Origin of the sequence: Microlunatus endophyticus, from assembly GCF_014646195.1 — a bacterium.
Lineage (GTDB): Bacteria > Actinomycetota > Actinomycetes > Propionibacteriales > Propionibacteriaceae > Microlunatus > Microlunatus endophyticus.
This window is the reverse complement of sequence record NZ_BMMZ01000002.1, coordinates 1-57671: the sequence shown is the minus strand read 5'-3', so window position 1 is coordinate 57671 and position 57671 is coordinate 1. Positions and strand designations below refer to the sequence as shown.

Genomic DNA, 57671 nt, shown 5'->3' with positions numbered 1-57671 from the left:
GAGGACGAGCACTGCGACCAGCCAGATGTTCACGGTGAGACCTGCCGATCAGCCACCCGCTCGTCCAGTCCGGGCCACCCGCTGACGAGTTGATCAAGGACGAGAGTCCCGTCGTCCGGCCTGATCCCGATCACCACTGACCCGGGGGTGGACGAGACCGCCAGCGCGGCACCCTGTCGCCAGGTGATCGCTTCCGGTCCGCTGCCGGACGGCACAGTCAGCTGATGGGTCCGCGCGGATGCGCCCGGCTCCCGGAGGCCGCCGGCGAGCCAGCCGACCAGCCGGGCCAGGTCCGCGGCGGCGGCGACCGGCACCAGTGCCGCCCAACGCACCCACCTGGCCCACATCTGCCGCGACAGCCCGGGCTGGCCGCCCATCGCCCGGCGGGCTGTCCGGGCGAGCACGGCAGACACCAGCGACGCCAGCACTCCGGTGACCAGTTCGGGACCGCTCGCCGAGGCCAGCGTTGCTGTCCAGACCACGAACCCGGCAAGCCACCAGGCTGCGATCTCGATGCCTGCGCGCACACCGCTCCTTCCGTCGGGCCTGTTGCGGTGGTACCCGGGGCGACGAGCGGGGAATCGCGCCGGCCGGGGCAGCCTGAGACCGGCGATTAGCCATCTTCCGGTCCGGGTAGCGGGCCCGCAACCACGGTCGACCGATCGCAGGTCCAAACATCCCGAGGACACCTGATGGCTGACACAGTTGCCGATTACCTGCTCCAACGCCTGCGTGACTGGGAGATCGACCAGGTCTTCGGTTATCCCGGTGACGGCATCAACGGCCTGGTCGCCGCCTTCGGCAAGGCGGACAACTCGCCACGCTTCGTCCAAGCCCGCCATGAGGAGATGGCCGCCTTCGAGGCCGTCGGCTACGCCAAATTCAGCGGCCGGGTTGCCGTCTGCATGGCCACCTCCGGCCCGGGTGCCATCCACCTGCTCAACGGCCTCTACGACGCCAAGCTCGACCACACCCCGGTCGTGGCGATCGTCGGCCAGGCGGCCCGCAGTTCGATGGGCAGCAGCTACCAGCAGGAAGTCGACCTGCATGCCCTCTTCAAGGACGTTGCCAGCGAGTATCTGGTCGACGTCACCGTGTCCGAGCAACTGCCCAACGCTCTCGACCGCGCGATCCGGACCGCCGAGGCGACCCGCTCGCCCACGGCGCTGATCATCCCCAATGATCTTCAGGAAGAGCCGTACAGCGCACCCGGTCACGCGTTCAAAGAGGTGCCGTCCAGCCCGCCCGGCACGTCCTGGGGCCGGGTCGTGCCCCGGGACGAGGACCTGCGCGCCGCAGCCGAGGTGATCAACGCCGGATCGAAGGTGGCCATCCTGGTCGGTCAGGGTGCTCGCGCCGCCGCTCGCCAGGTGGTCGATCTCGCCGAGGCGACCGGGGCCGGCGTTGCGAAGGCGCTGCTGGGCAAAGACGTCCTGCCCGACGACCTGCCGTTCGTCACCGGCTCGATCGGCCTGCTCGGCACCCGCCCGAGCTATGAGCTGATGCGGGACTGCGACACCCTGATCATGATCGGTTCGAACTTCCCGTACAGCCAGTTCCTGCCCGAGCCCGGCCAGGCCCGCGGCGTCCAGATCGACATCGACGGCCGCTTCATCGGGATGCGCTACCCGACCGAGGTGAATCTGGTCGGCGACAGCCTGAGCACGCTGGAGGCGCTGCTGCCGCTGATCAATCGCGCGGAGGACCGGTCCTGGCGGACGAAGGTCGAGAAGAACGTCACGGACTGGTGGGAGACCGTCCACAACGAAGCGCTGACCGAGGCCGATCCGATCAACCCGATGCGGATCGTCTCGGAGCTGTCCGAACGGATCCCCGACAACGCGATCGTGACGGCCGACTCGGGCTCCTCCACCAACTGGTACGCCCGCAATCTCAAGATCCGCGGCGAGATCCGTTCGTCGCTGTCCGGCACGCTCGCGACGATGGGCCCCGGAGTCCCGTACGCGATCGGCGCCAAATTCGCCCATCCGGACCGGCCGGTGATCGCCCTGGTCGGTGACGGAGCGATGCAGATGAACGGCCTCGCCGAGTTGATCACCCTGGCGAAGTACCACGAGCTGTGGAGCGATCCGCGCTGTGTGGTCTGCGTCTTCCACAACAACGACCTCAATCAGGTGACCTGGGAGTTGCGGGCTATGGGCGGGCAGCCGAAATTCGAGGAATCGCAGGTGCTGCCGGACGTCGACTACGCCGGATTCGCCAGATCCCTCGGCCTGACTGCGATCTCCGTCGACGACCCCGAGCAGCTCGGGGCGGCCTGGGACACCGCACTGAAGTCCGACCGGCCGGCCGTGCTCGATGTCCGGTGCGATCCGGAGGTGCCGCCGATCCCGCCGCACGCGACCTTCGACCAGATGAAGGCGACGGCGGCGTCCCTGCTCAAGGGCGACCCGGACGCCCTGCACGTGATGTTGCAGGGCACCAAGACCAAGCTCCAGGAGTTCGTCCCGGGGAAGCGTGCCAAATGAGCCCCGTGGCGCCGACGGTCCGCTCGACGCGGGCCGCGGCGTACCGGGTCCCGACTGCGGGTCCGGAGGCAGACGGGACGCTCGCCTGGGATTCGACGACCATCGTCGTCGTGCGGCTCGAGGCCGGTGACGTCCACGGCCTGGGCTGGACCTATGCCGACGCGGCCTGCGTCCCGTTGATCAACGACCTGCTCGCTCCGGTGATCAAGGACCTGCCGGTCTCGGCGGTCCCGCGGGCGTGGCAGGCGATGCAGCAGCGGATCCGCAATCTCGGCCGGCCCGGTCTGGTCTCATGCGCCCTGTCCGCGGTCGACGTCGCCCTGTGGGACGCCGCATCCCGGTGGCTGGAGATCCCGGTGGCCGATCTGCTCGGCCGCTGCCGGGACCAGGTCGATGTGTACGGCAGCGGCGGATTCACCAGCTACGACGATGATCAACTCGTCGAACAGGTGCACAACTGGACCGACGGCCAGCAGCTCGGCCGGATCAAGATCAAGATCGGCGAGTCCTGGGGAAGCCGGCAGACCGAGGACGTGCGGCGGGTTTCCCTCGTCCGCAACGCGGTCGGCGGACGCGTCGAACTCTTCGTCGACGCGAACGGCGGCTACGCCGTCGGCCAGGCCCGGCGGATGGCGGACGCGCTGGCCGACCTTGGCGTGACCTGGTTCGAGGAGCCGGTCTCCAGTGATGATCTTGCCGGACTGGCGACCGTCCGGTCGTCGACGATGGTCGACATCGCAGCCGGCGAATACGGCTACGACCTGGCCTACTTCGCCCGGATGGCACCCGTCGTCGACTGTCTGCAGATCGACGTCACCCGGTGCGGCGGCTACACGGAGTGGCTGCGGGCTGCCGCCGTGGCGGCCGCTGGTGGCCTCGAGGTCTCGGCCCACTGTGCGCCGAATCTGTCCGCGCACGCCGGCGCGGCGATACCGAACTTCCGGCACATCGAATGGTTCGTCGATCACGACCGGATCGAATCCGAACTCTTCGACGGTTGCCTCGACCCGCACGGCGGCTCGGTGACCGTGCCGTCCACGGGGGCCGGTCACGGCCTGACCTTCCGCGCCGAGGCCGCCGAGCCGTACACGATCTGAACCCGGTCCGTGATCAGTCAGCCTGTGATGACGAGGAGCAACGATGGCCACTGTTGAGCTGCCAGCGCCCGTCCGGCGTACCGATCGGCCGGAGCCGATCGACGTCGGGTCCATGATCACCGCACTGCGGGACCGGGTGGACGGCGAGATCCGCTTCGATCCCGGCAGCCGCGCCACCTATGCCACCGATGCGTCGAACTTCCGGCAGCTGCCGATCGGCGTCGTCGTGCCGCGTACGCCCGAGGCCGCGGTAGCGGCTGTCGCGGTGGCGCGGGAGTTCGGGGCGCCGGTGCTGTCCCGCGGAGGCGGCACCAGCCTCGCCGGACAATGCACCAACACTGCAGTGGTCATCGACTGGTCGAAGTACTGCAACCGGATCGAGTCGGTTGATCAAGAGGCCCGCACCTGCCTGGTGCAGCCCGGGATCGTCCTCGACGAGCTCAACCGGCAGCTGGCCGATACCGGTCTGCGGTTCGGTCCGGAGCCCGCGACCCATCCGAACTGCACCATCGGCGGGATGATCGGCAACAACTCCTGCGGAGCCACCGCCCAGCGCACCGGCAAGGTGGTCGACAACATCAAACGGCTGGAGGTGCTGACCTACGACGGCAGCCGGTTCTGGTGCGGTGAGACCAGCGACGAGGAGTACGCCGAGATCGAACGCCGCGGCGACACCCGGGCGATGATCTACCGGCAACTCCGCCGGCTGCGCGACGAGTACGCCGACGAGATCCGGGAGCGCTATCCCGACATTCCGCGGCGGGTCTCTGGCTACAACCTCGACTCCCTGCTGCCCGAACACGATTTCGATGTCGCCCGACTGCTGGTCGGCAGCGAATCGACCCTGGTGACCGTGTTGCGCGCCGAGCTGGAACTCGTACCGGTGCAGTCCGAGCGCAGCCTGATCGTGCTCGGCTATCCCGATATCTACCGGGCTGCCGACGCCGTCCCGGCGATCCTGCCCCACGAGCCGGTCGCGCTGGAGGGCGTCGACCACAAGCTGATCACCGACCAACAACTGAAGGGGCTGAATCCGCAGGCGATCAAGGAACTGCCCGAGGGTACCGCCTTCCTGATGGTGCAGTTCGGCGGAGACAGCACCGAGGAGGTCGACCGCCAGGGCAAGCAGCTGCTCGAGGCGCTGCACGAGACCGAGCACGAGCCGGATGTCGCCTTCTACGACGACCCGGACCGGGAGGCCGAGCTGTGGGCCGTCCGGGAGTCCGGTCTGGGCGCAACCGCCCACGTCCCGCACCGGCCCGACACCTTCGAGGGCTGGGAGGACTCGGCCGTCGCACCGGACCGGCTCGGTGACTATCTGCGCGGTTTGAACCGGCTCTACCAGGAATTCGGCTACGCCAGCGAGACCGGTCCGAGCCTGTACGGGCACTTCGGCCAGGGTTGCGTCCACACCAGGATCGGTTTCGATCTCTACACCGCCGACGGCGTGGCGACCTACCGGCGGTTCATGGAACGCGCCGCCGATCTGGTGGTCGGCTTCGGCGGCTCGTTGTCCGGCGAGCACGGCGACGGGCAGAGTCGCGGCGAGTTGCTGGGGCGGATGTTCGGCGACCGCCTGGTCGATGCCTTCGGACGGCTGAAGGCGATCTTCGACCCACTGGACCGGATGAACCCCGGCAAGATCACGGCCCCGTACCGGCTGGACGAGAATCTGAGGCTGGGCGCCGACTGGGCACCGTGGGACCCGCAGGATCTCTACTTCAAGTATCCGCACGACGGCGGCTCCTTCGCCGAGGCCGCCAATCGTTGCGTTGGGGTCGGGAAATGCCGCCAGCACGGCAATTCCGGCGGCCAGGTGATGTGTCCCTCCTATCAGGTCACCGGAGAGGAGGAGCATTCGACCCGAGGGCGGGCGCGGCTGCTCTTCGAGATGGTCAACGGTCACGGCGACAGCCCGGTGGACAACGGCTGGCGGTCCGACGAGGTGCACGACGCACTCGATCTCTGCCTTGCCTGCAAGGGATGCAAGACCGACTGCCCGGCCAATGTCGATATGGCCAGCTACAAGGTCGAATTCATGGCCCACTACTACCGCGGCCGACCGTGGAAGCGGCCGAGGTCCGACTTCGCGATCGGCTGGATGCCGGCCATCGGACAACTGGTGAGTCGGTTCAAGATCGCTCCGCTGGTCAACCGGCTCAGCCACACCCCCGGTCTGCACCGGTTGGCTATCCGGTTGGGCGGATTGGCCGACCGGGAGATCCCGATCTTCGCCGAACAGACGCTGCAGCAATGGGTCGCCGGTCGCACACCGGGCGGCGACGGCCATCGGGGCACAGTCCTGCTGTGGCCGGACACCTTCACCAACAACTTCCATCCCGAGGTCGGGAAGGCCGCGGTGCGGCTGCTGGAGGACGCCGGCTGGCGGGTCACGATGCCCGAGCAGCCTGTCTGCTGCGGACTGACCTGGATCTCCACCGGCCAGCTCGGCGTCGCCCGCCGAGTGCTGTCCAGGACCGTACGCCAATTGGCGCCACACGTGCGCGCCGGCGGGCTGGTGCTCGGACTGGAGCCGAGCTGTACGGCGGTGTTCCGGTCCGATGCCCCGGAGTTGTTCCCGACCGACCGGGACGTTCGCAGACTCCGCGACCAGACGGTCACCCTGGCCGAACTGCTCACCGAGCACTCCCCCGGCTATCAGCCGCCGCAGGTCGACGGCAAGGCCATCGCCCAGGTCCACTGCCACCAGCACGCGGTGATGGGCTGGGATGCCGATCAGAAGCTGCTGCAGGCTGCCGGCGTGGACGCCGAGCAACTCGAGTCCGGCTGTTGTGGACTGGCCGGCAACTTCGGCTTCGAACGCGGTCACGAAGCGGTCAGCGAGGGCGCGGCCGAACGGGTCCTGCTGCCGCGGATCCGGGAGGCGGACACGATGACCGCCGTGCTGGCCGACGGCTTCAGCTGCCGCACGCAGATCAGCGAACTGGCCGGCAACGGCCGTACCGGGATCCATCTTGCGCAGTTGCTCGCCGACCGACTGATCGAGGAGTAGACCGCGGATGGAGCCGTGGGCACCGGATGGATCCGCTCCCGGTCGGTTAACCTTGCCGTCGTGGTCGGACCCAACATCATCGTGATCATGACCGACGACCAGGGTTACGCCGACCTGTCGTGCGCGGGAAGCAGTGATCTTGCGACCCCGCACCTGGACGAGGTCGCTGCAACCGGTGTGCGGTTCACCAACTTCTACGCGGGATCCGCGGTCTGCTCACCGTCCCGCGCCTCGTTGCTGACCGGCCGGTATCCCGGCAACGCGGGCGTGCGCAGCATCCTTGCCGGTCACCGTACGGCCACCGGGCTGTCGCCGACGGTACCGACCATCGCCGGCCTCTTGAAGCCGGCGGGCTATCGGACCTCGATGACGGGCAAGTGGCATCTCGGCGTTTCCGAGGACTGCAGACCGGACCGGCACGGCTTCGACGACTGGTACGGCTTCCTCGCCGGCTGCGTCGACTATTACTCCCACATCTTCTACTGGGGCATGGCCGATGGTCGGACCGATCCGGTCCACGACCTCTGGGACAACGGCGAGGAGACGTACGACAACGGCCGCTACCTGACCGAGATGATCACCCGGCGGGCTGTCTCACAGATCCGCTCGGCGGCGCGGTCGGACCGGCCATTCTTCAGCTACGTCGCCTACAACGCACCGCACTATCCGATGCACGCACCCCGGGCCTACCTCGACCGGTTCCCCCACCTGCCCGACGAACGGCGGGTGATGGCCGCGATGATCGCCGCGGTCGACGACGGCGTCGGGGCGATCCTCCGCGAACTCGACCGACACGGTCTGCGGGACGACACCATGATCGTCTTCTGCTCCGACAACGGCCCGTCGCGTGAGACCCGCAACTGGCTGGACGGCACCAGCATCCCATATCGCGGCGGCACCACCGGACCGCTCAAGGGCCACAAGTACAGCCTGTATGAGGGCGGGATCAGAGTGCCCGGCATCATCTCCTGGCCGGCCCGCATCCCCGCCGGCCAGGTCGTCGACCTGCCCTGCTCGGCCGTCGACGTGCTGCCGACGATCCTCGCCGCGGCGCGGCTCGACGCCGCCGGCTTGGAGCTCGACGGCACCTCGCTGCTCGACGTGCTGTCAGGTGCAGCGATGGCCCCGGCGCCGGCGGACAGACAGCTCTTCTGGGAGCTCGGTGACCAGACGGCCGTGCGCGAAGGTCGCTGGAAACTCGTACTCAACGGTCAACTCGTCGAAGGAGAAACCGACCCCGAGTCGGTCTTCCTTGCCGATCTTGAACAGGATGTCGCCGAACAGCACAATCTGGCGGGCGCCGAGCCGGGGGTTACCGCACGTCTGACCGCGGCGGCGACCGACTGGCGTGCCGGGATCGAGCAGCGGTGGACCGACGAGTGGCTGCCGCTGCAGACCGGAACGGCAGCCCTGGCCTGATCGCCGAGTGGTTCAGCCCTTCAGCCCGCTGCCGGCCACGCCCTCGACGATCTGTCGCTGGAAGATCAAGAACAAGATCACCAATGGCAGCGCACCGAGGATCGAGGACGCCTGGATGTCGCTCAATCTCTGGCCGTACGAACCCTGCACGGTCGCCAGACCGACCGGAATGGTCATCAGCTTCGGGTTGGACAGCACGAAGAGCGGAAGGATCAGGTTGTTCCAGGTGCCGACGAAGGTGATGATCGCCATCGCCGCCACCACCGGCCGGGACAACGGCAGGATGATCGAGCGGAAGGTCCGCCAATAGCCCGCGCCGTCGATCCGGGCGGATTCCTCGAAGTCGTGCGGGATTCCGTCGAAGAACTGCTTGAAGACGAACACCGCGACGACCGCAGGGATCTGCGGCAGGATGACGGCCCAGTAGGTGTTCAACAGGTGAATCACGTTGAGGAACTGGAAGACCGGGACGATCAGGACCTGCGGCGGGACAAGGATGCCGCCGATCAGCAACAGGAAGACCAGACGCCGACCCCGGAATCGGAGCCGGGAGAGCGCGTAACCGGCCATCGCACCGAAGGTCACCGCGAAGACAACGGTCAGGATCGACGTGACGAAGCTGGACAGGTACCAGTGCCACAGATCACCGCCGGACAGCAGCGTCGTGTAGGACCCGAAGGTCAGGTGCCAATCACGCAGAATGGGTCCGGCCCCGATCGCCGAGGTGCTGTTGGACGTCAGCGAGGTCTTGATCGCCCACAGGCTCGGGATCAACCAGAGCACCGCGAAGACGATCAACACCACCCACGAGACGATGTTGAAGGTCCGGCCCGATCCCTTGCCGCTGTTGTCCACGACCCGCGCGGCGGGCGCCGCGATGGAGACCCCGTTGCGCGACCTACGGGCGCGACCCGAGGTCGAGGCGGTAGCCGGTGAGGCTGTCGTGCTCTCGGTCATCTCAGGCCTCCCTTCGGTTCTGGATCGACTCGACGATCTGCCGGGCCAGCGTGATGATCAGGATGACGATGAACAACAACACCGACGCGGCGGATGCGGCACCGATCCGGTTGTCGGTGAACGCGGTGTTGGTGACAAGGCCGAGCAACACCTGGGTGGACACGCCGGGACCACCGGAGGTCATCAGATACACCTGGTCGAAGATCTTCATGCTGGCAACGATCTGCAGCAGCAGGACCAAGGTCGTCGTCCTGCTCAGCAAGGGGATGGTGATCGACCGGATCTGTTGCCACGGTGTGGCACCGTCGACTGCGGCCGCCTCGTACAGCTCACGCGGGATGTCCTGCAAACCCGCCAGATACAAGACGAAGTTGAAGCCGATCGTCCACCAGACCGTCGTGATCGCGATACCGATCATCGCCAGGTTCGGCGTCCCGAGCACCGGCAGTGGGGCCGGATCGCCAAGCAGCGACTGGAATTCGTTCCACAGCCCGGTCGACGGGGTGAAGATGAAGGTCCAGATCAGGGCGATGGCCGCCGAGGGCAGGATGAACGGCACGAAGAAGGCCAGCCGGAAGAACCACTGGGCATGCTGCACCCTGTTGGCCAGCAACGCGAAGACGAACGACAAGATCACCAGCGGCGGCGTGGTGTAGATGGTGAATTGGATGGTGTGCCACAACGCGCCCCAGAAATCCGGCTTGGTGAGCATCTCGTGGTAGTTGGCCAAGCCGGCGAAGCTGCCCAGACCGCTGCGCACCATCGAGGTGTTGAAGAAGCTGGTGATCAGCATGTAGATCACCGGCCAGATCAGGAACAGGATGTAGAAGACCGCGAAGGGCGCGAGGAAGAGCCAACCGGCACGGGTCATCCCGTGGGTACGCGGCCCGCCGACCTCGTCGTCGAAGCGGGACGGGCGGGCGACGGTCGCCGTCGTCTGGAGCTCAGCGGTGGTCATAGCGGACTCTCCGTCCTGGCGTAGATCTCCAGCTGCGACCGGATACTGTCCAATGCCGCCTGCGGCGTGGCCAGGCCCTGCTGGACGAGGCCGATCTGGGCCCCGGTGATGTTCTCGAAGTTGGACCCGGAGCCGGAGTACCAGGCGGGCGGGTCGTAGACCGCGAACTCAGCTGCCTTCGCGTAGTTCGCCTGGGGTAGCAGCTTCTGATAGGCCTCGCTGTTCTTGATCGGCAGGTAGGCCGGGATGTGACCGCCCATGGCCCAGGTCATGCTCTGGGTGAGCAGGAACTTGATGAAGCCCATCGCACGCTTCAACTGGTCCTCGGTGCGGTCCATCCGGGGCAGCACGAAGGTGTGCGAGTCGGCCTGGGCAGCCGGCTTGTCGAAGATCGTCGGGACCGGCGCCATGCCGAACTTCAGCCCCTTGACCGCCTGCGCGGTGGTGATCTCCCACTCGCCTTCGAGATAGAAGCCGGCCTTGCCGGTGAACATCAGCGTCTGGGCTCCGGCATAGTCGGTGTTGGCCGGCATCAACCCCGACTTGGTCAACTGCTGGATGTAGGCGAGGGTGTCCAGGGTCAGCTCACGGTTGTAGGTGAGCTTGCGGCCGCCGTCGCCCAGGAACGGGGTGTTGCCGTTGCGCTGGCTGTAGAGGGTGGTGAACCAGCGCCAGCTGGTCGCGGTGTCCCCGACCGTCGAAACCGATGCACCGTAGGCCTTCGTGACGTCCTTGGCCGCCTTGAGCGCGGCCTCCCAGCCGGCCTTTCCCTCGATCGGCTTGAGATTGCCGTCGCCGTCCAGGAGGCCGGCCTTCTGACAGACGTCGACGTTGTAGTAGAGCACGAACGGATGCGTGTCGAGCGGGATGGCGTACGACTTCCCGTTCAGCTTCTGCGCTTCCCAGGGGGTCTGGTTGAAGTCGCTCGGGCTCAGTCCGACCATGCTGAGCATGTCGTCGGTGAACTCGGTCAACAGGTTGGCTGTGGCCAGATTCTGCATCCGGGTGAGGTGCGAGATCGCCACATCCGGAGGCGCACCGCCGACGGTCGCCAGCGTCAGCTTGGTGTAGTACGGATTGCCCCAGGCGAAGGTCGCAGCCTGTAGTGGCGAGGCTCCCGGCGATCTGGTGTAGGCATCCTGCATCGCGACCATCCGGACACCGTCGCCTCCGCCGAACAGATTCCAGTACATCACGGTGCCGGGAGCGAGTTGGGTGCCAGCGATCCCGGCCGACAACGCGCTGCCACAGGCCGACAATCCACCCGCCAGGCCGGCACCTGCCGCGACTCCGAGACCGCCGCGGATGAGTCCTCGCCGGGACAGTCGTGCCCCGGCTGCGTACGAGCCGCTGTCGCGGTCACGAAATGCCATCTGCGTGCCCCTTTGACGCTAGCTGGCGCCCCGCCGGAGCGTGATCAACCCCACGGCCACCGCACGGAGCCTGACGAAAGTGACTGTAACCACGTCCCGTCAGAGTTTCAACGTTGTAAGCCGGATCGTGACCGGAACCCAAGCCTGTCCCGAGACTCAGCCGAGAGCGAGGATCCCGATCGCAGCCAGGCTGATCAGCCAGCTCAGGAAACTCCCCAGCAGGAAGTACTCGGTGACCTCGTCGATACCGACGCCCGTCACCGAGCCGTTTTTCCTGCGAGCGTTCAATTCCGGAAACCTGATCAAGCCCTTGGCTGCGATCACCAGGCCGGCCGCGGTGACATACCCACTGAATCCGAGTCCGAAGATGAAGATTCGCTCCAGCGGTCCGAGCAGCCGGCCGCCCCGTAGCTGATCGGACGCCTGCGGCTCCCCCACCGGCTTGATCGTCCCGGTGGCCGCGAGCACCAGCCGGACGATCTCGTTGCCGGTACTGAGCTGCACCAAGAACAAGCCGAGCACCAACAGGAATCGGTCAACCCCCAGCCCCGCCAGCCCGTGCCAGCCAGTCGCCCGCAACCAATCGGCAAGTACGCCTCCGGCCGGCCCTGCGATCGGGCTGAGGATGATCAATATCCCGACACCGCCCAGCAACACGATCAACGGAACCGACTGCTGCAGCACTCCAAGCCGTGCGCGCCCGGTCAGCACCACCCAACCGAGGGTGATCATGCCGGCTGCCACCAGCAGACAGATCTCACCGATCGAACCCATCCCGCCCAGCAGCCCGAAGCCGATGACCACGACCGGGCCGGCGACCAGCGGAGCCCACAACGGTTGCTTGTGCCCACGGGCCAGGTCGGAAACCCCGATCGCGATCAGCAGGACGCCGACGATGCTCATCGGACCTCCCGCAACATCGCGCTGGCCGCGACGATCACATCCAGACCGTCCCGCTGCGTCCGCTGCGAGACCGCCGAGGTGGAGATCTTCTCCGCTCGGCCGATCTCGGTCTTGCTCCGTCCCGCCACCAGTCCTCCCAGGATGCGCATCGATCGGGTATCCAGAGATCCCATCAGATGGTCCCGACACAACAGGGCGGCCTCCACCGCCGCCTCGGTCGGGCCGGATCCGTCGGGCGCCGACCGATAGCAGAATCGCGCATATCGGGTGCCCGGATGCTGTGCCCGGGCCTCGACCGTGTCGATCGCCGCCCGGGCCTGCCACCAGGCCGGGCCGTCCTGGGTCCGGCGTTGCGCGTCGAGCACCTCGACCCGTCCCCACCCGACCCCGAATCGGATGTCGGCCTCGGGCGCCAGCAGGATCCGCAGCAGGAAACCGGCGTGCAGCGCCTCCCCGACGGTGGCGTAGCTGCACTGCACCTCGTCCCCCGCCTGGATGACCGGGGGGTCGAGGCTGGGCAGCTGCTGCTGAACCGCAGCCAGGGCTCGCGACAACCGGGTGTGCAGCGCCTGCCGATCGGCAGCGTCACGGGACCCGACGAGATCGCCGATCAGCGCGGCACGGAACACTGGTGCTGAAGCAGTTTCCTTCACCCTGCCATTGTGAAGCTATCTGCTTCATCTGCGCAAGATGAAGACGATCGCTTCCAGCTCCCCGCTGTCCGTCCTCGGCGCCGTACCTCCCCGGCTCCCCAGCACGACAAACTCCCGACAACTCGAGTTCCGAGCGTCAAATCGCCCGAAACCGGCCGCAAACACAGGTTGTCACGACTTACGGGTGGCGCGAGGGGACGGGCTGGCGCGAGGGGACGGGCTGGTGCGGAGGGCGGGCTTTGGAGCTGGGCCGGGCCCGGCAGCCTCACCGCCGCGAACGGGCGACGACCGTGTCGATGCCCGCCTGCCGCAGCTCACGCACCAGGCCGGTCGGCGTACCCGCATCGACGATCACATGATCGAATTCGGTCAGCCGGGCGCAGGCGTGCAGCGCACGGCCGGAGAATTTGGTGTGATCGACCAGCAGGATCCGTACGGCCGCAGCCTCCATCATCGCCCGCTTGGTCTCCACGGTCTCCGATGCCTGGAAGTAGATGGTCCCATCGACCACCGCTGCCGCCGACATCAGCACCAGATCGCTGCGCAGCCGCGCGATCGCGGCATTGGTCATGGCGCCCATGAACGACGCGCACCAGTTGTAGTACTGCCCGCCGAGCCCGATCAACGACAAGCCGTCGGTCCGGCTGACCTCCTCGATCGCGATCAAGGAATTGGTGATCACCGTCAACGGGCTCAGGTCGGCCAGCATCGAGATGATCTGGTGCACTGTGGTCGAGTCGTCCAACAGCACCGACTGGCCAGTGTTCACATACCGGGTCGCGGTCGCCGCCAGCGCCCGTTTGACCTCCAGCCGCTGGGTCTGCCGGTAGATCACACTGGACTCCACCAGCGTCGAGGCCTGAGCCGTTGCAGTACCGCGGGACTTGCGCAGCAGCCCTCGATCTTGCAACTCGTCAAGATCACGATGAGCGGTCATCACGCTGATCCCGAACTGGGCGGCCAGTTCCTCGATCCGGATCGAGCCGTGCTCCATCACCGCCTGCGCGATGGCGTTCTGCCGCTGGGTCCGCTTGCCTTGCCGGGATGCCGAATCGTCGGTGATCATGTCCGATCGCCTGGTCAGTCCGCGAGCGCCGAGGCTTCGTCGACCATGGTCGCCATCGCCGCCGGATCATGGGCGAACCGTCCCAGGAACAGCCCGTCGACGGCTTCCCTGCCCAACTGGGTCAGCAGCCCGGGACCAGCGCTGCCGCCGTATATCACCCGGACCGTCGACAGCCGATGATCACCGACCAGACCTGCGCGGATCCCGGCACAGACGGTCCGTACGTGATCAACGCCGGCCGGCCGGTCGGCGCCGATCGCCCAGACCGGCTCGTACGCGATGATCAACTCCGGCGCCCATTCGACCTGATCCAGCGCGGTCCGGACCTGATCGACGCAGAATTCGATCGCGGCCCCGGCACCGATCCGTTCGGTCTCCCCGACGCACAGGATCGGAACCAGCCCGTTGCGGACGGCTGCGGCGAATTTCGCGGCGACGATCGCATCGTCCTCGCCGAACAGCCGGCGGCGCTCGGCGTGTCCGACCTCGACGTACCGGCAGCCCAACGCGGCAAGATCAGCACCGCTGACCTCGCCGGTGAACGCACCCTGGTCGGCCCAGCCGAGATCCTGCGCACCATGGGCAACCGCGGTGTCCCGGGCCAACGCCGCAACCGCCTCGATCGAGACAAAGGTCGGCAGCACGGCGAGCTCCACCCGACCCGCGGCGACCGCCGGTGCCCGGTCGGCGATCGTCATCACCTGCCGCACCCAACCCAGGGTTGTGGCGTGGTCGAGATACATCTTCAGGCTCACGCCGAGGAATACCGCTGCCATCGGTCGGCTGATCGATCGGAAACGCAGTCCGGCTCAGCAGGCCGAGACCGTGGCCTGGTCGGCTGTGGCGTCGGTCCGGTTCTCGTAGTCGGTGAGCACCGCGACCTTCTCGGCCGAGGCACTCGACTCGTCGAAGTGCAACGTCAGCCATTCCTTGATCAACTTGCGAGCCAGTTCGAGTCCGATCACCCGTTGTCCGAAGCACAACACCTGGGCGTTGTTGGACAGCACCGATCGCTCGACCGAGAACGGATCGTGCGCGGTCACCGCCCGGATCCCCGGCACCTTGTTCGCCGAGATCGCGACGCCGAGACCGGTCCCGCAGACCAGGAGCGCCCGGTCGGCCTCGCCGCGGGCCACCATCTCCGCGGCCCCGATCGCGACCGTCGGATACGGCGTGTGCCCGTCGGCATCGACACCGGCGTCGACGACCGACTCCACCAGATCGGAATTCTCCAGGTCCTTCTTCAGGACCTCCTTGTAGTCGAAGCCGGCATCATCACTGCCGACCACGATCCGCCACTTCTTGTCAGCCATGATCATTCCTTCCTAAGGTTTCAACCCATTCGTTTCAGCGTTCCCGGGAGGCGAGCTTCTCGCCGACCGCGGTGACGATCAGAGCGAACGAGATCGCGCCCGGGTCCGGGGTGCCGAGGCTCTTCTCCGCGTGCGGCCGGGCCCGGCCGAGCTTCGGCAGCAGGTCCTTCGTGGCCTCGGCCGCCTCGGTCGAGGCAGCGGCAGCGGCCTGCCAGCCGGCGGCCAGCGACTCGCCGCTGTCCACCTGCTCGCCCAGCGTCTCCACGAACGGATGCAGCGCGTCCACCATCGTCTTGTCCCCCGGGTGCGCGCCGCCGATCCTCGTGACCGCTTCGGCGCCCTGCCGGACTCCGGCCACCGCCGAATCGGGGGTCGCGGCAGCGTCGTCCCCGAGCGCCCGGCCGATACCGTCCAGCAGCGCACCCCAGATCACCCCGGAGGTGCCGCCGGCCTGCGCACCCCAGGCGGCGCCTGCCTCGACCAGCAAGGTCTGGGCGCCCGGTCCGCGCTCAAGCAGCTGCTGTGCGGTCTCGGCCGCGGCCCGCGCCCCGCGCTCCATACCGATGCCGTGGTCGCCGTCGCCGGCGATGGCGTCGAGCCTGCCCAGCTCGTCCTGATGCTCGCGAATGGTGGCGTGCACGGTCTGCAGCAGCTCGGCCGCGAACTCGGCGGCCCGCCGGGACTCCTCGCTGGCCTCGCCGACCTCGATCGCCTCGGCCTCGTCGACATCCTCCAGGACCTCGACGTCGCCGTCCTGACCCGCCTGCGATCCGACGCTGCCCTTGCGATAACCGGAGGTGTAGGCCGGTCGGTTCCAGTAGTCCAGGATCTCGTCGTCCACCCAGACCAGCGACAGCGAGACGCCGGCCATCTCGAAGCTGGTGACCAGTTCCCCGACCTCGATCCCGGCGATCTCCACGCCGTCCCGCTCGGCCAGCGGACCGATGTCGTTGAAGAGGATGAACAGCTCCTCGTTCTTGACCGACCCGAGGCCGTTGACAAAGACCAGCGCCCGGCTGCCGGCGCCCTCCGGCTTCTCGGCGTACACGGCCTTCCACAACATCTCGGCCAGCTCCGCCGACGTCAGCCGGTCGGTCTCGTCGATGCCCGGCTCGCCGTGGATCCCGACGCCAACGCCCATCCGGCCGGCGGGAACGGTGAAGAGCGGCTCGTCGGCGCCCGGGAGCGTACAACCGGAGAAGGCGACGCCGAGGGTGCGGCAGTTGTCGTTGACCCGCTTGGCCAACGCGACCACCTCGTCCAGCGAGCGGCCGTCCTCGGCGGCGGCGGAGGCGACCTTGTAGACCGCGAGCGCGGCCGCGATCCCGCGCCGCTTCTCGGCCTCGTCGGGCTTGGCCGATGAGATGTCGTCGGTGGCGAAGAAGGTCTCCGCGGCGAAGCCCTCGGCCTTCAGCCGATCCCTTGCCTGGTTGAAGTTCAACACATCACCGGCGTAGTTGCCACAGGTCAGCAGCACGCCGCCGCCGTTCTCGACGGCCTTGGCGACGTTGTAGACCTGCTGACCCGACGGCGACGCGAAGACATTGCCGACGGCGGCACCCGAGGCCAGTCCCGGCCCGACCAGCCCGGCGAAGGCCGGGTAGTGACCGGAGCCGCCACCGATGACGACCGCCACCCGGCCCTGCGGCGTCGCGGTCCGTCGGGCCACACCGCCCGGTACGGCGCGGACCAGATCGGCATGAGCGGCGACGAATCCGGCGGTCGCTTCTTCGCTGAACCGCGCGGGGTCGTTACTGATGTAGGACATCGGTGTCGTTTTCCTATCTCGGACGTGCCTGACTCGGACGTGCCCATCTCGTACGTGTGTTCCCCGAACTAACCGGCTGCACTAACCGGCTGCACCGGGATTGCCGGCCAACGGCCCCAGCATAGACCCCGACTTAACACGGCAGCTGTTGGATCTCACACGGTTCATGTGGCGTCTCGGCGCGGCCGGTCGCGCCGCCGGGCCCCGCGCGAGACCCGGTCCCGACCCCAGGCCCGGCGGCGGTAGCGTACGCACACTGAGCTAGCGAGCGGAGGGCCCGGATGGCGGATCGTGACCACATCGCCGACCTCGACGCGGTCGGGCAGCGGGCCGGCTACCAGGCCGGCGAGCTGTCCCCGGTCGAGGTGGCCGAAGCGGCACTGGCCCGTGTCGCTGCAGGCGAGCCGACGCTGCACGCGCTGCAGATCATCTACGCCGACCAGGCATTGGCCGCAGCCCAGGCCAGCGAGAAGCGCTGGGCCGACGGTGCACCACTGGGACCGCTGGACGGTGTCACGGTGACGATCAAGGAAAACGTGGATGTCGCGGGCGAACCGACCCGCTGGGGCACCGCCGCCAGTCCCCCGGTCCCTGCGATCCGTACCGCACCGATCGCCGAGCGTCTGTACGCCGCCGGTGCGATCGTCCTCGGCAAGACCACGATGCCGGACTGGGGCATGCTGTCCTCGGGCGTCTCCTCGCTGCATGAGACGACCCGCAACCCGTGGAATCCCGCCTGGAACCCGGGCGGCTCCAGCTCGGGTGCCGGCGCTGCGACGGCCGCCGGCTATGCCCCACTCAACTTCGGCAGCGACATCGGCGGCTCGATCCGGTTGCCCGCGACCTGGAACGGCTGCCTGGGCTACAAGCCGAGTTACGGCCGGATCCCGGTCGATCCGACCTACACCGGGCGCACCATCGGCCCGCTGTCTCGGACCGTGGCCGACATCGCGCTGGCCATGCCGCTGGTCTCCGGGCCGGACGAACGCGACCCCTACAGCCTCCCGGACCAGCCGATCCCCTGGCAGGATCTCGACATCGAGCCGGCCCGGCTGCGGATCGGCCTGCTGCTGGAGGCAGGTACCGGGACTCCGGTCGAGTCCGAAGTGAGCGAGGCCGTACGCTCCGCTGCCGCCGTGTTCGCCGCGGCCGGGGCGACGGTCGAGCCGCTGGATCCGTTCCTCACTCCGGACCTGCTGGAGAAGGTCGACCTGTTCTGGCGGGTCGGGCACTGGAACGACTATCTGGCGCTGCCGGAGGAGCGCCGGGAGCTGCTGCTGCCCTTCATCGCGGAATGGTGCCGGGCCGGCGAGGGCCTCGGCGGACCGGAGGCGACCGCCGGCGCGAACGCGCAGATCGAGATCGCGCGCCGCACCCTGGCCGCGACCGCCCCGTACGACCTGGTGATCTCCCCTACCTCGCCGGAACCGACCTATCCAGCCGAATGGCCGATGCCCAGCAACGATGTGGACCATGCGATGGACCACATCGGCTTCTGCATGCCGTACAACATGTCGGGCCAGCCCTCGCTCAGCATCAACTGCGGTTTCACCGCCGACGGCCGGCCGATCGGCGTTCAGCTCGCCGGCCGCCGGTTCGACGACCGCGGACTGCTGGCCGCCGCGGCCTTCTACGAGGTGAACCGGCCGGCGAGCGCCGTACGGCCGTGGCCGAAGATCACGATCGGTCAGTGACTTTGCGAAGACTTTGTAAATCCCGCAACTGTGATCGGGATTGAACGCCAGAATGATCACCCACGATGATCATGGGACGGGTCCTGCGCCGGGTCCCGCGCTGATGATCACCAACCAGGAACGCCGGAACCGACGGCCCGAGCTGACAGAAGGGCTCACCATGAGCAAGCCAACCTCCGCGGCGGTACGCCCCGCGCGCCGACTGCGGATCGCCGCCGGCACCTTGCTGGCCGGCATCGCCCTGCTGGCTGCCGCGTGCTCGGCCGGCGCCGGGGACAACGCCGGCGGCACCGACGGCAGCAACAACGGCAGCACCTCCGGCGGAGCGAGCAACCAGACCCTCCAGGTCGGCCTCGGGGCTGCCCCGGCCAATCTGGACATGACCCAGACCGCGGGCGCGGCCATCCCGCAGGCGCTGATGTACAACGTCTACGAGGGCCTGGTGAAGCTGGACGGGAAAGCGGCGGTCCAGCCGCTGCTGGCCAAGTCCTGGACGATCAGCAGCGACCGGCTGACCTACGACTTCCAGCTGCAATCGGGCGTGAAATTCTCCAACGGCGACCCGTTCACCGCCAGCAACGTCAAATTCAGCCTGGATCGGGTCCCGAAGTGGAAGGCCAACACGCCGACCTACCTGGCGGCGATCAAATCTGTCGACGCGGTCTCCGACACCGAGGTCAAGATCAATCTCAAGGAGCCCGACAACAACCTGCTGTTCTGGCTGGCCGGCCCGCTGGGGGCGATGTTCGATCCCAACGAGGTCAGCAATCTCGCCACGACCGCGATCGGCACCGGCCCCTATGTCGTCGACCGCTACAACACCAACGAGTCGTTGATCCTGAAGCGCAACGACAAGTACTGGGGTACCGAACCGAAGCTCAGCCAGGTGACGCTGCGCTACTACGCCGACGCCAATGCTCCGGTCAACGCCCTGCGCAGCGGCGATATCGACGCCGTCTACGAAAGCCAGGCGGCCGATCAGGTCAAGCAGTTCCAGTCCGATGACCGGTACAAGGTCGAGATCGGCACCACCCAGGGCATCACCGTGATGTCGATGAATCCCGGCAAGGCGCCCTTCAACGACAAGCGGGTCCGGCAGGCGATCGTCTACGGCGTCGACCGCAAGGCGATCGACACCGCGGTCACCGAGGGCCTGGGCAAGGTGCTGGGCGCGCCGGTGCCGCCGACCGACCCGTGGTACAGCGATCTGGCCGACAAGTACCCGTACGATCCGGCCAAGGCCAAGCAATTGCTGGCGGCTGCGGGCAAGAGCAAAGTGACCGTGGACTTCAACGTCCCGAATCTGCCCTACTGCCAGACGATCGCCCAGATCGTGAAGTCCGATCTGTCCAAGGTCGGCGTCACGGTGAACCTGCACACGCAGGAATTCCCGGCGGTCTGGCTGGACAAGACCTTCACCCAGAAGGATTACCAGCTGACGGTGATCAACCACGTCGAGTCGCGCAACATCTTCAACTACGGCGATCCGGACTACTACTGGAACTACAACAACCCGAAGGTCCAGAAGCTGCTCAGCCGGGCCGCCGCGGCACCAGGCGACAAGCCGTACGCCGACGACATGAAGCAGGTCGTGGATGTGCTGGCCGACGATGTGCCGGGTGACTGGCTCTACAACGCGCCGAACATCGTCTTCGCCAAGAAGTCGGTGACCGGGATCTCGGCCAACGACAACGGCGTATCGCTCGACCTGACCGGCGTCAGCAACCCGTCCTGATCGCGGGTCGGTGTTGATCATCTTGTCGATCATGGGAGCTGAGGCGTGGCGATCCGGCTGATCCGCAGGGCAGCACTCTTCGTGCTGACCCTGCTGGTCGCCTCGATCGTGGTGTTCGGACTGCTGGCGATCCTGCCCGGTGACGTCGCGCGGACGATGCTCGGTGTGGACGCGACCCCGCAAGCGGTCGCGGCACTGCGCAACGAGATGGGGCTCGACCGGCCGCTGGTAGTCCGGTACCTGGAATGGGTCGGCGGGATGCTGCACGGCGATCTCGGCACCTCCTATGTCACCCACCAGCCGGTCGCCGCCGCGGTTTCGGATCATCTGCAGGTCTCGCTGATCCTGGTGATCTCGGCCATGATCATCGCGATCTGCGTCGCCCTGCCGGTCGGCGTCTTCGCGGCCTACGGCCAGGGCCGGATCTCCGGTGCGGTACTCAGCGCGCTGAGCCAGCTGGCGGTCGCGGTCCCGGGCTTCCTGGCCGGCCTGCTGCTGGTGATCGTCTTCGCAGTCACCCTGCACTGGCTGCCGGCCAGCGGCTGGGTGGCGCCGATCGAGGGGTTCGGAGATTTCCTGCGACATCTGCTGTTGCCGGCGTTGTCGCTGGGGCTGATCCAGGGCGCGATCCTCAGCCGATACGTCCGGTCCGCGGTGCTCGACATCATGCGCGAGGACTTCATGCGGACTGCCAGGTCGAAGGGGCTGACACCGTTCCGGGCACTGATCCGGCACGGTCTGCGCAACGCGCTGATCCCGGTCTTGACCATCACCGGGATCGAGCTCGCGGCGCTGTTCGTCGGCGCGATCGTGATCGAGTCGGTGTTCGTCGTGCCAGGGATCGGCAGCCTGTTGGTGCAGTCGGTGCAGAACCGGGACCTGATCCAGATCCAGGGCATCGTGATGGTGATCGTCGCGATCGTGCTGGTGATCAATCTGCTGGTGGATCTGCTCTACGCGGTGATCGACCCGCGGCTGCGGACGTCACGATGAGGAGTCGACCCGTGGAGAGACGACCCGTGGAGAGACGACCATGAGGAGTCGGGCATGAGGAGTCGGGCATGAGGAGTCGGGCATGAGGAGTCGGGCATGACAGCGGTTTCCCTGCTCCCCGACAACCAGTCGGGCACCGACAGCGGACCCGTACGCCGCCGGGCCAACCCGACCCTGGTCGCTGGTGCGGTGCTGGTGGGCCTGGTCGTGCTGGCGTGTGTGGTCTCGTTCTTCTGGCTGCCGTACGACCCAACTGCCGTCGACGTCACCATCCGGCTCCGGGGGCCGTCCGGCTTGCACTGGCTGGGGACCGACTCCTTCGGCCACGACATCGCCTCGGTGATCATCGCCGGCAGCCGCACCACCTTGCTCGTCGGCGTCGTCGCGGTCGCGGTGGCGGCGGTGATCGGCGTCCCGATCGGTATCGTCGCCGGCAGCTCCGGCTACCGGGCCGACACCTGGCTGATGCGCTGGAACGACATCATGCAGGCATTTCCGGCGCTGCTGCTGGCCATCACCTTCGGGGCGATCTGGGGCGGCAGTGCGGTGACGGCGATGTTCGCCCTCGGCATCGGCACCGCGCCGGCCTTCGCCCGGGTGACCCGCAGCGGCACACTGCAGGTGATGAGCCGCGAATACATCCTGGCGGCGCGCGCCTCCGGCCGTGGCTGGTGGTTCACCGCGGTCCGGCACATCCTGCCCAATGTCGGCGGTGTGCTGATCGTCCAGGCGTCGGTGAATTTCGCCGTCGCGGTGCTCGCCGAGGCGGCCCTGTCCTATCTCGGACTCGGCACCCCGGCGCCGACGCCCAGTTGGGGACGAATGCTGCAGGAGTCCCAGACCTACGTCTTCAGCGATCCGCTGCTGATCGTCTGGCCGGGCTGCGCGATCGCGCTGACCGTGCTCGGATTCAACCTGCTGGGTGACGGTCTCCGGGATGTCCTCGATCCACGGCTGGAGCGCGAGGGATGAGCCTGCTCGAGTTGTCCGGGCTCGCCGTGCACAGCGGCAGCCGGACCTTGATCGACAACCTGGACCTGATCATCGAGCCCGGTGAACGGGTCGGGCTGATCGGCGAGTCCGGATCCGGGAAGTCGATCACCTGCCTGTCGATCATGGGGCTGCTGCCCGAGGGACTACAAGCCTCGGGATCGGTACATCTGGATGGTGTTGATCATGATCTGCTGACGTTGCCGGAGTCCCGGCTGTCGACCCTGCGCGGACAGCGGATGTCGATGATCTTCCAGGAGCCGATGACGGCGCTCAATCCGCTGATGAAGGTCGGTCGTCAGGTCGCCGAGATCATGACCTTGCACGGCAGGCACAAACAGCAGGCTGCCCGAGAGGCTGTCGAATTGCTGGCCCGGGTCGGCATTCCCGACCCCGCTGCGGCCGCCGAGGCCTATCCCCATCAGCTGTCCGGCGGCCAGCGCCAGCGAGTGATGTTGACCATGGCGATGGCCAATTCACCGGACCTGCTGCTGGCCGACGAGCCGACAACGGCGCTCGACGTCACGGTACAGGCGCAGGTGCTCGATCTGATGCGCGACGAGGTCGCGGAATCGGGCACCGCACTGCTCTTCATCACCCACGACCTGGCGGTGGTCTCGGGATTGTGCGCGCGGGTGCTGATCATGCGCGACGGCGTGCTGGTCGAGGAAGGCCCGATCGACCGGGTCTTCAACGATCCGCGGCATCCCTACACCCGCGGTCTCCTGGCCGCCTCTGCGCTGGCCACCGATCCCCGGACGGGGAAGTTGATCACGGTCCCGCGTGCCGGAGGTGCCACGGACAGCCCGCCGAGCCCTCAGCGATCCGATGATGCAGCTCAGCGATCCGATGACGCAGTTCGGCGATCTGGGCCGGCCACCCACGAGGTACTGGGCGAGGACGGCTCGACGATCTTCAACCAGACCGAGGACGAGCCGGCGATCCGGGTCCGCGGCCTGTCCCGGACCTATCACCGGGGGCGTACGTCACTCTTCGGGCCGCGGCGGGAGATCCGCGGGCTCGATTCGGTCTCTTTCGACGTTGCAGCCGGAGAGCGATTCGGCATCGTGGGTGAGTCCGGCTCCGGCAAGTCGACCCTGCTGCGGCTGCTCTGCGGTCTGGACGCACCGACCTCCGGCGCCGCCGAGGTAGCCGGGGTCCAGCTCGCCGGCGCCCGGGAACGCGGTCTCGGCCGGCTGCGCGAGCAGGCCCAGATCGTCTTCCAGGATCCGCATTCCTCACTGGATCCCCGGATGCGGGTGCGGGAGGTGATCGCCGAACCGCTGCGCCATGCGACCCAGGCGGAGCGACGGACGAAGGTCGCCGACCTGTTGGCTGCGGTCGGCCTGCCGGCCGCAGCCGCAGACCGCTATCCGCACCAGTTCTCCGGTGGCCAGCGACAGCGGATCGCCATCGCCCGGGCACTGATCACCGAGCCGCGGATCCTGTTCGCCGACGAAGCGGTGTCGGCGCTCGACGTCTCGGTCCGGGCCCAGGTGCTCAACCTGCTGGCCGATCTCGTCGATGCGTACGCGCTGACGCTCGTCTTCGTGTCCCACGATCTCAACGTGATCAGGCATCTGTGCACCTCTGTTGCGGTGATGCAGTCCGGACGGATCGTCGAATGCGGGCCGACCGACCAGGTCTACGCCGACCCGCGACATCCCTACACCCGGCAGCTGATCGGCGCACTGCCGACGCTGCAGACCAGCATCATCTGAAGTGGAAGAAGATCATGACTGCCGAGCGCCACGAGACGATCATCAGCACGATCACCGGAAGCATCACCGATGTCGCCGGGATCCGGGTCGGTCACGTCCAGCGCAGCGACGACGGCTACCTGACCGGGGTCACCGTGATCCTGCCGCCGCCGGGCACGGTCGCCGGTGTCGACGTCCGCGGCGGCGGACCCGGCACCCACGAGACCGACGCGCTGAAGCCCGGCACGCTGGTACCGACGGTGGACGCGGTGGTGCTGACCGGCGGCAGTGCATACGGGCTGATCACCGCCCACGGGGCGCAACGGTGGTGTGAGGAACACCAGCGCGGTGTTCCGATGGGGCCGGGTCGAGTGGTTCCGATCGTGCCGGCGGCGGCAGTCTTCGATCTTGGTCGCGGCAGCCGCTTCGGAGCCAGGCCCGAGGAGGACTGGGGCTATCGGGCCGCCGACCTGGCCGAAGCCTCAGGTGATCATGCCGAGGTGCAACGCGGCAATGTCGGCGCCGGTACCGGTTCCCTGATTGCTGGCAGGCGGCTGAAAGGCGGAGTGGGCACGGCGTCGGTGACCGTTGAGGCGGACGGCGTCTCCTACACCGTCGGGGCGCTTGCGGTGGTCAATGCCCGCGGAGTTCCGCAGCTACCCGGCATCGAGGAGCTGGTCCAAGACCTGCAACCGGAGGCACCGGACGGGCTGAACACGACGATCGCCGTGGTGGCGACCGATGCACTGCTGGACGTCGCCGACACGACCCGGATGGCCAGTTGCGCTCATGACGGCATGGCCCGGGCCCTCGACCCGGTCCACACACTCTCCGACGGGGACACGATCTTCGGTCTGGCGACCGGCCAGCGGCCGCTGCCGACCGATCTGTCGGCCCGCATCGCTGCGCTGGTCGACATCCAGGCCGCCGCGGCGACGGCGATCACCAGAGCAGTGCTCGACGGCGCGCTGACCGCGGAGACGGTCAGCACCCCGGCCGCAACCTTCGCCGGACTGGCGTCGATCAGCCTCCCGGGCCGCGGTCACTGAGCGCGCCGGCCGTGCCGACCTGGCCGCCCGGCCGAGCAACCTGATCCAGTGGCAGCAGGGCGCGCACCGCGAACCCGCCCGCCGCCGGCCCGACGAGGAACATCCCGCCGATCTCGGCGATCCTGTGCGCCAGCGCCGGGACGCCCTGACCGGATCCGCAGGTCGGGCCGGTGTCGGCCGTCCGGCGGCCGTTGATCACCTCGACCCGGATCGCGGTCGCATCCCGAAGCACCTTGATCATCAGCTCCGCGCCCGGAGCGTGCTGGGCGGCGTTGAGCAGCGCCTCGTCCAGGATCTCACCGACGACCTCGACGATCCGTTGCGGCAGATGGTCGCCGTGCGGCTGGTCCACCCTGATCGTCGTCGGCTGCAGCCCCAATGCGATCACCCGCCGCACCAGGGCCGTGGCGTCGGGCAGTGCCGGGCGACTGCTCGCGGCGACCGCATGCCGGGCACCGGCCTCCCCCGCCGGCTGCTGCTCGACCGCGCGCTCGAGGTCCGGCTCAGCGGCCGCACTCCGATCGACCCCGGCGATAGCCACCCGGCCCGTGCCGGCCGCCAACTGGCCGGCACTGCGCAGCGCCCGCCCGGCAGACCAGGCACCGAAGACCAGGGCCACCGAGGACAGCAACTCCTGACAATTGACCGCCGGTCCCAGGGCACGACCGCTGTCCGGCTGGGTGACCAGCCCCATCACGACGGCAGCGGTCACGCAGGCGCCGAGGGCGATGGCGGCCGGTCGCAACCGCAACATCCCTCCGACCATCAGTGGCAAGCCGATCACCACGACGCCGCCGATCACGCTGTCGTAGGCATCCGGGAGCGACGCGATGCCGGAGAACAGCACCGCGGCCACCAGGGCGACCAACAAAGCCGGCCACGGCCAGCGGCCGACCAGGGCGACCGATCCGACCGCGATGACGGCCAGGACGATCGCCGCGACGTCCCGCACCACCGCTCCGGTGCCGACGCCGTGCAGGAACAGCACCAGTAACACCAGTCCGGCGGCGACGGTGGACAGCATCCGGTCCCGATTGACCCGGCCGAACTCCACCCAGGACGCCACCCGGCCCAGCCCGCGGCCGATCTCCAGCAGACGATCGCCCGGATGCTCACCCTGATGGCCGATTGGATGGCCGATTGGATGGCCGATTTGATGGCCGATTTGATGGCCGATTTGATGATCAACTTGTTGATCCACTCGATGATCACCGCGGGGGCCGGGCATCCGGCCCCGCCATCTGATCACGGCCGCCACCACGGCGGGTCCGAGGACCAGAATCGCCTCCAGCTGGGAGATCGTGACCCCGTGGGCCTGCGCCGGCGGTAGGAACAGCCGCGCCACGCCGACTCCGACCACGCAGGCGAGCAGCCCGGTCAGCAGCCGCGCACCGGAGGCGTACCGGACCAGCGAGTAGACGGCCAGCGCGACCGCGAAAAGCACCGGCGCCTTGACGGCGTCCGGTGCGATCACGACGGTGCTCAGCACCACGACGGCGGTGGCCATCGTTGCGGGCAGCGGCAGCAGGCGGCGAACCGCAAGCGACAGCAGTCCTAGGTCCATGATCGCCGCACCGGTGCGCGGCATCGCACCGATGGCGGCGGTGGTGATGGTGGCGATGATCATCGTGCCGGTAATCGCGACAGCGATGACCAGATCCCGGATCGGCGCCGGCCCGCGGGCGGTGCGCCGGTCCTGCAGTGTGGGTAATGCAATGCTCACCGAGCAGTCTCCGTTGGCGTGAGCTTCCGACATCCTGCCGGGTAGATTATTGCCCTGCTCCGACAGTCGCATCACACAATCGGATGATTGTCCGAAACCTCGGCGTACTACGTGTGGTTGACCCGGCGATCGGCCGACGGTTCATTAGCCTGACTGCATGCCACCCCGGACCGGCCGATTGCTGCCCCGGCTGCGTCGTCCGCGAGGCAAGTCCTGGACGGTTGTGGCGTCGACTATACGGACCGGTTTCGACTACCGCGCCACCGGTCTGGCCGCCGAGGCCGCGTTCTTCGCGATCCTGTCGCTGCCTCCGCTGCTCTTCGCCGCGGTGGGTGCGATCGGCTTCGTCACGTCCAAGCTCAGCCCGCAGGTCATCCAGGAGTTCCGCGACGAGGTGCTGGAGCTGGCCGCCCAGGTCCTGACACCGGTGGCGGTCGACACCGTGATCCGGCCGACCATCGACGATGTGCTGGCCGGCGGGCGCGCCGACGTCATCTCGATCGGTTTCGTGATCGCGCTCTGGTCCGGCTCGCGCGCGCTCAACGTCTTCATCAGCGCGATCGGCATCATGTACGGCTATCAGGGCTACCGACACGTCGTCTTCGCCCGGGTGCTGTCCTTCGGTCTCTATGTCGTCTTCATCCTGATGGCCGTGGTCCTGGTGCCGCTGGTGCTGGCGGGTCCGGGCTTCGTCGACAGAGTGCTGCCGCACCAGCTGCACTGGCTGGGCGATCTCTACTGGCCGATCGCCCTGGCCGGCTCGGGCTTCTTCCTGGCGACGCTGTACGACGTGTCGCTGCCCCGCCGATTCACCGTGCGCTGGGCGTTGCCGGGCGCCGGGCTGGCGCTGGTGATCTGGGTCGTCGGCAGCTGGTTCCTGCGGATGTTTCTGAGTCGGAGCACAAACGGGCCATCCATCTACGGACCGCTGACCGCCCCGATCGCGCTGCTGCTGTGGTTGTACGTCGTCTCGTTGGCGATCCTGATCGGCGCCGCCTTCAACTCCGCGCTCGACCGTGTGGTCCACCCCCGGAGGCATTCCGAGCCAGAATCATCTCATTCTGCAAGATAGCTGTCCGGGATCCGGTACAAGGACTTGCCAGATACGCGACCAGCAGTGAGGCTTGACCCATGCGTACACCGCTGTCCGAGATCGCCCGCCCGGTTACCGGGATGCGGGCCCGTCGGGCAACCCTGCGGGTGCCGAGTGGGATCGTTCCCGATCTCGGCCCGTTCGTCGTACGCCGTTTCGTCGACTTCGCGCTGACGGAGTCGATGATGTGTCGCCTTTCGGCCTGACTCGTATTCGGCATCTCAGCACCCGGCCGGCGCCTGTTCTGCGCCGATCCCGCGGCTCGAACCGCGGTGTGCCACGGGTGGGCCACGAGTCACAGCAGCGCATCGGATCACCGGATCCGGTCGTCTCCGACCTGCACCACGTATGCGAACAGCTCACCAAGCCCGAGGATGGCCCGAGGATATGACAGCCCAGACCACCGACCAGACCAGCGCCGACGAGACCAGTGCGAACCACACCGAACGACCGTCCGCCGGTCGTCCCGCGCGTGCCGGCCAGCGCCGACAGGTCGGGCGGAAGAAGGGCGAGGGACAGTGGGCCCTCGGCTACCGCGAGCCACTCAACGCCAACGAGCAGTCCAAGAAGGACGACAATCCGCTGCACGTGCGGGACCGGATCATCAACATCTACGCCAAGCGCGGCTTCGACAGCATCGATCCGGGAGACCTGCGCGGCCGTTTCCGCTGGTTCGGCCTCTACACCCAGCGCCGGCCCGGGATCGACGGCGGCAAGACGGCGACCCTGGAGCCGGAGGAGCTCGACGACCGCTACTTCATGCTGCGGATCCGGATCGACGGCGGGGCACTGAGCACGCAGCAGCTGAAGGTGATCGCCGGGATCTCGACCGATTTCGCCCGCGGCACCGCAGACCTCACCGACCGGCAGAACATCCAGCTGCACTGGATCCGGATCGAGGACGTCCCCGAGATCTGGGAGCGACTCGAAACGGTCGGTCTGGACACCGTCGAGGCCTGCGGAGACTCGCCCCGGGTGATCCTCGGATCGCCGGTGGCCGGTATCGCCGCCGACGAGATCATCAACGGCGACCCGGCGATCCGCGAGATCAACCAGCGATTCATCGGCAGCCCGGAATTCTCCAACCTGCCGCGCAAGTTCAAGACGGCGATCAGCGGGCATCCCAGCCAGGATGTGGTGCCGCAGATCAACGACATCTCCTTCGTCGGAGTCCGGCACCCCGAGCACGGCCCGGGATTCGACCTGTGGGTCGGCGGCGGGCTGTCGACCAACCCGATGTTCGCGGTTCGCCTGGGCGCCTGGGTGCCGCTGGAGGAGGTGGCCGACGTCTGGGCCGGGGTGATCGCCATCTTCCGCGACTACGGCTACCGCCGGCTGCGGCACCGGGCCCGGATCAAGTTCCTGGTCGCCGACTGGGGTCCGGAGAAGTTCCGCCAGGTCCTGGAGGACGAGTACCTGCACCGCCCGCTCATCGATGGTCCAGAACCTGAGACGCCCGTCTCACCCGGTGATCACATCGGTGTCCATCAGCAAAAGGACGGTCGCTACTTCGTCGGCTTCACCGCCATCGCCGGACGGGTCAGCGGCGAGGTGCTGGCCAAGGTCGCCGAAACCGTCGAGGCGCACGGCTCCTGCCGGGTGCGGACCACTCCGATGCAGAAGCTTCTCGTCCTCGACGTCACCGAATCCGAGGTGGGCGGGCTGATCGCCGATCTCGCGGGCCTGGGTCTGTCCGCGGAGACCGGCGCCTGGCGGCGTTCGGTGATGGCCTGCACCGGGATCGAATTCTGCAAGCTGGCCATCGTCGAGACCAAGGCGCGGGCCAAGAATCTGGTCGAGGAGTTGGAGCGCCGTCTCGGCGACCTGGACTCCCCGATCACCGTCAACCTCAACGGCTGCCCCAACTCCTGCGCCCGGATCCAGGTCGCCGACATCGGTCTGAAGGGCCAGCTGGTCGCCGGGCCCGGCGGTGGTCAGGTCCCGGGTTTCCAGGTGCATCTGGGCGGCGGCCTCGGCTTGGACGCGGGCTTCGGTCGCAAGCTCCGGGGCCACAAGGTCACCGCCGAGGAGCTTCCGGACTACGTCGAACGGGTCGCCAAGGCCTACCTCGCTGACCGGCAGCAGGGCGAGCGCTTCGCCCAATGGGTCGCCCGGGCCGATGAGGCGGTCCTGCTGTGACCCAATCGTCGGCGACCGGCCCCCACAGCGGCACCGAGACCGGCAGTGCCGGGCGGCAGCCGATCGCGTACTGCCCCTATTGCAGCGAGGAAACGCTCTTCCCGCGCGAGGCTGGCGGTTGGGAGTGCCGCAGTTGCCTGCGAGCCTTCTCCGTCAGCTTCCTCGGGCTGGTCAACCCGGACGGCGTCAACGCAGGAAGCGGTGAGGTGCGATGACGATCTGCGAAACCCGACCCGGAGTCGGCCGGGCCAGCACGCTGGACGAGGACGGCCTGCGCGGGCTCGCCGACCGGGCCGGCCGTGAGCTCGAGGGCGCGCCGGCCGAGGAGATCATGGCCTGGGCGTTCGAGCAGTTCGGGCACCGCCTCGCCGTGACCGCGTCGATGGCCGACACCGCGATGATCCACCTGGCCGAGCGCACCGCACCCGGCCTGGACGTCATCTTCCTGGACACCGGCTATCACTTCGTGGAGACCATCGGCACCCGCGACGCGGTCGAGCAGATCTACGACGTCCACGTCGTCAACGTGACCCCGGAGCTCACCGTCGTCGAGCAGGACGCCATCTACGGCAAGGATCTCTTCTCTCGCGATCCCGACCTGTGCTGCAAGATGCGCAAGGTCGAGCCACTCGGCCGGGCCCTTGCACCGTACGCCGCCTGGGCCACCGGGATCCGCCGCAGCCAGAGCGCCCGGCGGGCCGGGACGAAAGTCGTCACGTGGGACAATTCGAAGAAGATGATCAAGATCGCACCGATCGCCGACTGGTCTGATGACGACCTGGCGGCCTATGTCGAGACCAACGCACTCATCAGCAATCCGCTGCTGGCCGACGGCTACCCGTCGATCGGCTGCGAGCCCTGCACCAGCCGCCCGGCGGCCGGATCCGACGCCCGAAGCGGGCGCTGGGCCGGCACCGGCAAGACCGAATGCGGAATCCAGCTGTGAACCCAGAACCGATCCTGTCCACCGGGCTGTCCCGGCCGTCCAATCCGATCGCGGACACGGTCTCGGGAGCCACGTTGTGGTTCACCGGCCTGCCGTCGTCAGGCAAGTCGACCATCGCCCACGCACTCGCCGACAAGCTGCGGGCCAACGGTTTGGACGTCCACGTGCTGGACGGTGACGATGTCCGGCCGTATCTGTCGCAAGGACTGGGATTCAGCCGCGAGGACCGCAACACCAACGTCACTAGGATCGGCTTCGTCGCCCGGCTGCTGGCCAGCCACGGTGTTGTCGTCCTGGTGCCGGTGATCGCGCCGTATGCCCAGGCCCGGGATGCGGTCCGCAAGGACCACGCCGAGCACAACGTCCCGTACGCCGAGATCTTCGTCTCGACCGCGCTCGAGGTGACCGAACAGCGCGACGTCAAGGGGCTGTACGCCAAGGCCCGCCGCGGGGAGATCAGCGGGATGACCGGGATCGACGACCCGTACGAGAAACCCACCACCGCCGAGCTGGTGATCGACACCGCAGCGGTTCCACTGGACGACTCCGTGGCCCAGACCCTGGCGTTGACCGCCGAACTGCTGGGCGGCCCGACCGCCGCACAGGACCCGGCATGAGCACCGCACGAAAGGACGCACGATGACTGCACCGTCTCTCATCCTCCTCGGCCAGGGCGGCCGCGACCCGCGGGTGGCCCAGATCTGCCAGACCCTGTGCGGCCAGGTCCGCGAGCTCCGTCCCGGCCTCGACGTGCAGGTGGCCTTCACCGACAACCCGCCGACCGCGCTGCAGATGATCAACAAGCTGGTCGAGCACGGCGTCACCGAGGTGGTGCTGACCCCGCTGAGTCTGTCCGACGCCTTCAGCAGCAGCGAGGACCTGGCTCAGCTGCTGACCGCGATCCGGGCGGCACATCCCGGCCTCCAGGTGGTCGCCTCCCAGCCGGTCGGACCGGACCCCCGGCTGCTGGGCGTGGTCGACCGCCGGCTGCGCGACGAGCTGCGCCGGCGCCGTGTCGATGATCTTGACGGCCTGGTCTTCCTGGCCGATGGTCACCACGATCCGCGCAGCCACGCGATCATCGCCCGACGGGCCCGGTTGTGGTCGACCCATCACAAGCTGCCGACCGTGATCGCCTTCGGCGGTGATCATGGTCCGTCCGCAGCCGAGGCCGTACGATCCCTGCTGGCACAAGGCAGACGGCACGTCGCGGTGGGCAGCTGGTATCTCGGCCCGACCGACGATTTCCGTGAGCAGGCCCAGCTCGCCGCCGAGGCGGGCGCGCTGGCGGTGTCCGCGCCGCTGGGCGCCGAACCGGAGCTGGTCGAGTCGATCATCAGCCGCTACGTGGTGTCCGCGATGGACCTTGTTGATCTTGAGCCGCTGCTCACCGAGCAACAGCCGGTACGCCATCTGACGGCGGTCAGCGCCTGATCGATCGCTCCCGGACCGCCACGGCCGGGTAGGGTCACCGGGTGTCGATCTATCGCCAGCTGACCACGGGCGGCCGCGACGGCGTCCTCGCCGAATCGGAGTTGGCCGACCGGTACGCCCACCCCGACCCCGGCGACCGGGCCTGGGTGCGGACGAATTTCGTCAGCACCCTGGACGGCGCCGTCCAGGGCCGTGACGGTCGGTCCGCAACGATCAACACCGCCAGTGACCGGGCTGTCTTCGCCCAGCTGCGCACCCACGCCGACGTCGTGCTCGTCGGTGCCGGGACCGCCCGGGCCGAGCAGTATCGGGCCGTCGATCTGCAGGACGCCCAACGCGAGCAGCGGGCGCGGCTCGGACTGTCGCCGTACCCAACCCTGGCGATCGTCTCGGCCAGCGGCAACCTGCCTGCGCGGCTGGTGCCGGACGAGGAATGCGGCCCGGTGCTCGTGCTGACCAGCCGGAGGTCCCGGGCCGGACGCCCCGACTTCTGCGAGGGCGTCGAGGTGGTCGAATTCGACGACCCGGACCAGGTGCCGGTGGAGCTGGTGATCGCCGAACTGGCCCGTCGAGGGCTGCGGCGGGTGCTGTGCGAGGGCGGACCGCACCTCAATGCCCAGCTGCACCAGGCCGGGCTGGTCGACGACCTCTGCCTGACCCTGTCGCCGCTGGTGATCGCCGGTGCGGCACATCGGACGACCGTCGGCCCCCGGATCGACGAGGACCGGTTCCGGCTCGAGCATGCGATCCTGGCCGACGACAACGCACTCCTGCTCCGCTATCTGCGGACCTGACCGCGCCCCGGAGGTTCCGGGGTGATCAACCTTCCCTGGCAGGCTCCTCGGTCAGGATCTCCTCGGCCGACAGCTCGCCGGCCGTGTAGCCCGGCAGCTTGGACGCGGGGAAGATCGCCAGCAACGAGAGCGCGCCGACGATCAGGAACGAGGCCCGCAGAGTCCGCAGACCTGCCTGCTGGTTGATCGCCAGCACCTGGTCGATCTGCTGCGGCGTCGCCGAGTGCGCGCCGAGTTCCCGGCGCAGTTCGCTGCCGGTGACGAAGTCGACCTCCCTGCCGGCCCCTGGCAGGTGCAGGGCCTGCGGCAGGTCCGAACTGCTGTAGCCGACGGCCAGGAACACTCCCAGCAGGCCGACCGCCACCACACTCGAGAAGGCTGCTCCCAGCGCATTGGAGACATTGTTCACCACGCCACGCAGCGCGCCGATATCGCCGGCGAGGTGCTTCGGCGATGCGGATACCAGCACATTGAAGAGCAGGGTGAGCAGTGTCCCTTCGCCGACGCCGACCAGCAGCAGGCCGAGGATGACCGAAAATGTGCTCCAGGCGCTGCCGACGGTGAAGGCGACCACCACCAGGCCGACGGCGATCAGGATGAAGGAGGCGACTCCGAGACGGCGCGGCGGAAAACGTCCGTACAGCCGGACCGACACAACGCCGGATCCGGCGACGGCAGCCGCGTACGGCAGGATCGCGACGGCGGAAGCCAACGGCGTCCGGCCCTGGGTGAACTGCACGTAGAGCGGGATCAGGAAACCGACCGCGAGACTGAGACTGCCGGCGACCAGGAAGGCGATCACCGCGCTCCGCTCCTCCCGGCTGTCCATCACCTCCGCCGACAGCAGCGGCTGCCGGCCCGCGCCGACCCGCCGGCTGGACCAGGCGAGGAACGCCTGGCCGAGGACCACACCCAGGGCGACCATGATCGGCGCCGGCGACACTCCCAGCACCGAGAACGGCGCCGCGTCCCGGGCAGCCAGCAGTCCCCAGGTCTGCAGGTTGTTGAAGCCGTACAGGATGAATGCGATCGCGGCGGCCGACAGCAGCACCCCGACCAGGTCGATCCTGATGCCCGGTTGCCGGCGGACCGGCGCCAGCCGCAGACTCAGCACCACAACGACGACACCGAGCAGCCCGATCAGCCAGTACGAGTAACGCCAGCTGAACGCCGTCGCCAGGAAACCGGCCAGGACGAAGGCGATCGCACTCCCCGCTGCGGGCATCCCCGCCAGCACCCCGAGTGCCGTCGCCTGTTGCCGGCCGTGATAATTCGCGGTGATCAACACCACCAGGGTCGGGACGAACGCGGCTGCGGAGAGACCGGCGATGATCTGCGCGAGATTCATCATGGCCACGTCGGTGCTGATCGCCATCAGCACCATCGACGCCAGGTGCACCACCGCACTCACTCGGAAGACCAGCCGCTCACCGGCGATCTTGCCGATCTTCGCGCCGACCATGACGAATGCGGCAACGCACAGCGAATACAACAGCAGCGCAGTGGCCGCGGCGGTCGCCGGCGCGTGCAGGTCGGCGGAGATCGGGCCAAGGGACACCGGGAGCGCGCTGACGTTGAGGACCATCTGCAGCTGCGCGAGCACGATGATGATCAATCCGAACCAGGGACGACGGGCAGTGCTGGCGTCTACGCCGGCCGAAGCGCCGGAGAGCTGGTGTGCCGAGGTCATGCGAGGCGGTTGCCGGATTCGTCCCAGTGGGCGGCGACCTTCTTGCTGGGCTGGACCCGCGGCGGCTCGCCCGGCATCTTCGGGTAGTCCGGCGGGAAGTTCAGCTCACTGCCGGGCAGCGTCTCCCACAGCTGCAGCAGCGGCTCCAGGTCGTAGGCCTGGTCGACCATATCGGCCCACGGATCACCGTCGGCGAGATAGTCCGGGATCGTGGTCAGGTTGAAGTCGCGTGGATCGGTGACCTCGGCCAGCTGCTGCCAGGTCATCGGCGTGCTGACGGGCCCACCGGGCCGGGCCCGCAGGCTCCAGGCGCTGGCGATCGTACGGTCCCGGTTGTTCTGGTTGAAATCGATGAAGATCCGCTCGCCGCGCTCCTCCTTCCACCAGGCCGTGGTGACGCCGTCGTCACGCCGCTCCAGTTCCCGACCGAAGCCGATCGCGGCATGCCGCAGGTCCTCGAAGCTGAATGAAGGCCGGATCCTGACGTAGATATGGATGCCGCGATTGCCGCTGGTCTTCGGATAGCCCTTCAGCCCGAGTTCGACCAGCAGCTCGCGGGCCAGGTCGGCGACCCGCTGGGCGTCGGCGAATCCAGTGCCCGGCTGCGGATCGAGATCGATCCGCAGTTCGTCGGGATGGTCGACGTCCGGACGGCGTACCGGCCAGGGATGGAAGGTCAACGCGCCCATCTGCGCGGCCCAGACCAGTGCGGCCGGCTCGGACGGGCACAGCTCGTCGGCGGTCCGGCCACTGGGAAACGTGACGTTGACGGTCTCGACGAAGTCCGGCGCCCCCCTGGGGAGCCGCTTCTGGTAGAAGCCGTCACCCTCCCGGTCCTGCGGGCCGGTGGCCAGCCGCATGCCCTGCCGCCAGCCATCCGGCCAGCGTTCCATCGCCGTCGGCCGGTCTCCGATCGCCGTCATCAGCGCCTCGCCGACGGTCGCGAAGAATTGGCACACCTGAAGTTTGCTGAGCTGCGGCGTGCGGTCCGTGGCCTCGTAAATCACCCGGTCCGGACTCGAGACGCGGACCTCACGATCACCGGCGACCACGACGGCGGCGGGAGTCTTGGCCATGACCCTAGGCTAGTGTCAACCGCAGGGCCGCCGCTGGAACGAACCCGCGGGCGATTGTGTTGAACGCCGTGGACGTATCAAGCGTCCGCGAAGGAGGAATCATCATGACCACCGAGCAGAACACCAATCCGGCTGTTCATCAGGCTGGGAGCCCTGCCGCCAGTGTCGGCAAGACCGTCAAGTCCGAAGAGGAATGGCGCAAGCTGCTCAGCCCGGCCGAATTCCGGGTGCTGCGGCAGGCCGGCACCGAACGGCCGTTCACCGGTGAATACACCGACACCAAGATCGAGGGCGTCTACCGATGCCGGGCCTGCGGTACCGAGCTCTTCCGCAGTGACGAGAAATTCGAGAGCCACTGCGGGTGGCCGTCGTTCTTCGCACCGCTGGCCGAGGACCGGGTGCGCTACATCACCGACGATTCGTTGGGGATGCGGCGGGTCGAGGTCCGCTGCGGCGCCTGCGATTCGCACCTCGGACACGTGTTCGAGGGTGAGGGCTACCCCACCCCGACCGACCTGCGCTACTGCATCAACTCGATCAGCCTGACGCTGGAACCGGCCGAGAAGGCCTGACACAAGAAACGGCCCGACAGCAACAACCGGCCTGACAACAACAACCGGCGCCCGGGATCGGCGATGACGACCGAGGTCGCTGCCCCGTCCGCCGATTCCCGCGCCGGGAGTTCGGTCGGTGTCCGCGTCGCTGACCGGCAGCAGGCCGTCCGGACTACCGGGCGATGGCGACTGCTGCGGCCGGTGTTGATCTTCCACCTGGTCGCTCGGGCGCTGAATGTGGCCGGCCTGCTGGTCGCTTCGGCGATCAGCGGCCGGTCCTTCTCTGATGTGGTGACCCGCTGGGACGGTCAGTGGTATTACAAGGTCGCTGTGCTGGGCTACCAATCGCCGTTGCCGACCCGTCCCGACGGGAGCTATCAGTCGAGCACGGCGGCCTTCTTCCCGCTCTATCCCCTGCTGGTCAACGGTTTGCGGTCGGTGGGCCTGCTCTACTGGCAGGCTGCGCTGGTGATCAACCTGGTCGCCGCAACAGCTGCGGTGTTGATCATCGTGCTGGTCGGCTTACAATATCTCGACCGCCGCTCCGCCCAGCTGCTGGGCTGCCTGTGGACGGCCTTCCCGGTCTCGGTCGTGTTGAACACCACCTACACCGAGGCGGTGTTCACCGCCTTCGCGGCAGCGGCGTTGCTGTTCGCGCTTCGCCGGCAGTGGCTGTTGGCCGGTCTGCTGGCAGCGTTGGCCGGAGCCGTACGCTCACCCGGGATCGTCGTCGCAGGAGCGGTGGCACTGGCCGGGCTGGAGGCGATCGTCCGACGCCGCGAGTGGCGCGGCCTGATCGCTGTTCTCCTTGCCCCGCTAGGATTCCTGGCCTCGATCGGCTACATCGGGCTGCGGACCGGCACCCTGGACGCCTGGCGGCTGACCGAACGCGACGGCTGGCACACGACGCTCAGCTACGGTGCGGACTGGGTGGACTATCTGAGGCAATCCCCTGCCACCGTCCACGGCCGGCTGCACCTGATCCTGGCGATCTTCGCCGTCGGGCTGATGGCCTCGGCGATCGTCGCGATCGCACTGCGGCCGCCGTTGCCGATCATCGGCCTGATCGCTGCCGGCACCGTCATGGCCTTCGCCTACGGCGGCGTGGTCACCAATGCCGCGCCCCGGGTGATGATGTCGTTCTTCCCGGCGCTGGCACCGATCGCGATCCTGATGGTGCGTTGGCCGGCCGTCGTCAGGTGGCTGCTGCTCGGTCTCGGGGCAGTTGTGGCAGCCGTGATCGGCGGCTACTACTTCGCGTTCTCGCCGATCCCGGTCTGATCAGTCAGCGCCGACTCACCAGGTGGCGACGATCTCGGCGAGCTCACGCCGGCGGCCGGTGAAGAACGGGGTCTCCTCCCGGGTGTGCCGACGGGCGTCGGCCTTGCGCAGCTCGCGCATCAGGTCGACGATCCGGTAGAGCTCGTCGGCCTCGAAGGCAAGGATCCACTCGTAATCGCCGAGCGCGAAGGACGAGACCGTGTTGGCGCGGACGTCGGGATAGCCGCGGGCCATCATGCCGTGTTCGGCGAGCATCCGGCGACGCTCCTCCTCCGGCAGCAGGTACCACTCGTAGGACCGGACGAACGGATAGACACAGACGTACGGCTTCGGATCCTCACCGGACATGAAGGCCGGCACATGGCCCTTGTTGAATTCGGCGGGCCGGTGCAGTGCCGCCTCGGACCAGCGGGACTCCAGCTGACTGCCCAACGCCGACCGGCGGAAGGCGTGATAGGCCGCCTGCAGGACTTCGATCGACGGAGCATGCCACCACACCAGCAGATCCGCATCAGCCCGCAGGGCCGCGACGTCGTACCAGCCGCGGATCTCCAGGTCCTCGCCATCGGCGGCCTTCTCGATGTCGGCCAGCGCGTCGGCCGCGAGCCGCTGCGGATCACCCTCCGGCCGTGTGGGGCGGCGGAACACCGACCACATCGTGTAGCGGATAGTGTCGTTGATCTCTCGCGCTTTCACGCGGGGCCGGTCGCCGCCTGTCTCAGTCGGTTCAGTCACGCGTCCATTCTGCGCCCCGACGATCAGCGGCCACGAATCGGATCAGGTCAGCCGAGCAGTGACTCGACGGCACGGTGGGCCGTGGCGATACACGGCGGCACGCCGACCCCGTCCAGATAGGCGCCGGCGACCGTCACCCTCGGCAGCGCGTCGACGGCGGCACCCAGCTGCGCCATCGACCGTCGGTGATCAACGAGATACTGCGGCAGGCCACCGCCCCAGCGCTGCACCGAGGAGACCAGCAAGCGGGCGTGCTCCCAGCCAGGGACCCGACGCGCCTCGGCGATCGTCCGGTCGATCAGCTGTCGATCATCGACCTGCAGCAGCTGCTCCTCGCCCAGTCGGCCGACACTGGCCCGCGCGACGGCGACACCGTCTCCGTACACGGCCGCAGCCCGATCGGCGATCCAGGCCCACTTGTTCGACGAGTAGGTGAACGCCTTGATCGTTGGCAGCTCGCCCGGCGGCACCAGCAGGCCGGAACCGTCCAGCGCGGCATCGGCGACCACGAAGGTGACCACCGCCATCGACGCCGAGGGAATCCCTTCCAGGATTGAGGATGCCTTTGATGACAGCCCGGAGATCAGCCGGGCGGTCGGGGCGGCCGGGGTGGCCAGCAGCACCCGGTCGGCGATGATCGTCACGGGAGCGGGAACCGGACCGGTGATCACCTCGTACGACCCGGAGGCAGTCCGGGTGAGCTCGCGGACCGTCGTGCCGGTCCGGAGCTCCACGCCGCGCCGTCCAAGATCATCGGCGAGCGCGCTGATCATGGTGTTGATGCCGCCGACGAGGCCGGCGAACACCGGCGGCGCCGAACCGGTCGCGGCATCGTTGCGGCGGCCGGCTGCGGCAGCGACCCGTTGCGCCGACTGCAGCAGCGATCCGCCGTCACGGGCGGCGGCGTACAAGGTCGGATGCACGGCCTGGAAGGACAACCGGCGCGACTGCCCGGCATAGACGCCGCCGAGCATTGGTTCCAGGACCCGGTCGGTGACCTCGTCACCGAACCGCTGCGCGACATACTCGCCAATGCCGACGTCGCCGGCCAGTGGCGGCGCGGGAAGCTCGACCTCGGCCTGGGCCCGGGCCAGACCTTCGGCGCTCAGGTAGCCTTCCAGCGCGTCAAGATCAACAGGGACGCCGAGGTTGGTGGGCGGCAGTGCGCGTACGGCTCCGCCCAGGTAGGCCTGCGCGCGGGCCTTGGTCGGATGGGTCAGTTGATCATCGAGACCGAGCTCGCTGATCAACGCCGTCCCCTCAGGCCTGCGGGCCAGCATCGACTCGGCGCCGACATCGACCACGAACCCTGAGCCTGTCGCAGGGCTACCAAGATCAAGACCACGCAGCTTGCCGCCGAGGCGTGGTGACGACTCGCAGACGATGATCGTCTCCTGCGGAGCCAGCTGCGCCAGCCGGTGCGCGGCCGACAGCCCTGTGACGCCGCCGCCGATGATCACCGTCGTCGTCATCGGGTGACCTCGGACCGCAGCGCCGGGCCCTCGGCGTGCACAAGATCAACGATCTTGGCCAGCACATCTGGGTCGGTCGTCGGCGGCACACCGTGACCGAGATTGAAGATGTGGCCCGGCGCCTGGGCACCGGATCTGATCACCGAGCGGACCCGATCGGCGACCACCGGCCAGGGTGCACCGAGCAGTGCCGGGTCCAGATTGCCCTGGACGGCGTGGTCCGGGCCGATCCGACGGCTGGCTTCGGCCAGCGGGATCCGCCAGTCCACGCCGACCACGTCCGCTCCGGCGTCCGCCATCGCCGGCAGCAGCTCGCCAGTCCCCACCCCGAAGTGGATGGTCGGCACCCCGAGCTCCCGCGCCCGGGCCAGCACCCGCGCTGAATGCTCGGCGACGGATACGCGGTAGTCGGCCAGCGACAGGCTGCCGACCCAGGAGTCGAAGAGCTGCACGATCCGGGCGCCGGCCCCGATCTGCACGGCGAGGAAGTCCGCGGCGATGTCGGCGAGCCGCTCGCACAGGTCGTGCCACAGCGCCGGGTCGCCGACCATCAGGGCCTTGGTCCTGGCGTAGTCCTTGCTCGGGCCGCCTTCGACCAGATAGCTGGCCAGCGTGAACGGCGCACCCGCGAAACCGATCAGCGGGGTGGTCCCGAGCTCGGCGACCAGCAGCCGTACGGCCTCTGCGACGTGTTCGACCGAGGCCGGATCGAGCGGCCGCAGCCGATCCAGGCCGGCCCGGTCGCGGATCGGCTCGTCGATCACCGGACCGACGCCGGGCTTGATGTCCAACCCGATGCCGGCGGCCTGCAGCGGCGCCATGATGTCGCTGTAGAGCACCGCACCGTCGACGCCGTAGCGGCGGACCGGCTGCAGGGTGATCTCGGTGACCAGCTCCGGCCGAGCACAGGTCTCGAGCATCCCCAGTCCGGCCCGGACCTTGTGATACTCGGGCAGCGACCGCCCCGCCTGACGCATGAACCAGACCGGGAGCCGGTTCCCCTCTGCCGCATCCGACTGTCGGCGCCGGGCGGCGGCGAGCAGAGCTGGTTCTCCGGTCTGTGGAGCGGGTACGGCGGGGTCGGTCTGGGGTGCGGGCACGGACTGAATCTTTTCACGCGCGGCGCGTCGGGCCTCATCGGTGTGGGTGCCGCACCGTAAGGTCAGCATGTGGGTGTGAACCAGGAGAAGCCCTCCGCTCCGGACGGCTTCCGCAGAGTCGTGGCGGAATTGCGTTCTGCTTCCTGGCGTCCTGAACTGCAGATCGAGGAGATCCCGGCGCCGCAACGGATCGCACCGTTCGCAGCCGCCCTGACCGCCGACGTGGTAGCCGGCGACGAGGAGATCGGCAGCGGCCGGTTGGTGCTGTTGCACGATCCGGCCGGCAACGCAGCCTGGGGCGGCACTTTCCGGCTGGTCACCTTCGCCCGTGCCGAGGTGGACCCGGAGATGGTGACCGACCCGTTGTTGCGCAGTGTCGGCTGGAGTTGGCTGATCGAGGCGCTGACCAACCACGGCGCCGCTTTCCACTCGCCCAGCGGGACGGTCACGTCGGTCTCCAGCGAGTCGTTCGGAGGCATGGCCGAGGAGCCGCCGCGTGCCGAGGTCGAGATCCGGGCGTCCTGGACGCCTGAGGTCGAGGATCTGGAGCCTTTGACACCACATCTGCAGGCCTGGGGTGAGATGTTGTGCACCACGGCAGGCCAGCCGCCGCTGCCCGAGGGTGTGGTCCCCATCCCGTCGCGCCGGACACCTCAGGGGCGAAACGGTCGCTTACGGTGACGTCCCCGACGACTCCCGACCGGCTCGATCCGGATGAACCGGATGCGGCGGGCGAGGATGACGTCCGACTGCTCACTGAGCCGGCGGACGGACTGGGCGATGTCGTCGCCGATCAGGCTCACTATCGGGATGCGGTCGCGGCGCTCGGCTCCGGGACCGGACCGGTCGCCATCGATGCTGAGCGCGCCCACGGATTCCGGTACAGCAATCGCGCCTATCTGATCCAACTCCGCCGACAGGGCTCCGGGACGGTGCTGATCGATCCGGTCGCGCTGGCGCCTGCCGGCCGGCCGGCCGATCTCGGGGACCTGGATCGGCTGATCATCGGCGCGGAGTGGATCATTCATGCCGCGCACCAGGATCTGCCGTGCCTGGTCGAGATCGGGCTGGTGCCGTCGCGGATCTTCGACACCGAGCTGGCCGGTCGGCTGCTCGGCTATCCGCGGGTCAACCTCGGCACCTTGATCGAGGAGTTCTTCGGCGTCCGACTGCTCAAGGAGCATTCGGCGGCCGACTGGTCCAAGCGGCCGCTGCCAACCGACTGGCTCAACTACGCCGCGCTCGACGTCGAACTGCTGATCGAGCTGCGCGAGGCGATGGCCGTACGCCTGGACGAGGCGGGCAAGACCGAGTGGGCCCGCCAGGAGTTCGAGTATCTGGCCGTGCATTCGACCGATCCCGCCGAACCCCGGCCCGACCCGTGGCGGCGAACCTCGGGGATCCATCGGATCCGCAGCCGCCGCGGTCTGGCGGTTGTCGCCGAGCTGTGGCTGGCCCGCGACGAGATCGCCCGGCGGACCGACCGCACTCCCGGGAAGATCCTGCCCGACCTGGCGATCGCCGAGATCGCCGCCCTGCGGAATCCGACCCCGCAGGCGGTCCGGGACTTGCCCACCTTCCGTCGTCGCTCGACCCGACGGTACGAGACCAACTGGATCGCGGCGATCGAGCGTGCCCAATCGCTGCCGGAGTCCCAGCTGCCGCCGCTGCACAGGCATTCCGACGGGCCACCCCAGCAGGCCAGGCTCTGGGCCGGCCGTGATCCGGTCGCCGCCACCCGGCTGGCCGCGGTTCGCGAGGCGCTGACCGCCCGGTCCGCCGAGTTGACGCTTCCGGTGGAGAATCTGCTCACCCCCGACTACGTCCGCCGTCTGGCCTGGCGTCCGCCGGAGCCGCTGGACGAGTCGTCGGTCGACAGCTTCCTGGCCGGTCTCGGTGCCCGGGCGTGGCAGCGCGAGATCGTCGTACCGCTGTTGACTCCCCTGCTCGACCAGCCGGCCGGTCAATAGCGGCCGCGGGCTCAGCCAAGAGACCCGTAGAATCGGGATCGGGCCAACCCCGGTATTCCGGCCCGGACGTCCCACGAACGGAGAGTGCGTTGCCTGACGGCGCCCGCGAATTGAGCCATCGATCAGCGAGCGACATGACCGACGCACACATCCCACGGAGCCCCGAAGAGGGCCGCAGCCTCGACCGGGTCCAGCGCGTGCTCGCATCAGTGATCATCACCATCGTGCTCGGCATCCACTCCGCCGCCGTCGGGCTGTACGCCGTCTTCAACCGCACGACTATCGCTCGCTCCGACGCGATCGGGCTCTGCACACTGACCGGCGTCATCGGCCTGATCAGCACGGCAATAATTCTGAAGGTCAACCGACGCCGTCTCTCCAATCCCCTCGTCCTTCTCGGCCTGGTGCCAATGGCGATCTGCTCCTACCTGACCTTCCACTGAGCGCCGACGGGCAAGATCCCGGTCACCGCCTGTGGTTCAAAGCTGCGAGCAGTAGGGAATCCGCTTGGCGGTCTTGACGTACTTGGCGGCGACCCAGCCGTTCGACTCCTGGTACCAGGTGTGGTTGCCGTCCACCTTCTGGCTGGCGACCTTGCACCACAATTGGGCTTGCTTGCCCTTGGCGATGTGGCCGATCACCCGATCATGGGTCGAAGGCGCCTGGCGCAGGTTGACGCTGGCGGTGGTCTTGGCGTGCCGGTCAGCAGGAACGCTGGCGGCGGTGCACGCGATGGGAGCGTTGCCGATGTTCTTCACGTAGCGGGCCGCTACCCAACTGTCTTTGCCGACGATCTTGTACCAGGTCGCGTTGCCGCCGACGCTGGTGCCGAACAGGTTGCAGTCCAGCTTGATCGTCTGGCCGTTACGGTATCCCTTGCCCGCGATCGGCGCGTGCGTGCTGGGGGCGGATCGCTCGGCCAGCGTGGTCCTGGCGGTCACCCGGCCTTTGGCTGTCGTACCGCCATCGGCCGCCGCATGGGTCGCGGGCAGGACGGCAGTGAGTCCGGCGGCGGATACGACGCTGAGCGTCACCGCGGCGATCTTGCCGGCGGTGCGATTGATCTTGGTAGCCATGGACTTCTCCTCGCTTGTGATACGAAACGGCGATCAGAGATCTGGCCGCCGTGGCCGGCAGCGCGCATCGTGCGCTGTCGTATAGGGAGATGCCGCTACTGAGTCGATGGTTTGGTCACGATCGGGACACGGCACCGCGACCTCGGTGATCAGTCCGCCGGGAACCGCCCGATGGTGCGGACGAGGGCGGTCAGCGCAACCGGCGCGCTGTCGTGGAGCTGATCTTGGTCAACTGTTGATCTGTCCCGTCGTAGGTCTCCAGCTCAAGGACCCCGAACCGTCGCCGGTCGAGGAACACGGCAATGCTGCCGGACTGCTTGCCGTCGCCGTCGTGGGTGATGAAGACGGTCAGTCGCGTGCTGCCGGTTGTCGTCGTGATCGGCTTGGTGTAGTACCAGTGCGTTGCCGGCTCGACAACGCAGCCGGACAGCACCCGCACTGCTGCGTCTGCGGCTCGCGTGGCCTGCGCCGACGTAGTCGACTGGCCGATCACCTCATAGCCCATCAGGTCGCTTCCGCGGTCGTGACCGTTGCCGTCAGCCAGCCACCTGGCGTAGATCAGGTCAGCGGTCCGGGCGTGCACGCTGACCGACTCGTCCTCACCACCGCAGCCGGCCAGGATCGAGCCGCCCTCACCGGTTCCGGTCGTGCGCTTGTAGGACGAGTAGAAGCCCGCCTGGAAGAGATCTTGATTGCGCAGCAGCAGTGAGGTCCCGAGTTTTCCGGTCTGTGGTGCCGGGGACGACGAGGGCGGCGGGGTCGTGGCCGCCGTCCGGACTGGGGTCGGCGAGGCGGACGGGGCCGAGGATTGCTGCGGACCCTGCGAGGACGTTGTGGCCTGGGCACTCGGGGTTCCCCCGATCGCGGTCAGCCCGGGCGGATGCGGACCGAAGTAGTGCGGCAGCACGATCCCGCCGGCCACCAGGCCGAGGGCTACCGCCGCGCCGACTGCGGCGGCCGCAGATCGTGTCCTCAATGGCCGCTCCTCGACGGACGGTGCTCAGCTGGGGTGATGCCGCCGGCTCCGGAAAAGTTTGGTCCGCACCAGAGTTCGTTGCTCATCTGTGATCGCGCTGAATGACCAGTCGCATCCGTTCCCGCATGAATGCCCGGGCCTGATGGATCCGGTGCTTGACGGTTCCCAATGGTGCTCCCGTGAGTTCGGCGATCTCGTCGTAGGTCAACTCGTCGAGATCCCGGAGCACGAAGGACTCGACCAGCGCCGGGTGCTGTTCCTGGAGTTCGTCGAGTGACTCCAGCAGATCCAGGCGGGTGCCGGCGATCACACTCGTGGTGCGCGGATCCGCGGGCTCGTGATCGGGCGCTGACGCCTCACGGTCGGCGCGCCTGCGGAGCGATCGATAGGTCGCTCGTGCGCTGTTGGACGTGGTCGCCGCGACCCAGCCGAGGAACGTCCCTCGGCCGTCGAAGGTGTTGATCTTGGAACTGATCGACAACAGGGCATCCTGCGCCGCCTCTTCGGCATCCATCGGACACGGCAGGAACTTCGCGCACCGACGCAACACCTGGGGACGGATCCGAACCAGCAGTTCGTCCATCGCTCCGGCATTGCCGGACCGGGCCGCCCGGACCAGCGCGTCCAGTTCATCGTTCGGCATGACCACCCCTGATGTGCAGTTTGAGATCACGGACCTGAATAGCAGGTTCGAACCGCAGTTGGTGAATTCCCGGTGGGAACTGGGTCCTAACATCATCCGGTGCCCGGTTCGACGAGTGACCCGATATCACGCAGAATGAGCCTGCCATGGGGACCGTTCGATGACAGCACGCCAGCAACCCGAGCGCGAACTCGGTCGCTATCGCCTGGACCATGTTCTCGGCTCGGGCGCGTTCGCAACGGTGTGGAAGGGATACGACCCGGAACTCGACACCGGTGTCGCGATCAAGATCCTGGCGGAGAACTGGTCCGTCAATGCTGATGTCCGCGAACGGTTCCTGACCGAAGCCCGGCTGCTCCGGCGGATCGAGAGCCCACAAGTGGTCCGAGTACATGATGTCGGTGTCGCCGAAGATCGGCCGTTCTTCGTGATGGACTACATCCCCGGTGGAACGCTGGCGGACTTGATCGGTCAACTGGAGCCGCGGGACGCTTTGCGGTTGGCTGCTCAGGCGGCGTACGCAGTACAGGTGCTGCATGTCGAAGGGATCGTGCACCGCGACATCAAGCCGACCAATCTGCTGGTGGACGACTCCGACGGCGGCTCCAGGGTGCTGGTCGCAGACCTGGGCAGCGCCAAGATGCTCGCCGACGCCAGCGGGCTCACGGTAACCACCGGAACGCCCGCCTACATGGCGCCGGAGCAGGCCGATCAGCGCGGCGGCTTCGACGCACGAGCCGACGTCTATGCGCTCGGAGTGATGGCCTACGAACTGGCCAGCGGGCGTCGTCCGTTCGACGACGTCAGCGCGGCCGCGGTGATGACGCGCTCCGCGCAGGTCCGCGCGGAGCCGATCGCCCGTGGTCTGGGTCTGGATCCGGAGCTGGACGCGCTGTTGACTGCCGCGTTGAGCCGCGATCCCGGTCAGCGTCCTACCACCGCTGCTGACCTGGGTGATCGACTGACGGCACTGTCTGCCGCACCCGACCGGACTCCGAGCGGTCGACTACGGTCGCACAACTGGCCGGTTCCACTGGTGGTGGTTGCGGCAGTGCTGGCCTTCGCATTGGCGGCCGCAGCCGCCTGGCTGCTTCGCTGACTGCTGCGACTGCACTGACTGCTGCGGCGGGTGCCGCAGCTCAACGACTACGGCGGCGCCAGTGGGGTCGACGCGACCCCTCGCCCCCATGGTTACTCGTGAGTAATATGGGGCCCATGCCCAGAGCCTCCCGCGAGGTCGTCTTCGTCGACGGCGTTCGCACCCCATTCGGCAAGGCCGGGTCGATGTACGCCGAGACGCGTGCCGACGACCTGGTGATCAACTGCATCCGCGACCTGATGCGCCGACACCCTGAACTGCCGCCGGACAAAGTGGACGAGGTGGCGATCGCGGCCACCACCCAGATCGGTGATCAAGGTCTGACCATCGGCCGCAGTGCGGCTCTGTTGTCCGGCCTGCCCAAGTCGGTCCCCGGTTTCGCGATCGACCGGATGTGCGCCGGCGCCATGACTGCCGTGACGACCACCGCCTCCGGTATCGCCTTCGGCGCCTACGACGTCGTGATCGCCGGCGGTGTCGAGCACATGGGCCGGCATCCGATGGGCGAGGGCATCGACCCCAACCCGCGGATCGTTGCCGAGAAGCTGGTCGACGAGTCCGCGCTGGTGATGGGCTCCACCGCCGAGAACGTCCATGATCGTTATCCGGAGATCACCCGGGAGCGCGCCGACGCGTACGCGGTGCTCAGCCAACAGCGGGTCGCCCGGGCCTACGAAGCCGGAATCATCCAGGAGGCGCTGGTCCCGACAGCCCTGCGCAGCAAGGAACTCGGCTGGGGCCTTGCCACCAAGGATGAGCCGCCGCGCCCCGGCACCACCATGGAGGCGCTGGCCGGGCTGCGTACCCCGTTCCGGCCGCACGGCCGGGTCACCGCCGGCAATGCGGCCGGTCTCAACGACGGCGCGACCGCCGCCCTGCTCGCCGCCGAGGACACCGCCGCGGAGCTCGGCCTGCCGTCGGCGATGCGACTGGTCTCCTTCGCTTTCGCCGGTGTCGATCCAGAGGTGATGGGCGTCGGCCCGATCCCCTCGACCGAGAAGGCACTGCAGCGCGCCGGACTGGGCTTCGATGATCTTGGTGCGATCGAGATCAACGAAGCTTTCGCGGTCCAGGTGCTCGCCTTCTGTGATCACTTCAAGGTCGACGACGACGATCCGAAGCTCAACCCGTACGGCGGTGCCATCGCCCTGGGCCACCCGCTGGCCAGCTCCGGCGTCCGACTGATGATCCATCTCGCCCGCACCTTCCGCGACAACCCGCAGATCCGCTACGGCCTGACCACGATGTGCGTCGGACTGGGCATGGGCGGTTCAGTGATCTGGGAGAACCCGTACTACGACTCCGAGGCCGAGGGAGCAGCACTGTGACCAAGGATCTGCAGACCATGATCGACGAGGCCGCCGCGCTCGCGGACGAATCCGTCGTCACCCAGGCATTGAGCCGTGACGTCGAACTACCGCACGGCGCCGGCACCGCGGTGTTGATCACGCTGGACAATGGCCAGGACCACACCCGGCCCAACACCTTCGGGCCGGCCAGCCTCGGCAATCTCAACCAGGCCATCGATGCCGCTCTGGCCCGCACGGCGCCTGATCAGGGTGGCGTCGCCGCGATCGCGATCACCGGTAAGCCGTTCATCCTGGCAGCCGGTGCCGATCTCGCCGGCGTCTCCAAGATCACCGAGCCCGAGCAGGCCGAGTCGATCGCCCGGATCGGCCACGGCGTCTTCGGCAAGCTGGGCACGGCGAAGATCCCGACCTTCACCTTCTACAACGGACTCGCCCTCGGCGGCGGACTCGAGGTCGGCCTCAACTCCCAGTACCGTACGGTCTCCCGCTCGGCAGCCGGGCTGGCGCTGCCCGAGGTGTTCCTCGGCCTGGTGCCCGGCTGGGGCGGCGCCTACCTGCTGCCCAACCTGATCGGTGCCGACAGAGCGATCACGGTGATCATCGAGAATCCGCTGAACAACAACCGGATGCTCACCGGGCCGCAGGCGTACGAGCTCGGTCTTGCGGACGCGATCTTCGACGGCGCCGACTTCTTGGAGCGGTCGCTGGACTGGGCCGGCCAGGTGGTCGCGGGCAAGATCACCATTGACCGCCCGGAGCCCGATCGCGGACAGGCGTGGGACGACGCGGTCGCCCGCGGCAAGGCGATCGCCGACGCCAAGGTCTCGGGAGCTGCACCGGCGCCGTACAGGGCATTGGATCTGGTCGCCGCGGCCAAGGTGCCGGACCGGGATGCGGCGTTCGAACGGGAGAACGCGGCGCTGACCGAGCTGATCCTGTCCGACGAGCTGCGCGCCGGCCTGTATTCCTTCGACCTGGTGCAGAAGCGGGCCCGCAAGCCCGCCGGCGCACCGGACTCCTGGCTGGCCCGTACTGTGACCAAGGTCGGCGTCGTCGGCGCCGGGTTGATGGCGTCCCAGCTGGCGTTGCTCTTCATCCGGCGGCTCCAAGTGCCGGTGGTGATCAGCGATGTCGACCAGGAGCGGGTGGACCGCGGTATGGCCGGCGTGCACGGCGAGATCGAGCGGTTGTTGTCCCGCGGCCGGATCAACGCCGACACCGCCAACCACTTCAAGGCGCTGATCACCGGCACCACCGACTACAGCGCCTACGCCGACTGCGAATTCGTGATCGAGGCTGTCTTCGAGGAGCTGTCGGTCAAGAAGCAGGTCTTCGCCCAGCTGGAGAAGCACGTCGCGGCCGAGACAGTGCTGGCGACCAACACCTCGTCGCTGTCGGTGTCCGAGATGGCCGCCGATCTTGATCATCCCGAACGCGTGGTCGGCTTCCACTTCTTCAACCCGGTCGCCGTCCTGCCGCTGCTGGAGGTGGCCCGCGGCGAGAAGACCGACGACCCGACGGTCGCCACCGCGCTCGCGGTGGCCAAGAAGCTGCGGAAGAACGCGGTGATCGTGTCCGACGCGCCGGCGTTCGTCGTCAACCGGCTGCTGACCCGGCTGATGGGCGAGGTGATCGCCTCGATCGACGAGGGCACGCCGATCGAGGTCGCCGATCGGGCGCTGCAACCGCTAGGCCTGCCGATGACGCCGATGGTGCTGACCCAGCTCGTCGGTCCCGCGATCGCATTGCACGTTGCGGAAACGCTCAACGCCAAACTCGGTGATCGGTTCACCGTCTCGGACAATCTCAAAGCGCTCGTCGCGTCCAAGCGTCCGGGCGTCTATGACTGGGATACCGAGGGCAAGCCGTACGTCCCCGACGACGTGAAGTCGCTCTTCACGGTCGGCGACAAACCGAGCACCGCCGAGCAGATCCTCGAACGCGCCACCTCCGCGCTGGCGGAGGAGATCGGGCTGATGCTGGACGAGAAGGTGGTCCAGGCGCCGATGGACATCGACCTGTGCCTGATCCTGGGTGCCGGCTGGCCGTTCCACGACGGCGGCATCACACCGTACCTGGACCGCACCGGCGTCTCGGAGAAGGTGATCGGACGCCGCTTCCTGCCGGCGGGTGTGGCCAGCGTCGCCCGCTGACCACACCCCCGGCAGAGGTGATCGGGATCGTGATCAACTCTGGTCGGCCGGGGCGGTCGGTGCGTTGCCGTGTTGGTCCGCCCCGGTCGCCAGCCGGGAGTGCGTCCGGCTGTAGCCGAAGTAGATCACGAAGCCGATGACCATCCAGACCAGGAACCGCAGCCAGGTCTCGATGGACAGGTTGATCGTCAGGTAGAAGCAGATCAGCGCCGCGATGATCGGGATCACCGGAACGCCCGGCACCCGGAAGGCACGCGGCAGGTCCGGGCGAGTACGCCGCAACACGATGACGCCGATCGACACCAGGATGAAGGCGGTCAAGGTGCCGATGTTGACCATGTCGGCCAACCAGTCCTCCGGGATGAATCCGGCGATCAGGACGCCCAGCACGCCGATGATCGCAATCACCCGGTACGGCGTCTTGAAGGACGAGTGCAGGGTGCCCAGCCCGGGCGGCAGCAGATGGTCACGCGACATCGCGAACACCACCCGGGACGCGCCGGTCATCAGGGTCAGGACCACGGTCATCAGCCCCGCAACCGCGCCCGCCGAGATGATCGTCGCCATCCATCCATGACCGACGGTGGTGAACGCCTCCGCCAGCGCCGCGTCCGGATCGATCTTGTCGTAGCGGACCATCCCGGTGATCACCAGGCAGACCGCGCAGTAGAGCACGGTGCAGATGATCAAGGACGCGATGATGCCGATCGGCAGATCCCGCTGCGGGTTCTTGGCCTCCTCGGCGGTGGTGGCGACCACGTCGAATCCGATGTAGGCGAAGAAGACCAGCGCCGCGCCGGAGAAGATGCCGAATACTCCGAAGGCCGTCGGCTGCATCCCGAGGACCGCCTGCAACAGCGGCTCGGCCAGCCCACTCACCTGATCACCCGGCCGGGCCGGCGGGATGAACGGCGAGTAGTTCGCCCCGTTGATGAAGAACAGACCGGCAATGATCACGAACAGCACGATGAAGAGTTTCAGGAACACCAGGACCATGTTGACCCGCAGCGACTCCTTGATGCCGACCGTGATCAACACGCAGAGTCCGAGGACCAACAACGCCGCCAGCCAATGGAACGGACCGATCTCGGCAGAGAAGCCCTTCGCGCCGAGCTGCTGGATCAGTAACTGGGCGTATTCCGACCAGCCCTGGGCGACGGTGCCCGCACCGACCAGCAGCTCCAGCATCAGGTCCCAGCCGATGATCCAGGCGATCAGCTCACCGAGACTGGCATAGGAGAAGGTGTACGCCGAGCCGGAGACCGGCACAGTCGAGGCGAATTCGGCGTAGCAGAGCGCGGCGAAAGCGCAACACAACCCGGACAGCACGAAGCTCAACACGATGCTCGGGCCGGCCATCGTGCCCGCCGCCCGCCCGGTCAGGGTGAAGATGCCGGCACCGATCACGACGCCGATGCCGAAGACCGTCAGGTCGAGTGCGCTCAGATTCTTCTTGAGCCGGTATTCCGGCTCGTCGGTGTCCGCGAGCGATTGCTCGATGGACTTGGTCCTCAGGACGCTCACCGGTACTGCCCCTCTCGGTCGAGATGAGTAAGCCGCACTGTTCACAGTAGAGCCACAGGACTCCGACGAGCCGGAATACACCCACCGCGCGTCGCAGGCGCGTCAGTCGCCCTTGACGTTGACGATCTGCCGCAGCCGATACCGGATGTCGACCAGATCGGCCGCATCGGCCATCACCTGCTCGACGTCCTTGTACGCCGCCGGGATCTCGTCGACGAAGGCATCGGTGTCGCGATACTCGATCTCCCCCATCGCCGCCCGCAGGTCGTCGGCAGTGAACTGCCGCCGGGCCGCGGACCGGGACAGCCGCCGGCCGGCACCGTGCGGAGCCGAGCACAACGCGACCGGATTGCCCTTGCCGACCACGACGTACGACGCGGTGCCCATGCTGCCCGGGATCAGGCCCCAGACACCCTCATGAGCGTCGATCGCACCCTTCCGGGAGACCCAGACGCTCCGGCCGAAGTGCTTCTCCCGCGCGGTGTAGTTGTGGTGGCAGTTGACCACCAGTTCCCGCTCGACCGTCGCGCCGGTCCACTCCCCGACCGCAGCGACCACCCGGTCCATCATCTCGTCCCGGTTGGCCAGCGCGAATGCCTGCGCCCAGTGCAATTCGGCCAGGTAGGAGCTGAACTCCTTCGTCCCTTCGACCAGGTAGGCAAGATCAGGATCCGGCAGGTCGATCCAGTACTGCTTCATGATCTTCTGCGCTTGCTTGATGTGATGCTGGGCGATCTTGTTGCCGACACCCCGGCTGCCCGAGTGCAGGAACAGCCAGACACGATCCTCGCCGTCCACCGAGATCTCGATGAAATGGTTCCCCGATCCCAGGCTGCCCAGCTGCATCGGCCAGTTGGGTGCGTACCGATCAAGATCGAAATCTGCTGCCAGCCGCAGCGTCTCGATCCGCTCCGCCGTGTGGCCGGCATACACGTCCCGGTTGTAGAACCCGGCCGACAGCGGAATCGCGGACTCGATCATCGTCCGCACCGACTGCCGATCGGTCGGCAGATCGCCGACCTCGAACTGGGTCCGTACCGCGATCATGCCGCAACCGATGTCCACGCCAACGGCCGCCGGGATGATCGCCCGGTCGGTCGGGATGACTGAACCGACCGTCGCGCCCTTGCCCAGGTGGGCGTCGGGCATCAGCGCCAGGTGCGGGAAGATGAACGGCAGCCCGGAGGTGGTCACCGCCTGTTCGCGGGTGCTGTCCTCCAGGACGGACGCCCAATTGATCAACTTCTTCTCCAATTGCTCAGGCATTCTGACCTCCTCCGTTCGTGTGTCACGTTATGACGCAGCCCGGTTGCCGGGCCGACGATCATGATGAAGGTCGGCGACGGTCGATGCGAACGGTTTTCAGCCGGCCGGGTCGGCTCCAACTCGAGTTGTCGCGAGTTTCCCTCTCTCGCTATCGCCGCGTAGGCGCCGCATGTCGAGTTGTCGCGAGTTGCGCGCACCAATCCGGCCGTACGCGACCGCGAACTCAAGTTGTCACGAGTTACGAAATCCCAGGCAACCGAACCCGGGTTGTCGCGAGTTCCAAGGGCACCCGACGCCGTACGGAAGCCGCAACTCGAGCTGTCACGAGTTCTGGCAAGTGAGCACCGGAGCACCACAGTGACCCGCGAATCTCCGCGCGGGGGCCGAGCGGGAGCCGTCGGGTCAGGACTGGGGCCGGTCGGCCAGCACGTCCTCGGTGGTCAGCGGGCGGGCGTGCCCGACGATCTCCTCCAGGGTCTCCCTGGCGATCTCCTGGGCCGACAGACCCAGCTCCTCCAGCAGGCCGGAGCGGCTGCCGTGCTCCAGGAATCGTTGCGGCACACCGAAATTGCGCACCGGTGTCTTGATCTTGCGGTGCGAGAGCTCCTGGGCGAGCCGGGCTCCACAACCGCCGACCACGCCGTTGTCCTCGATGGTGATCACCAACTGGTGACGGGCGGCGCAATCGATCAACGCCGGGTTGACCGGCAGCGCCCAGACCGGATCGACGACTGTCGCGCCGATGCCCTGGTCGGCCAGCCGGCGGCCGACCGTCAGTGCGGTCGGCACCATCGCACCGTAACCCACGACCAGCACCTGATCATGATCACACCGGGCCAGCACGTCGATCCCGCCGATCACGTCCACCGCATCGATATCGGCCGGCACGACCTCCTTGGAGTATCTGATCACCGTCGGCGCATCGTCGATCGTCACCGCCCGGCCGAGCGCCTGACGTAGCCGGGTCGCGTCCCGGGGAGCCGCGAGCTGCAACCCTGGTACGAGTTGCAGGATCGACAGGTCCCACATGCCGTTGTGGCTGGCGCCGTCATTGCCGGTGACGCCGGCGCGGTCCAGCACGAAGGTGACGCCGAGCCGGTGCAGCGCGACATCCAGCAGCACCTGGTCGAACGCCCGGTTGAGGAAGGTCGCGTACACACCGAAGACCGGGTGCATGCCGCCCATCGCCAGCCCGGCGGCAGAGGTGACCGCGTGCTGCTCGGCGATGCCGACGTCGAAGGTCCGCTCCGGGAAGACCTCCGCGAAGCGATGCAGCCCGGTGGGATAGAGCATGGCCGCGGTGATCGCGACCAGCCGGTCGTCGAAACGCCCGAGCCGGACCAGCTCCTCGCCGAAGATCTCGGCGAACTGGCGTCCGCCCGGGCCGGACAGCGGCGCACCGGTGATCTCGTCGATCTTGCCCACAGTGTGGAACTGATCTTCGGCGTTGTTCTCGGCGGCCGGGAATCCCTTGCCCTTGTGGGTGATCACGTGCACCATGACCGGTCCGCCGAAATGTTTGGCCTGCTGCAGCGCCCGTTCGACGGCACCGACGTCGTGGCCGTCGATCGGTCCGACGTATTTCAGTCCAAGATCGGCGAACATGCCCTGCGGGGCCAGTACGTCCTTCAGCCCGGTCTTCACCCCGTGCAGCACCTCGTACGCCGCACTGCCGACGACCGGGGTCCGCGTGACGCTGCGCCGGACAAGATCAAGAACCTGTTCGTAGCGCGGGTCGGTCCGCAGCGCCGAAAGATGATCGGCGATCGCCCCCACGGTCGGCGTGTAGGAGCGGCCGTTGTCGTTGACCACGATCACGACCGGCAGGTCCGGGGACGCGGCGATGTTGTTGAGCGCCTCCCAGGCCATCCCGCCGGTCAGCGCACCGTCGCCGATCACGGCGACCACGGTGTGGTTGTCGCCGCGCAGCCGGAAGGCCTTGGCCAGGCCGTCGGCATAGGACAGTGACGCCGACGCGTGCTGGTTCTCCACCCAGTCGTGCTCGGACTCGGCACGACTCGGGTAGCCCGACAGCCCGTAGCGCTGCTTGAGCGTCGGGAACAGCTCCCGGCGACCAGTCAGGATCTTGTGGACGTAGGACTGGTGCCCGGTGTCGAAGATGATCGGGTCGCGCGGGGACTCGAAGACCCGGTGCAGGGCGAGCGTCAGCTCGACGACGCCGAGATTCGGGCCGAGGTGACCGCCGGTCTGGCTCACGTGGTGGATCAGGAAGGCCCTGATCTCTTGCGCCAGCTGGTCCAACTGGTCGGTGGAGAGGGACCGCAGATCACGCGGCTCGTTGATCTTCTCCAACAGCGACATATCCCTGAGTGTACGTGGCCGGGGCCCGCTCAAACAGTTCGGCCGGGCCGCCGAGCGGCGTGATTCCGGCCTCGGCGACCGCCTGCCCCGTCGGCCGTCGGGCCTGTGCTGTCGGGTCGGTGTCAGAACGCGCGGGCGTACTGCTCGGGCACCGTCACATCGACGCCCAACTCGCGGGCGGCGTGCAGCGGCCAGTACGGATCGCGCAGCAACTCCCGCGCCAGCAGCACCACATCCGCGTCACCGTCGGCGACGATCTTCTCCGCCTGGACGGGCTCGGTGATCAGCCCGACCGCACCACTGGCGATACCGGCCTCGTCGCGGATCCGGCGCGCGAAGGGCACCTGGTAAGCGGGGCCGAGGGCGATCTTCGCACCCGCGACGTTGCCACCGGTCGAGGTGTCGATCAGGTCGACCCCGTGCTCCTTGAGCCGCCGGGCAAGCTCGACCGTGTCGTCGACGGTCCAGCTCGGTCGCTCGTCGCCGGCCTCGGCGAGCCAGTCGGTCGCAGACACCCGGAACAGCACCGGCAACTCCTCGGGCCACACCGAGCGCACCGCGTCGGTCACCTCGAGCGCGAAGCGGATCCGGTTCTCGAAGCTGCCGCCGTAGCCGTCGATCCGATGGTTGCTGATCGGCGAGAGGAACTGATGTGTCAGATAGCCATGCGCGCCGTGCACCTCGGCGACTTTGAAACCCGCGGCCAGGGCGCGCTCGGCGGCGGCGCGGAATTCCTCGACGATGCCGGCGATCTCGTCGGCGGTGAGCTCGTGCGGCGTCGCCAGATCCTCGGAGAAGGCGATCGGGCTCGGTCCGACCGGTTCCCAGCCGCCGTCCCGGGATGTGACCAGCCCGCCGCTGTTCCAGGGCGGCGCCGTCGAGGCCTTGCGGCCGGCGTGTGCCAACTGGATACCGGGCACTGCGCCCTGGGAGGCGATGAAGGCGGTGATCCGGGAGAAGGCTTCGACCTGCCGGTCGTTCCAGATGCCCAGGTCCTGCGGGCTGATCCGACCCACCGGGCTGACTGCGGTCGCCTCCGTGATCACCAGGCCGGCACCACCGGTCGCGCGGGAGGCCAGGTGGGCGAAGTGCCAATCGTTCGGCACCCCCGCCTCGGGTCCGTCGGGCTCGGCACTGTACTGGCACATCGGCGCCACCCAGATCCGGTTGCGGAAGGTCAGCGTACGCAGGGTGTATGGCTCGAAAAGCAGTGTCACCCCGGCGACAACCGAGCCGGCGCGCGGGCTATTCCGCCCGGCCAGCTCCATGGACAAGCGCCTCGCCGAGCCGGGGAGCGAATCGCTCGCCGGCGAGGGCTCGGCTGAGCAGGTCGACCGAACGCTCGACCCGGGCCAGCCGGGCGATCTCCGACTGCCAGGCGTCGAGGGCCTCGTCGATCACCCGATGCTCCACCCGCTGCTCGAGATCGGAACGGACCGTCGACACGCCATCGGCCGCGGCGCGGCGCTGGCCCCGCACGCTGTGCCGGGCAAAGACAGCAAGCACCATCGGATGGCGCCGCAGGACCGGATAGCTGCGGAAGTCGGCGGGGCAGCAGTCCAGCAGGTACGCCACTGCCTGCGCGTCCCAGTCCACGGCACCGGGCGGCCGTACGACCTCAGGCCAGCCGGGCGGCGCATACCCATCCATCGCACCCTCCTCGATAGAACATGTGTTCGATTCTAGAGGTGCCGAGTCACGCCAGGCAAGACCCCCTTGCGCTCAACCGAGGTTGAAGTTGCAGGATGGGTATCAGATCTGAAGACCGTACGAGAACGCCTGTGAAAGGAACTCAACGATGGCCGTCTATGAGCTGCCCGATCTGCCCTACGACTACGCAGCCCTCGAGCCCCACATCTCGGGCAAGATCATGGAACTCCACCACGACAAGCACCACGCCACCTACGTCGCCGGCATCAACACCGCCCTGGACCAACTCGCCGAAGCCCGCGACAAAAACAGCCTCGGCACCGTCGCCGGCCTCGAGAAGAACCTCGCCTTCAACCTCGGCGGCCACATCAACCACTCCGTCTTCTGGCCCAACCTCTCCCCCGACGGCGGCGACAAACCCACCGGCGACCTCGCCGCCGCCATCGACGAATACTTCGGCTCCTTCGACGGCTTC

Annotated in this window: 52 protein-coding genes (1 of these 52 running past the window's edge); 27 read left to right on the top strand and 25 right to left on the bottom strand. The window is 67.9% G+C overall.

The features are described 5' to 3' along the window. Positions 1-33 carry the 5' portion of a monovalent cation/H+ antiporter complex subunit F gene (locus IEY07_RS03950; protein WP_188893901.1) on the bottom strand. The gene continues 273 nt to the left of window position 1, outside the view, so 33 of the gene's 306 nt are visible here — the first part of the coding sequence; its start codon is at positions 31-33; its stop codon lies off the left edge, out of view. Further along, positions 30-527: a hypothetical protein gene (locus tag IEY07_RS03945; RefSeq protein ID WP_188893900.1), complete on the bottom strand. Its 498-nt coding sequence runs from the start codon at positions 525-527 to the stop codon at positions 30-32. Before IEY07_RS03945 ends, IEY07_RS03950 begins: the two co-directional genes overlap by 4 nt. A 165-nt stretch (positions 528-692) precedes the next feature. Between IEY07_RS03945 and IEY07_RS03940 the strand changes: the two genes are divergently transcribed. Genes IEY07_RS03940 through IEY07_RS03925 form a run of 4 tightly spaced genes read left to right on the top strand, consistent with a single transcriptional unit; the run spans position 693 to position 8018 of the window. Continuing rightward, a complete protein-coding gene (locus IEY07_RS03940) occupies positions 693-2489 on the top strand; it encodes a thiamine pyrophosphate-requiring protein (protein ID WP_188893899.1) in 1797 nt (598 codons plus the stop codon). Further along, on the top strand, positions 2486-3586 hold the full coding sequence (locus tag IEY07_RS03935; protein ID WP_188893898.1) for an enolase C-terminal domain-like protein: 1101 nt from the start codon (positions 2486-2488) through the stop codon (positions 3584-3586). Before IEY07_RS03940 ends, IEY07_RS03935 begins: the two co-directional genes overlap by 4 nt. A gap of 43 nt (positions 3587-3629) precedes the next feature. Next, positions 3630-6599, top strand: a complete 2970-nt coding sequence (locus tag IEY07_RS03930) for an FAD-binding and (Fe-S)-binding domain-containing protein (RefSeq protein ID WP_188893897.1) — start codon at positions 3630-3632, stop codon at positions 6597-6599. Between the two features lie 60 nt (positions 6600-6659). Next, a complete protein-coding gene (locus tag IEY07_RS03925; RefSeq protein ID WP_229669689.1) occupies positions 6660-8018 on the top strand; it encodes a sulfatase-like hydrolase/transferase in 1359 nt (452 codons plus the stop codon). A 12-nt stretch (positions 8019-8030) separates the two neighbouring features. On the opposite strand, the gene IEY07_RS03920 is transcribed toward IEY07_RS03925, so the two are convergent. The 9 genes from IEY07_RS03920 to IEY07_RS03880 all read right to left on the bottom strand — a co-directional run bounded on the left by IEY07_RS03920 (position 8031) and on the right by IEY07_RS03880 (position 17009). Next, positions 8031-8975 carry a carbohydrate ABC transporter permease gene (locus IEY07_RS03920; protein WP_188893896.1) on the bottom strand — a complete coding sequence of 315 codons (945 nt, stop codon included), beginning with the start codon at positions 8973-8975 and terminating at the stop codon, positions 8031-8033. A gap of 1 nt (position 8976) precedes the next feature. Continuing rightward, positions 8977-9933, bottom strand: a complete 957-nt coding sequence (locus IEY07_RS03915) for a carbohydrate ABC transporter permease (RefSeq protein WP_188893895.1) — start codon at positions 9931-9933, stop codon at positions 8977-8979. Then, positions 9930-11306, bottom strand: coding sequence for an extracellular solute-binding protein (locus IEY07_RS03910; RefSeq protein ID WP_188893894.1), 1377 nt, complete (start codon positions 11304-11306; stop codon positions 9930-9932). The genes IEY07_RS03915 and IEY07_RS03910 overlap by 4 nt, the downstream gene beginning before the upstream one ends. Before the next feature lie 156 nt (positions 11307-11462). Then, positions 11463-12209, bottom strand: coding sequence for a hypothetical protein (locus IEY07_RS03905; protein ID WP_188893893.1), 747 nt, complete (start codon positions 12207-12209; stop codon positions 11463-11465). Next, positions 12206-12862 (bottom strand): SatD family protein, encoded by a 657-nt coding sequence (locus IEY07_RS03900; protein ID WP_229669688.1) that lies wholly within the window; start codon positions 12860-12862, stop codon positions 12206-12208. The genes IEY07_RS03905 and IEY07_RS03900 overlap by 4 nt, the downstream gene beginning before the upstream one ends. Before the next feature lie 265 nt (positions 12863-13127). After that, positions 13128-13928: a DeoR/GlpR family DNA-binding transcription regulator gene (locus IEY07_RS03895; RefSeq protein WP_188893892.1), complete on the bottom strand. Its 801-nt coding sequence runs from the start codon at positions 13926-13928 to the stop codon at positions 13128-13130. A gap of 14 nt (positions 13929-13942) precedes the next feature. Next, positions 13943-14704: a triose-phosphate isomerase family protein gene (locus tag IEY07_RS03890; protein ID WP_188893891.1), complete on the bottom strand. Its 762-nt coding sequence runs from the start codon at positions 14702-14704 to the stop codon at positions 13943-13945. 33 nt (positions 14705-14737) lie between these two features. Then, positions 14738-15241 (bottom strand): ribose-5-phosphate isomerase, encoded by a 504-nt coding sequence (locus tag IEY07_RS03885; protein WP_188893890.1) that lies wholly within the window; start codon positions 15239-15241, stop codon positions 14738-14740. Positions 15242-15275: 34 nt separating this feature from the next. Then, positions 15276-17009 carry a dihydroxyacetone kinase family protein gene (locus IEY07_RS03880; protein ID WP_188893889.1) on the bottom strand — a complete coding sequence of 578 codons (1734 nt, stop codon included), beginning with the start codon at positions 17007-17009 and terminating at the stop codon, positions 15276-15278. A 281-nt stretch (positions 17010-17290) separates the two neighbouring features. Between IEY07_RS03880 and IEY07_RS03875 the strand changes: the two genes are divergently transcribed. The 6 genes from IEY07_RS03875 (at position 17291) to IEY07_RS03850 (ending at position 25170) form a co-directional block, all read left to right on the top strand. Next, positions 17291-18703, top strand: coding sequence for an amidase (locus tag IEY07_RS03875; RefSeq protein ID WP_188893888.1), 1413 nt, complete (start codon positions 17291-17293; stop codon positions 18701-18703). A 160-nt stretch (positions 18704-18863) separates the two neighbouring features. Then, positions 18864-20438, top strand: coding sequence for an ABC transporter substrate-binding protein (locus tag IEY07_RS03870; protein WP_188893887.1), 1575 nt, complete (start codon positions 18864-18866; stop codon positions 20436-20438). Positions 20439-20483: 45 nt separating this feature from the next. Beyond that, positions 20484-21431, top strand: a complete 948-nt coding sequence (locus IEY07_RS03865; RefSeq protein ID WP_188893886.1) for an ABC transporter permease — start codon at positions 20484-20486, stop codon at positions 21429-21431. Between the two features lie 96 nt (positions 21432-21527). Next, a complete protein-coding gene (locus tag IEY07_RS03860) occupies positions 21528-22403 on the top strand; it encodes an ABC transporter permease (protein ID WP_188893885.1) in 876 nt (291 codons plus the stop codon). After that, positions 22400-24142, top strand: a complete 1743-nt coding sequence (locus IEY07_RS03855) for a dipeptide ABC transporter ATP-binding protein (RefSeq protein WP_188893884.1) — start codon at positions 22400-22402, stop codon at positions 24140-24142. The genes IEY07_RS03860 and IEY07_RS03855 overlap by 4 nt, the downstream gene beginning before the upstream one ends. Positions 24143-24156: 14 nt before the next feature. After that, complete coding sequence (locus IEY07_RS03850; RefSeq protein ID WP_188893883.1) at positions 24157-25170, top strand: P1 family peptidase; 1014 nt, start codon at positions 24157-24159, stop codon at positions 25168-25170. On the opposite strand, the gene IEY07_RS03845 is transcribed toward IEY07_RS03850, so the two are convergent. Next, the gene (locus IEY07_RS03845) at positions 25145-26893 is read right to left on the bottom strand and encodes an ATP-binding protein (protein WP_188893882.1); all 1749 of its coding nucleotides are present in this window, start codon (positions 26891-26893) and stop codon (positions 25145-25147) included. The two genes, IEY07_RS03850 and IEY07_RS03845, sit on opposite strands and share 26 nt — an antisense overlap. Positions 26894-27050: 157 nt before the next feature. Between IEY07_RS03845 and IEY07_RS03840 the strand changes: the two genes are divergently transcribed. From IEY07_RS03840 to IEY07_RS03805, 8 genes are all read left to right on the top strand, one after another. Next, positions 27051-27965 (top strand): YihY/virulence factor BrkB family protein, encoded by a 915-nt coding sequence (locus tag IEY07_RS03840; protein ID WP_188893881.1) that lies wholly within the window; start codon positions 27051-27053, stop codon positions 27963-27965. Between the two features lie 59 nt (positions 27966-28024). Beyond that, entirely contained in the window at positions 28025-28192 is a 168-nt protein-coding gene (locus IEY07_RS03835) for a hypothetical protein (protein WP_188893880.1), read from the top strand. Positions 28193-28373: 181 nt separating this feature from the next. After that, complete coding sequence (locus tag IEY07_RS03830) at positions 28374-30125, top strand: nitrite/sulfite reductase (RefSeq protein ID WP_188893879.1); 1752 nt, start codon at positions 28374-28376, stop codon at positions 30123-30125. Next, a complete protein-coding gene (locus tag IEY07_RS03825) occupies positions 30122-30340 on the top strand; it encodes a hypothetical protein (protein ID WP_229669687.1) in 219 nt (72 codons plus the stop codon). Before IEY07_RS03830 ends, IEY07_RS03825 begins: the two co-directional genes overlap by 4 nt. Continuing rightward, positions 30337-31071, top strand: coding sequence for a phosphoadenylyl-sulfate reductase (locus IEY07_RS03820; protein WP_188893878.1), 735 nt, complete (start codon positions 30337-30339; stop codon positions 31069-31071). The genes IEY07_RS03825 and IEY07_RS03820 overlap by 4 nt, the downstream gene beginning before the upstream one ends. After that, positions 31068-31688: an adenylyl-sulfate kinase gene (gene cysC / locus IEY07_RS03815; RefSeq protein WP_229669686.1), complete on the top strand. Its 621-nt coding sequence runs from the start codon at positions 31068-31070 to the stop codon at positions 31686-31688. The genes IEY07_RS03820 and cysC overlap by 4 nt, the downstream gene beginning before the upstream one ends. Before the next feature lie 22 nt (positions 31689-31710). Then, positions 31711-32505, top strand: a complete 795-nt coding sequence (locus IEY07_RS03810) for a sirohydrochlorin chelatase (protein ID WP_188893876.1) — start codon at positions 31711-31713, stop codon at positions 32503-32505. A 41-nt stretch (positions 32506-32546) separates the two neighbouring features. After that, positions 32547-33299, top strand: a complete 753-nt coding sequence (locus IEY07_RS03805; protein ID WP_188893875.1) for a pyrimidine reductase family protein — start codon at positions 32547-32549, stop codon at positions 33297-33299. A 25-nt stretch (positions 33300-33324) separates the two neighbouring features. Here IEY07_RS03805 and IEY07_RS03800 read toward each other — a convergent pair whose 3' ends face one another. Beyond that, positions 33325-34989, bottom strand: coding sequence for an MFS transporter (locus tag IEY07_RS03800; protein ID WP_188893874.1), 1665 nt, complete (start codon positions 34987-34989; stop codon positions 33325-33327). Further along, positions 34986-36065, bottom strand: coding sequence for a DNA polymerase domain-containing protein (locus tag IEY07_RS03795; protein WP_188893873.1), 1080 nt, complete (start codon positions 36063-36065; stop codon positions 34986-34988). Before IEY07_RS03795 ends, IEY07_RS03800 begins: the two co-directional genes overlap by 4 nt. Before the next feature lie 104 nt (positions 36066-36169). On the opposite strand from IEY07_RS03795, the gene msrB reads away from it, so the two are divergent. Both msrB and IEY07_RS03785 read left to right on the top strand, forming a co-directional pair. After that, positions 36170-36637 (top strand): peptide-methionine (R)-S-oxide reductase MsrB, encoded by a 468-nt coding sequence (gene msrB / locus IEY07_RS03790; RefSeq protein ID WP_188893872.1) that lies wholly within the window; start codon positions 36170-36172, stop codon positions 36635-36637. 63 nt (positions 36638-36700) lie between these two features. After that, complete coding sequence (locus IEY07_RS03785; RefSeq protein ID WP_188893871.1) at positions 36701-37900, top strand: putative hexosyltransferase; 1200 nt, start codon at positions 36701-36703, stop codon at positions 37898-37900. A gap of 15 nt (positions 37901-37915) precedes the next feature. Here IEY07_RS03785 and hemQ read toward each other — a convergent pair whose 3' ends face one another. The 3 genes from hemQ to hemE are packed head-to-tail and all read right to left on the bottom strand — an operon-like array spanning position 37916 to position 41207. Next, positions 37916-38635 carry a hydrogen peroxide-dependent heme synthase gene (hemQ, locus tag IEY07_RS03780; protein ID WP_373288801.1) on the bottom strand — a complete coding sequence of 240 codons (720 nt, stop codon included), beginning with the start codon at positions 38633-38635 and terminating at the stop codon, positions 37916-37918. Between the two features lie 47 nt (positions 38636-38682). Continuing rightward, on the bottom strand, positions 38683-40107 hold the full coding sequence (gene hemG, locus IEY07_RS03775) for a protoporphyrinogen oxidase (protein ID WP_188893870.1): 1425 nt from the start codon (positions 40105-40107) through the stop codon (positions 38683-38685). Beyond that, positions 40104-41207 carry a uroporphyrinogen decarboxylase gene (gene hemE / locus IEY07_RS03770; protein WP_229669685.1) on the bottom strand — a complete coding sequence of 368 codons (1104 nt, stop codon included), beginning with the start codon at positions 41205-41207 and terminating at the stop codon, positions 40104-40106. Before hemE ends, hemG begins: the two co-directional genes overlap by 4 nt. Before the next feature lie 75 nt (positions 41208-41282). On the opposite strand from hemE, the gene IEY07_RS03765 reads away from it, so the two are divergent. The 3 genes from IEY07_RS03765 to IEY07_RS03755 all read left to right on the top strand — a co-directional run bounded on the left by IEY07_RS03765 (position 41283) and on the right by IEY07_RS03755 (position 43620). Beyond that, positions 41283-41888, top strand: a complete 606-nt coding sequence (locus tag IEY07_RS03765; protein WP_229669684.1) for a DUF3000 domain-containing protein — start codon at positions 41283-41285, stop codon at positions 41886-41888. Further along, the gene (locus IEY07_RS03760) at positions 41885-43177 is read left to right on the top strand and encodes an HRDC domain-containing protein (protein WP_188893867.1); all 1293 of its coding nucleotides are present in this window, start codon (positions 41885-41887) and stop codon (positions 43175-43177) included. The genes IEY07_RS03765 and IEY07_RS03760 overlap by 4 nt, the downstream gene beginning before the upstream one ends. Positions 43178-43311: 134 nt before the next feature. Further along, entirely contained in the window at positions 43312-43620 is a 309-nt protein-coding gene (locus IEY07_RS03755) for a hypothetical protein (RefSeq protein WP_188893866.1), read from the top strand. A 36-nt stretch (positions 43621-43656) separates the two neighbouring features. On the opposite strand, the gene IEY07_RS03750 is transcribed toward IEY07_RS03755, so the two are convergent. The 3 genes from IEY07_RS03750 to IEY07_RS03740 form a co-directional block, all read right to left on the bottom strand. Next, a complete protein-coding gene (locus IEY07_RS03750; protein WP_188893865.1) occupies positions 43657-44253 on the bottom strand; it encodes an SH3 domain-containing protein in 597 nt (198 codons plus the stop codon). Between the two features lie 190 nt (positions 44254-44443). Further along, positions 44444-45229 (bottom strand): hypothetical protein, encoded by a 786-nt coding sequence (locus IEY07_RS03745; protein WP_188893864.1) that lies wholly within the window; start codon positions 45227-45229, stop codon positions 44444-44446. An 82-nt stretch (positions 45230-45311) separates the two neighbouring features. Beyond that, the gene (locus IEY07_RS03740; RefSeq protein ID WP_188893863.1) at positions 45312-45872 is read right to left on the bottom strand and encodes an RNA polymerase sigma factor; all 561 of its coding nucleotides are present in this window, start codon (positions 45870-45872) and stop codon (positions 45312-45314) included. 160 nt (positions 45873-46032) lie between these two features. Between IEY07_RS03740 and IEY07_RS03735 the strand changes: the two genes are divergently transcribed. From IEY07_RS03735 to IEY07_RS03725, 3 genes are all read left to right on the top strand, one after another. Further along, complete coding sequence (locus tag IEY07_RS03735) at positions 46033-46971, top strand: serine/threonine-protein kinase (protein WP_188893862.1); 939 nt, start codon at positions 46033-46035, stop codon at positions 46969-46971. Positions 46972-47087: 116 nt separating this feature from the next. Beyond that, entirely contained in the window at positions 47088-48299 is a 1212-nt protein-coding gene (locus IEY07_RS03730) for a thiolase family protein (protein ID WP_188893861.1), read from the top strand. Continuing rightward, positions 48296-50434 (top strand): 3-hydroxyacyl-CoA dehydrogenase NAD-binding domain-containing protein, encoded by a 2139-nt coding sequence (locus IEY07_RS03725; RefSeq protein WP_229669683.1) that lies wholly within the window; start codon positions 48296-48298, stop codon positions 50432-50434. The genes IEY07_RS03730 and IEY07_RS03725 overlap by 4 nt, the downstream gene beginning before the upstream one ends. A 33-nt stretch (positions 50435-50467) precedes the next feature. Here IEY07_RS03725 and IEY07_RS03720 read toward each other — a convergent pair whose 3' ends face one another. The 5 genes from IEY07_RS03720 to IEY07_RS03700 all read right to left on the bottom strand — a co-directional run bounded on the left by IEY07_RS03720 (position 50468) and on the right by IEY07_RS03700 (position 57196). Next, positions 50468-51958, bottom strand: coding sequence for an amino acid permease (locus IEY07_RS03720; protein WP_188893860.1), 1491 nt, complete (start codon positions 51956-51958; stop codon positions 50468-50470). 102 nt (positions 51959-52060) lie between these two features. Beyond that, positions 52061-53224: an RtcB family protein gene (locus tag IEY07_RS03715; protein WP_188893859.1), complete on the bottom strand. Its 1164-nt coding sequence runs from the start codon at positions 53222-53224 to the stop codon at positions 52061-52063. Between the two features lie 402 nt (positions 53225-53626). Next, on the bottom strand, positions 53627-55546 hold the full coding sequence (gene dxs, locus IEY07_RS03710; RefSeq protein WP_188893858.1) for a 1-deoxy-D-xylulose-5-phosphate synthase: 1920 nt from the start codon (positions 55544-55546) through the stop codon (positions 53627-53629). A gap of 122 nt (positions 55547-55668) precedes the next feature. Next, entirely contained in the window at positions 55669-56814 is a 1146-nt protein-coding gene (locus IEY07_RS03705) for an NADH:flavin oxidoreductase/NADH oxidase (protein WP_373288800.1), read from the bottom strand. Further along, a complete protein-coding gene (locus tag IEY07_RS03700) occupies positions 56792-57196 on the bottom strand; it encodes a hypothetical protein (protein WP_188893856.1) in 405 nt (134 codons plus the stop codon). The genes IEY07_RS03705 and IEY07_RS03700 overlap by 23 nt, the downstream gene beginning before the upstream one ends. Positions 57197-57344: 148 nt before the next feature. On the opposite strand from IEY07_RS03700, the gene IEY07_RS03695 reads away from it, so the two are divergent. Further along, positions 57345-57671 (top strand): superoxide dismutase (locus tag IEY07_RS03695; protein WP_188893855.1); only part of this gene is annotated, 327 nt, incomplete at its 3' end.

Excerpts from the sequence above, each read along its gene's own strand:
- IEY07_RS03940 (WP_188893899.1), top strand. The coding sequence starts at position 693 with ATGGCTGACACAGTTGCCGATTACCTGCTCCAACGCCTGCGTGACTGG.
- IEY07_RS03935 (WP_188893898.1), top strand. The coding sequence starts at position 2,486 with ATGAGCCCCGTGGCGCCGACGGTCCGCTCGACGCGGGCCGCGGCGTAC.
- IEY07_RS03930 (WP_188893897.1), top strand. The coding sequence starts at position 3,630 with ATGGCCACTGTTGAGCTGCCAGCGCCCGTCCGGCGTACCGATCGGCCG.
- IEY07_RS03920 (WP_188893896.1), bottom strand. The coding sequence starts at position 8,975 with ATGACCGAGAGCACGACAGCCTCACCGGCTACCGCCTCGACCTCGGGT.
- IEY07_RS03915 (WP_188893895.1), bottom strand. The coding sequence starts at position 9,933 with ATGACCACCGCTGAGCTCCAGACGACGGCGACCGTCGCCCGCCCGTCC.
- IEY07_RS03910 (WP_188893894.1), bottom strand. The coding sequence starts at position 11,306 with ATGGCATTTCGTGACCGCGACAGCGGCTCGTACGCAGCCGGGGCACGA.
- IEY07_RS03905 (WP_188893893.1), bottom strand. The coding sequence starts at position 12,209 with ATGAGCATCGTCGGCGTCCTGCTGATCGCGATCGGGGTTTCCGACCTG.
- IEY07_RS03895 (WP_188893892.1), bottom strand. The coding sequence starts at position 13,928 with ATGATCACCGACGATTCGGCATCCCGGCAAGGCAAGCGGACCCAGCGG.
- IEY07_RS03890 (WP_188893891.1), bottom strand. The coding sequence starts at position 14,704 with ATGGCAGCGGTATTCCTCGGCGTGAGCCTGAAGATGTATCTCGACCAC.
- IEY07_RS03885 (WP_188893890.1), bottom strand. The coding sequence starts at position 15,241 with ATGGCTGACAAGAAGTGGCGGATCGTGGTCGGCAGTGATGATGCCGGC.
- IEY07_RS03880 (WP_188893889.1), bottom strand. The coding sequence starts at position 17,009 with ATGTCCTACATCAGTAACGACCCCGCGCGGTTCAGCGAAGAAGCGACC.
- IEY07_RS03875 (WP_188893888.1), top strand. The coding sequence starts at position 17,291 with ATGGCGGATCGTGACCACATCGCCGACCTCGACGCGGTCGGGCAGCGG.
- IEY07_RS03870 (WP_188893887.1), top strand. The coding sequence starts at position 18,864 with ATGAGCAAGCCAACCTCCGCGGCGGTACGCCCCGCGCGCCGACTGCGG.
- IEY07_RS03860 (WP_188893885.1), top strand. The coding sequence starts at position 21,528 with ATGACAGCGGTTTCCCTGCTCCCCGACAACCAGTCGGGCACCGACAGC.
- IEY07_RS03855 (WP_188893884.1), top strand. The coding sequence starts at position 22,400 with ATGAGCCTGCTCGAGTTGTCCGGGCTCGCCGTGCACAGCGGCAGCCGG.
- IEY07_RS03850 (WP_188893883.1), top strand. The coding sequence starts at position 24,157 with ATGACTGCCGAGCGCCACGAGACGATCATCAGCACGATCACCGGAAGC.
- IEY07_RS03840 (WP_188893881.1), top strand. The coding sequence starts at position 27,051 with ATGCCACCCCGGACCGGCCGATTGCTGCCCCGGCTGCGTCGTCCGCGA.
- IEY07_RS03835 (WP_188893880.1), top strand. The coding sequence starts at position 28,025 with ATGCGTACACCGCTGTCCGAGATCGCCCGCCCGGTTACCGGGATGCGG.
- IEY07_RS03830 (WP_188893879.1), top strand. The coding sequence starts at position 28,374 with ATGACAGCCCAGACCACCGACCAGACCAGCGCCGACGAGACCAGTGCG.
- IEY07_RS03820 (WP_188893878.1), top strand. The coding sequence starts at position 30,337 with ATGACGATCTGCGAAACCCGACCCGGAGTCGGCCGGGCCAGCACGCTG.
- IEY07_RS03810 (WP_188893876.1), top strand. The coding sequence starts at position 31,711 with ATGACTGCACCGTCTCTCATCCTCCTCGGCCAGGGCGGCCGCGACCCG.
- IEY07_RS03800 (WP_188893874.1), bottom strand. The coding sequence starts at position 34,989 with ATGACCTCGGCACACCAGCTCTCCGGCGCTTCGGCCGGCGTAGACGCC.
- IEY07_RS03795 (WP_188893873.1), bottom strand. The coding sequence starts at position 36,065 with ATGGCCAAGACTCCCGCCGCCGTCGTGGTCGCCGGTGATCGTGAGGTC.
- msrB (WP_188893872.1), top strand. The coding sequence starts at position 36,170 with ATGACCACCGAGCAGAACACCAATCCGGCTGTTCATCAGGCTGGGAGC.
- IEY07_RS03785 (WP_188893871.1), top strand. The coding sequence starts at position 36,701 with ATGACGACCGAGGTCGCTGCCCCGTCCGCCGATTCCCGCGCCGGGAGT.
- hemG (WP_188893870.1), bottom strand. The coding sequence starts at position 40,107 with ATGACGACGACGGTGATCATCGGCGGCGGCGTCACAGGGCTGTCGGCC.
- IEY07_RS03755 (WP_188893866.1), top strand. The coding sequence starts at position 43,312 with ATGACCGACGCACACATCCCACGGAGCCCCGAAGAGGGCCGCAGCCTC.
- IEY07_RS03750 (WP_188893865.1), bottom strand. The coding sequence starts at position 44,253 with ATGGCTACCAAGATCAATCGCACCGCCGGCAAGATCGCCGCGGTGACG.
- IEY07_RS03740 (WP_188893863.1), bottom strand. The coding sequence starts at position 45,872 with ATGCCGAACGATGAACTGGACGCGCTGGTCCGGGCGGCCCGGTCCGGC.
- IEY07_RS03735 (WP_188893862.1), top strand. The coding sequence starts at position 46,033 with ATGACAGCACGCCAGCAACCCGAGCGCGAACTCGGTCGCTATCGCCTG.
- IEY07_RS03730 (WP_188893861.1), top strand. The coding sequence starts at position 47,088 with ATGCCCAGAGCCTCCCGCGAGGTCGTCTTCGTCGACGGCGTTCGCACC.
- IEY07_RS03715 (WP_188893859.1), bottom strand. The coding sequence starts at position 53,224 with ATGCCTGAGCAATTGGAGAAGAAGTTGATCAATTGGGCGTCCGTCCTG.
- dxs (WP_188893858.1), bottom strand. The coding sequence starts at position 55,546 with ATGTCGCTGTTGGAGAAGATCAACGAGCCGCGTGATCTGCGGTCCCTC.
- IEY07_RS03705 (WP_373288800.1), bottom strand. The coding sequence starts at position 56,814 with ATGGAGCTGGCCGGGCGGAATAGCCCGCGCGCCGGCTCGGTTGTCGCC.
- IEY07_RS03700 (WP_188893856.1), bottom strand. The coding sequence starts at position 57,196 with ATGGATGGGTATGCGCCGCCCGGCTGGCCTGAGGTCGTACGGCCGCCC.